The 57,671-nt window shown below is 56.2% G+C and carries 49 protein-coding genes (2 of these 49 cut by a window edge); 31 read left to right on the top strand and 18 right to left on the bottom strand.

Features of this window, described 5'->3' with window-relative positions; translation table 11 throughout:
* Positions 1-629: the 5' portion of a DUF3592 domain-containing protein gene (locus GRX76_RS04880; protein ID WP_160152282.1), read on the bottom strand. Its footprint begins 70 nt before the window's first position; only the first 629 of its 699 coding nucleotides appear in the window; its start codon is at positions 627-629; its stop codon lies beyond the left edge, outside the window.
* A 155-nt stretch (positions 630-784) separates the two neighbouring features.
* Positions 785-2,560: an ABC transporter transmembrane domain-containing protein gene (locus GRX76_RS04875; RefSeq protein ID WP_236250550.1), complete on the bottom strand. Its 1,776-nt coding sequence runs from the start codon at positions 2,558-2,560 to the stop codon at positions 785-787.
* On the opposite strand from GRX76_RS04875, the gene GRX76_RS19150 reads away from it, so the two are divergent.
* Both GRX76_RS19150 and GRX76_RS04870 read left to right on the top strand, forming a co-directional pair.
* Positions 2,559-2,948 carry a hypothetical protein gene (locus GRX76_RS19150; protein WP_201277015.1) on the top strand — a complete coding sequence of 130 codons (390 nt, stop codon included), beginning with the start codon at positions 2,559-2,561 and terminating at the stop codon, positions 2,946-2,948. The two genes, GRX76_RS04875 and GRX76_RS19150, sit on opposite strands and share 2 nt — an antisense overlap.
* A gap of 36 nt (positions 2,949-2,984) precedes the next feature.
* Complete coding sequence (locus GRX76_RS04870) at positions 2,985-3,590, top strand: lipopolysaccharide kinase InaA family protein (RefSeq protein ID WP_160152281.1); 606 nt, start codon at positions 2,985-2,987, stop codon at positions 3,588-3,590.
* 79 nt (positions 3,591-3,669) lie between these two features.
* Here the strand turns inward: GRX76_RS04870 and GRX76_RS04865 are convergent, their stop codons facing one another.
* Positions 3,670-4,881 carry a patatin-like phospholipase family protein gene (locus GRX76_RS04865; protein WP_160152280.1) on the bottom strand — a complete coding sequence of 404 codons (1,212 nt, stop codon included), beginning with the start codon at positions 4,879-4,881 and terminating at the stop codon, positions 3,670-3,672.
* Positions 4,882-4,952: 71 nt separating this feature from the next.
* Positions 4,953-5,369 carry a VOC family protein gene (locus GRX76_RS04860; protein WP_160152279.1) on the bottom strand — a complete coding sequence of 139 codons (417 nt, stop codon included), beginning with the start codon at positions 5,367-5,369 and terminating at the stop codon, positions 4,953-4,955.
* A gap of 211 nt (positions 5,370-5,580) precedes the next feature.
* On the opposite strand from GRX76_RS04860, the gene GRX76_RS04855 reads away from it, so the two are divergent.
* The 10 genes from GRX76_RS04855 (at position 5,581) to GRX76_RS04810 (ending at position 16,096) form a co-directional block, all read left to right on the top strand.
* Positions 5,581-6,669 carry an alpha/beta hydrolase gene (locus GRX76_RS04855; RefSeq protein ID WP_160152278.1) on the top strand — a complete coding sequence of 363 codons (1,089 nt, stop codon included), beginning with the start codon at positions 5,581-5,583 and terminating at the stop codon, positions 6,667-6,669.
* Positions 6,670-6,872: 203 nt separating this feature from the next.
* A complete protein-coding gene (locus tag GRX76_RS04850; protein WP_160152277.1) occupies positions 6,873-8,108 on the top strand; it encodes a DUF3667 domain-containing protein in 1,236 nt (411 codons plus the stop codon).
* Between the two features lie 204 nt (positions 8,109-8,312).
* Positions 8,313-9,920 carry an ABC-F family ATPase gene (locus tag GRX76_RS04845; protein ID WP_160152276.1) on the top strand — a complete coding sequence of 536 codons (1,608 nt, stop codon included), beginning with the start codon at positions 8,313-8,315 and terminating at the stop codon, positions 9,918-9,920.
* Between the two features lie 254 nt (positions 9,921-10,174).
* On the top strand, positions 10,175-10,384 hold the full coding sequence (locus tag GRX76_RS04840; protein ID WP_160152275.1) for a cold-shock protein: 210 nt from the start codon (positions 10,175-10,177) through the stop codon (positions 10,382-10,384).
* 200 nt (positions 10,385-10,584) lie between these two features.
* A complete protein-coding gene (locus tag GRX76_RS04835; RefSeq protein WP_160152274.1) occupies positions 10,585-11,382 on the top strand; it encodes an outer membrane protein OmpK in 798 nt (265 codons plus the stop codon).
* Between the two features lie 56 nt (positions 11,383-11,438).
* Positions 11,439-11,861 carry a DUF3574 domain-containing protein gene (locus GRX76_RS04830; RefSeq protein WP_160152273.1) on the top strand — a complete coding sequence of 141 codons (423 nt, stop codon included), beginning with the start codon at positions 11,439-11,441 and terminating at the stop codon, positions 11,859-11,861.
* Positions 11,862-12,185: 324 nt separating this feature from the next.
* Positions 12,186-13,493, top strand: a complete 1,308-nt coding sequence (locus GRX76_RS04825) for a hypothetical protein (RefSeq protein WP_160152272.1) — start codon at positions 12,186-12,188, stop codon at positions 13,491-13,493.
* Positions 13,494-13,506: 13 nt separating this feature from the next.
* A complete protein-coding gene (locus GRX76_RS04820; RefSeq protein ID WP_160152271.1) occupies positions 13,507-14,547 on the top strand; it encodes a hypothetical protein in 1,041 nt (346 codons plus the stop codon).
* Positions 14,548-14,625: 78 nt separating this feature from the next.
* Positions 14,626-14,967, top strand: a complete 342-nt coding sequence (locus tag GRX76_RS04815; RefSeq protein WP_160152270.1) for a hypothetical protein — start codon at positions 14,626-14,628, stop codon at positions 14,965-14,967.
* Positions 14,960-16,096 carry a hypothetical protein gene (locus GRX76_RS04810; protein WP_160152269.1) on the top strand — a complete coding sequence of 379 codons (1,137 nt, stop codon included), beginning with the start codon at positions 14,960-14,962 and terminating at the stop codon, positions 16,094-16,096. The genes GRX76_RS04815 and GRX76_RS04810 overlap by 8 nt, the downstream gene beginning before the upstream one ends.
* Before the next feature lie 20 nt (positions 16,097-16,116).
* On the opposite strand, the gene GRX76_RS04805 is transcribed toward GRX76_RS04810, so the two are convergent.
* Positions 16,117-17,052 carry a LysR family transcriptional regulator gene (locus GRX76_RS04805; protein WP_160152268.1) on the bottom strand — a complete coding sequence of 312 codons (936 nt, stop codon included), beginning with the start codon at positions 17,050-17,052 and terminating at the stop codon, positions 16,117-16,119.
* 210 nt (positions 17,053-17,262) lie between these two features.
* On the opposite strand from GRX76_RS04805, the gene GRX76_RS04800 reads away from it, so the two are divergent.
* From GRX76_RS04800 to GRX76_RS04780, 5 genes are all read left to right on the top strand, one after another.
* Positions 17,263-18,549, top strand: a complete 1,287-nt coding sequence (locus tag GRX76_RS04800) for an aspartate aminotransferase family protein (protein ID WP_236250632.1) — start codon at positions 17,263-17,265, stop codon at positions 18,547-18,549.
* Positions 18,550-18,597: 48 nt separating this feature from the next.
* Positions 18,598-20,091 carry a CoA-acylating methylmalonate-semialdehyde dehydrogenase gene (locus GRX76_RS04795; RefSeq protein WP_160152266.1) on the top strand — a complete coding sequence of 498 codons (1,494 nt, stop codon included), beginning with the start codon at positions 18,598-18,600 and terminating at the stop codon, positions 20,089-20,091.
* 375 nt (positions 20,092-20,466) lie between these two features.
* Positions 20,467-23,151 (top strand): aminopeptidase N, encoded by a 2,685-nt coding sequence (gene pepN, locus GRX76_RS04790; protein ID WP_160152265.1) that lies wholly within the window; start codon positions 20,467-20,469, stop codon positions 23,149-23,151.
* 179 nt (positions 23,152-23,330) lie between these two features.
* Entirely contained in the window at positions 23,331-26,021 is a 2,691-nt protein-coding gene (gene pepN, locus GRX76_RS04785) for an aminopeptidase N (RefSeq protein ID WP_160152264.1), read from the top strand.
* A gap of 452 nt (positions 26,022-26,473) precedes the next feature.
* Entirely contained in the window at positions 26,474-27,427 is a 954-nt protein-coding gene (locus GRX76_RS04780; protein WP_160152263.1) for a transglutaminase domain-containing protein, read from the top strand.
* Between the two features lie 37 nt (positions 27,428-27,464).
* On the opposite strand, the gene GRX76_RS04775 is transcribed toward GRX76_RS04780, so the two are convergent.
* Both GRX76_RS04775 and GRX76_RS19145 read right to left on the bottom strand, forming a co-directional pair.
* Positions 27,465-28,580, bottom strand: a complete 1,116-nt coding sequence (locus GRX76_RS04775; protein ID WP_160152262.1) for a hypothetical protein — start codon at positions 28,578-28,580, stop codon at positions 27,465-27,467.
* Positions 28,558-31,359, bottom strand: a complete 2,802-nt coding sequence (locus GRX76_RS19145) for a hypothetical protein (RefSeq protein WP_201276912.1) — start codon at positions 31,357-31,359, stop codon at positions 28,558-28,560. The genes GRX76_RS04775 and GRX76_RS19145 overlap by 23 nt, the downstream gene beginning before the upstream one ends.
* Positions 31,360-31,803: 444 nt before the next feature.
* On the opposite strand from GRX76_RS19145, the gene GRX76_RS04765 reads away from it, so the two are divergent.
* Positions 31,804-32,187, top strand: a complete 384-nt coding sequence (locus GRX76_RS04765) for a RidA family protein (RefSeq protein WP_160152261.1) — start codon at positions 31,804-31,806, stop codon at positions 32,185-32,187.
* A 133-nt stretch (positions 32,188-32,320) separates the two neighbouring features.
* Complete coding sequence (locus GRX76_RS04760; protein WP_160152260.1) at positions 32,321-33,151, top strand: RimK family alpha-L-glutamate ligase; 831 nt, start codon at positions 32,321-32,323, stop codon at positions 33,149-33,151.
* 113 nt (positions 33,152-33,264) lie between these two features.
* Here the strand turns inward: GRX76_RS04760 and GRX76_RS04755 are convergent, their stop codons facing one another.
* The 5 genes from GRX76_RS04755 to GRX76_RS04735 form a co-directional block, all read right to left on the bottom strand.
* Positions 33,265-34,011: a TerC family protein gene (locus GRX76_RS04755; protein WP_160152259.1), complete on the bottom strand. Its 747-nt coding sequence runs from the start codon at positions 34,009-34,011 to the stop codon at positions 33,265-33,267.
* An 81-nt stretch (positions 34,012-34,092) separates the two neighbouring features.
* Positions 34,093-34,482 carry an STAS/SEC14 domain-containing protein gene (locus GRX76_RS04750; RefSeq protein ID WP_160152258.1) on the bottom strand — a complete coding sequence of 130 codons (390 nt, stop codon included), beginning with the start codon at positions 34,480-34,482 and terminating at the stop codon, positions 34,093-34,095.
* Positions 34,483-34,569: 87 nt separating this feature from the next.
* On the bottom strand, positions 34,570-34,875 hold the full coding sequence (locus GRX76_RS04745) for a hypothetical protein (protein ID WP_160152257.1): 306 nt from the start codon (positions 34,873-34,875) through the stop codon (positions 34,570-34,572).
* 198 nt (positions 34,876-35,073) lie between these two features.
* Positions 35,074-36,594, bottom strand: coding sequence for an aldehyde dehydrogenase (locus GRX76_RS04740; RefSeq protein ID WP_160152256.1), 1,521 nt, complete (start codon positions 36,592-36,594; stop codon positions 35,074-35,076).
* A gap of 114 nt (positions 36,595-36,708) precedes the next feature.
* Positions 36,709-37,233, bottom strand: a complete 525-nt coding sequence (locus tag GRX76_RS04735) for an asparaginase (protein WP_160152255.1) — start codon at positions 37,231-37,233, stop codon at positions 36,709-36,711.
* Between the two features lie 239 nt (positions 37,234-37,472).
* Between GRX76_RS04735 and GRX76_RS04730 the strand changes: the two genes are divergently transcribed.
* From GRX76_RS04730 to GRX76_RS04720, 3 genes are all read left to right on the top strand, one after another.
* Entirely contained in the window at positions 37,473-38,093 is a 621-nt protein-coding gene (locus GRX76_RS04730) for a Crp/Fnr family transcriptional regulator (protein WP_160152254.1), read from the top strand.
* Between the two features lie 238 nt (positions 38,094-38,331).
* Entirely contained in the window at positions 38,332-38,772 is a 441-nt protein-coding gene (locus tag GRX76_RS04725) for a DMT family transporter (RefSeq protein ID WP_236250549.1), read from the top strand.
* 15 nt (positions 38,773-38,787) lie between these two features.
* Positions 38,788-39,594 (top strand): GNAT family N-acetyltransferase, encoded by an 807-nt coding sequence (locus GRX76_RS04720; RefSeq protein WP_160152253.1) that lies wholly within the window; start codon positions 38,788-38,790, stop codon positions 39,592-39,594.
* Between the two features lie 22 nt (positions 39,595-39,616).
* Here the strand turns inward: GRX76_RS04720 and GRX76_RS04715 are convergent, their stop codons facing one another.
* Together GRX76_RS04715 and GRX76_RS04710 are read right to left on the bottom strand one after the other, a co-directional pair.
* On the bottom strand, positions 39,617-40,279 hold the full coding sequence (locus GRX76_RS04715; RefSeq protein WP_160152252.1) for a fumarylacetoacetate hydrolase family protein: 663 nt from the start codon (positions 40,277-40,279) through the stop codon (positions 39,617-39,619).
* Positions 40,280-40,361: 82 nt separating this feature from the next.
* On the bottom strand, positions 40,362-41,177 hold the full coding sequence (locus GRX76_RS04710) for a hypothetical protein (RefSeq protein WP_160152251.1): 816 nt from the start codon (positions 41,175-41,177) through the stop codon (positions 40,362-40,364).
* A gap of 397 nt (positions 41,178-41,574) precedes the next feature.
* Between GRX76_RS04710 and serA the strand changes: the two genes are divergently transcribed.
* Positions 41,575-42,807 (top strand): phosphoglycerate dehydrogenase, encoded by a 1,233-nt coding sequence (gene serA / locus GRX76_RS04705; protein ID WP_160152250.1) that lies wholly within the window; start codon positions 41,575-41,577, stop codon positions 42,805-42,807.
* Positions 42,808-42,989: 182 nt separating this feature from the next.
* Positions 42,990-43,904: an EamA family transporter RarD gene (gene rarD, locus GRX76_RS04700; RefSeq protein ID WP_160152249.1), complete on the top strand. Its 915-nt coding sequence runs from the start codon at positions 42,990-42,992 to the stop codon at positions 43,902-43,904.
* A 38-nt stretch (positions 43,905-43,942) separates the two neighbouring features.
* On the opposite strand, the gene GRX76_RS04695 is transcribed toward rarD, so the two are convergent.
* The 3 genes from GRX76_RS04695 to GRX76_RS04685 all read right to left on the bottom strand — a co-directional run bounded on the left by GRX76_RS04695 (position 43,943) and on the right by GRX76_RS04685 (position 47,439).
* Positions 43,943-44,920 (bottom strand): alpha/beta hydrolase, encoded by a 978-nt coding sequence (locus GRX76_RS04695; RefSeq protein ID WP_160152248.1) that lies wholly within the window; start codon positions 44,918-44,920, stop codon positions 43,943-43,945.
* A gap of 78 nt (positions 44,921-44,998) precedes the next feature.
* Positions 44,999-46,063, bottom strand: a complete 1,065-nt coding sequence (gene fba, locus GRX76_RS04690) for a class II fructose-bisphosphate aldolase (RefSeq protein WP_160152247.1) — start codon at positions 46,061-46,063, stop codon at positions 44,999-45,001.
* A gap of 203 nt (positions 46,064-46,266) precedes the next feature.
* Positions 46,267-47,439 (bottom strand): phosphoglycerate kinase, encoded by a 1,173-nt coding sequence (locus GRX76_RS04685; RefSeq protein ID WP_160152246.1) that lies wholly within the window; start codon positions 47,437-47,439, stop codon positions 46,267-46,269.
* Positions 47,440-47,886: 447 nt separating this feature from the next.
* On the opposite strand from GRX76_RS04685, the gene GRX76_RS19460 reads away from it, so the two are divergent.
* Positions 47,887-48,051, top strand: a complete 165-nt coding sequence (locus tag GRX76_RS19460) for a CPXCG motif-containing cysteine-rich protein (RefSeq protein WP_370463946.1) — start codon at positions 47,887-47,889, stop codon at positions 48,049-48,051.
* A 133-nt stretch (positions 48,052-48,184) separates the two neighbouring features.
* On the opposite strand, the gene GRX76_RS04675 is transcribed toward GRX76_RS19460, so the two are convergent.
* On the bottom strand, positions 48,185-49,864 hold the full coding sequence (locus GRX76_RS04675; RefSeq protein ID WP_160152245.1) for an NAD(P)/FAD-dependent oxidoreductase: 1,680 nt from the start codon (positions 49,862-49,864) through the stop codon (positions 48,185-48,187).
* Positions 49,865-50,319: 455 nt separating this feature from the next.
* On the opposite strand from GRX76_RS04675, the gene GRX76_RS04670 reads away from it, so the two are divergent.
* The 6 genes from GRX76_RS04670 to cyoB all read left to right on the top strand — a co-directional run.
* Complete coding sequence (locus GRX76_RS04670; protein WP_160152244.1) at positions 50,320-53,139, top strand: pitrilysin family protein; 2,820 nt, start codon at positions 50,320-50,322, stop codon at positions 53,137-53,139.
* Positions 53,140-53,567: 428 nt separating this feature from the next.
* Positions 53,568-55,148, top strand: a complete 1,581-nt coding sequence (locus tag GRX76_RS04665) for a S8 family serine peptidase (RefSeq protein WP_160152243.1) — start codon at positions 53,568-53,570, stop codon at positions 55,146-55,148.
* A 259-nt stretch (positions 55,149-55,407) separates the two neighbouring features.
* Positions 55,408-55,806, top strand: a complete 399-nt coding sequence (locus GRX76_RS04660) for a globin (protein WP_160152242.1) — start codon at positions 55,408-55,410, stop codon at positions 55,804-55,806.
* A 216-nt stretch (positions 55,807-56,022) separates the two neighbouring features.
* Complete coding sequence (locus tag GRX76_RS04655) at positions 56,023-56,424, top strand: hypothetical protein (protein WP_160152241.1); 402 nt, start codon at positions 56,023-56,025, stop codon at positions 56,422-56,424.
* Positions 56,425-56,612: 188 nt separating this feature from the next.
* Positions 56,613-57,563: a ubiquinol oxidase subunit II gene (gene cyoA / locus GRX76_RS04650; protein ID WP_201276911.1), complete on the top strand. Its 951-nt coding sequence runs from the start codon at positions 56,613-56,615 to the stop codon at positions 57,561-57,563.
* Positions 57,564-57,565: 2 nt separating this feature from the next.
* Positions 57,566-57,671, top strand: partial view of a cytochrome o ubiquinol oxidase subunit I gene (gene cyoB / locus GRX76_RS04645; RefSeq protein WP_160152239.1) — the 5' end (the start) only. 1,961 nt of this gene lie beyond the right edge of the window; only the first 106 of its 2,067 coding nucleotides appear in the window; its start codon is at positions 57,566-57,568; its stop codon lies off the right edge, out of view.

Raw genomic sequence — 57,671 nt, 5'->3', positions numbered from 1 at the left:
ACGGTAATCTCTTCATCGGCAATGTGATCCGTGGGGTCAAACCAGATGTTCTCACTGCGGAATACATGTACTTCCGATTTCTCCGGGTTTTCCCACTGAACGTTAATCTGGTACGGGCTTCTGCCGTTTACCTTGAGGGAATGATTGAGATCAATGCTCTTCAACCTGGCCTTGACCGGGGTTCCGTTTTTCTTCAAAAACGCGATCTTCTTGTTTTTCAGGTTACCGAAAACAATGATGGAAAGGCCTACGATCAGGAATACCGAGCCCAACCCCGCCAAAATGGTTGCCCCGCCCCACAAGGAGAAGAAGCCGTTGATCTTGGCTCGCTGTGGAGCACTTTCTGGATACAGAACCTCAACAACTTCGCCCTCGTGATAGCTTGGGGGATTGCTGCTCGATGAAGATCTGAACTCGATCAACACACCGTTTTTGTCCATAAATTGCACCACGGGTGCATAGGTAACCGAGTCGCTGGAGCGGGAGGGCACCAGCGCTACCACGGTGCCATCGGCAGATGCCGCACTCTTCAGAAAATCCTGGGTGCTGGTAAAGAAGAAAAATGCCCCCGCGAGCATCGCAAGGCCGATTGCGGTGAACACAAACTTAATGATTGAAACTGCTTTCATTACTATCCCTATAGTGACTGATAGTGACTGAATCCTTCAAAGCGGCAATTGCTTCCCGCTTATCGTCGACGCCCCCGCAATGCATACGCAACCTATGTAATACCAGCAAGGGTGGCGCGCAGTTTAACAGAGACCACAGGCCCAATGTCAGGCGATTACTCGAGGACCGGTTTTTGGCCCTCGGAATCACGAAACTGTAATTCAGCCAGCCTCTTGTAAAGGGGAGAGGTCGTCACGAGCTCCGCATGCCTGCCCTGCGCCACCAGCTGCCCCTGATCCAATACCGCAATACTATCGGCGTGCAATATCGTCGCCAGCCGATGGGCAATGATGATGGTTGTGCGGTTTTGCATCAGCGCTTCCAGCGCCTGTTGCACGTGGTACTCGCTCTCGGCATCCAGTGCGCTGGTAGCTTCGTCCAATAGCAGAATTTTCGGGTCTTTGAGGATGGCGCGGGCAATGGCGATCCGCTGCTTCTGGCCACCAGACAGGCGGGTGCCCTGCTCCCCCAGATGGCTGTTGTAGCCATCCGGCAGCTGTTCAATAAATTCGTGGGCATGGGCGGCCTTGGCGGCCGCAATCACTTCCGCGTCGCTGGCATCGGGTTTGCCGTAACGGATGTTGTACCAGACATCATTGGTAAACAGCGCTGGTTGCTGCGGTACCACCGCGATCTGTTTGCGCAGGGTTGCGGTATCCATTTCGCGAATGTCGATACCACCTAGGGTGATGCGTCCGCGCAGTGGATCGTAGAAGCGCTGCAGCAATTCCAGCAGGGTGGATTTACCGGCACCGGAGGGGCCAACCAGTGCCAAGCTTTTGCCCGCCGCCACCATCAGGTTCAGTCCGCGAATCGCGAGCTGATCGGGGCGGGATGGGTAACTGAATGCAACCCCCTCAAAGGCGACCTGGGCACTGGCCATGGGACTCACTTCCTGGCTCTGCACATGTTCGCTGGCGGCGGGGATTTCCGCTTGAACATTCAGCAAATCCACCAATCGCTCGGTGGCGCCGGTCGCCCGCTGCAGTTCGCCGTAGACCTCCGAAATGGTCGCGACCGCAGAGCCCATCATGATGGCGTAAAACACAAAGGCGGCCAGGTCGCCGGCGGTCATGCGGCCGGCAATCATGTCATTCCCGCCTACCCACAGCAGGCCGCTGACGGCACCAAACATCAGCAGTATGACCACGGCGATTAACAGCGCGCGCTGGCGAATACGGCGCTTGGCAACACCAAAGGCGGTTTCAACCTCTTTGCCGAAGGCCTGCTTCTCGTAGCTTTCCCGGGTGTAGCTCTGAACGGTTTTGATGTGCTGAATAATCTCCCCGGCGTAGCTGCCCACATCGGCAATAGAGTCCTGGCTGGCCTTGGACAACTTCCGCACACGTCGCCCGTAGAGCACGATGGGCAGTAATACCAGGGGCACTCCCACAAGTACGATCAGGCTCAATTTAATGTTGGTGAAGAGCAACAGAATCAGTGCACCGACAAACATCAGGGCACTGCGCAAGGCCATGGAGAAGGAGGTACCGACAATATGTTGCAGCAGGGTGGTATCGGTGGTGAGGCGGGACATGATCTCGCCACTGCGGTTGGTTTCAAAATAGCTGGGGTGCAGGGTCACGATGTGGTTGAACACTGCCTTGCGCAGATCCGCCACTACCCGCTCACCAATCCAGGACACAAGGTAAAACCGCGTGTAAGTACCTATGGCCATCAGGAACGCCAGCCCGATGATCACCAACACCGCGTGGCTCAGCGCTTCACTGGAATTTGCCACAAAGCCCTTGTCGACCAGTAGCCGCACACCTTGGCCAATGGCCAGGGTGACTCCCGCAGTGAATACTAACGCCACGCCGGCGGCAAATAGCACTTTCTTGTAAGGGCGCATAAACCGCCAGAGCGCGGCCATCATTGCCGGAAACGTCATGCTTGATGCGCTTTGGGGAACTGTCGTAGTGGCTACTGGGGTATGGGGGGTATTGGACATATTGCTGTCTGTATTGATGGGCAACTGCTTGAATTCACTGCGAATAATGCACCAGCGCTTTCGCCATCGCATTCTCGAGTCCACCCATAATCGCACATTCGGTGGCGTATGCTGCCAACTTAAATTACACGCCGCCCGTCGCTCTTTCTCTCCGCTCTATCGTCGTTCCTGGTGCAACTACCGCTTTTTCCGCAATCCGGGAATTTCCAAATCTTCACACTTCAGCAATAATAATTTCACGATTCAATTTCCGGCCGCGCTGTTTGGTCATGGATGTCCTGCCTGGCAGGCGACCGATGGCGCCAATAACAACGGAACATATCGCTGATTTTTATCAGTGTTTGACTTGAAACAGGGACGTTTCATGGAAAATGCCATCAGATCCCGTGCGACGGGAAAAAAAGTGATCAATGGTGAGTATGAGACCAGAAAGGTGCTGCTGAAGGTTGGCACTGACTCGGTGACAAAATACTTCAAAGAACGCCGGGGCATGCAGCGGCGTTACCTGACGGAAAAGGCGGCACTGGCACGATTGAAGGGTATTGCCGGGGTCCCCGAACTGATCCGCAGTGCCGATGCTTCACACCTGCTGGAGATGTCGCGCCTGCCGGGCGCCTCGGCAACCGCACTGAACGAACGCAACCTTCAAGGCCTGGCAGCGATTGTCGAAAAAATGCTTTCCGCAGGAGTGGCGCGCCACTCATTGCCAATCCGGGATGTACTGGTCGACGCTGAGGGTAATGTGGGACTGGTGGACTTCGAGCGCGCCACTCTGCGCTCCCGGATCTGGCGCCCCGACTGGGCAATCGCCAAAGCGGTTACCCGCTATCACCTTTACCGCCTCATCTCCGAGCACCAGCCACAGTTGCTCAAGCCGGAACAGTGGCGCCTGGTCAATATTGGCCTGAAACTGCGGCGCGCGGTGAGCTTCTTCCATACCAGCACCCATTCCTTGCGCAAACCGGCTTGATGCCAACGAGCTCTTTCCCGGTTTGCGCGCCGGACAATGTCCTTGGCGTAACATCGGGTCAGCCGTCATCGCGCAACAGTTAATCCCGTGTGGGCAACTCCAGTCCGGGTGGCGATTTTTTCCAGGGGTTACCTTTTGCCGCCATGCGATAGCCCAGGTCGAACAGTTGTCGCATATAAACCGGGTCAAACTTTTCTTGGGGCTTTACGGAAAAATCTGAGGGGATATAGGCGAGATTAAAGTCGTTACCATCCCGTTCACACAGGGCGTAAATCTGGTAGAGATCACCGATACCCTGGGTGCGGATGAGGGAACCTATCGAGCGGGAGGCGATGGGTAATACATGGCTTTTTACCGCGCTGTAATCCGGGTTCAGCAGGGAATTGCGGATCACAAACACCTGCGGCTGCCCCTGTACGTCCAACCGGCTATTGATCTGCCGCCAATCCACCGCGGCCGGATACACAAATACTTGTGAACCACTGCCACCATCCACATGCATCTCTTCGTACATGCGGCCACCGGCACGGACCGGAATCATCACCGGCGGAAACACGCCGGGAATCGAGGCTGAGGCGAGCAGCACTTCCTGTATCAGTTGATGTTTATTTGCGGAGCTACTGTTTGCAATCGCTCCGATATTCCAGATAACGGAACGACCGGCATCGAGATCGAAAGTACCGATCAACAGGCGACGACCCGTGCGGTGTTCCCGCGCTATGGCATCAATCAGTTCCGCATCGACATTTTCGGCAATCAACGCTTTCAGGGGGGAGGTATCGAAGGCGGAGTTCCCTAACAGGGTGGTAATGATGTTGTGCTTTACAGCAATGTCCCGGGTACTGATGGCGGTATAGAGACGTTCCAGCTGGTGATCGTAAGCCGAACCAAGAAAGGCGAAGGGGGCCATAAGCGCGCCGGTACTGACGCCAGTTACCATGGTAAATTCCGGCCGCGTGCCGGCCGCCGACCAGCCGACGAGTAACCCGGCCCCAAAGGCGCCATTGGCGCCACCACCAGATATGGCGAGATAGTCGTGTGGTTTTCCGTAAATCGCCGGATATTCCTCGCGCAATTGCTCGGCGGTGTGGTTGGCGTACATTGACTTGGAAAACTTCGGCCATTCATCACCCCAGAAGCGGGCGTCCCTGACACCATCAACATGCGCGGCTCCAGATAACGCTGCGGGTACGGGATTGCGCTCCGCGAGGCTGACGCAGCCCGCCACCCCCATCAGCAGTATGCCAATAAGCGGCAGAAGTACCCTTCGATGGAACACAGAATGTCGCATAGCGGATTGCAGGGAGCGTCGTATGGCTTGTATACGCTGGCGCATTTTCGCGCCAGATTTGATGACGTGGTTTATCGAAACATCAGCTCAGGGTTCACCATTGATTTCATTTCCAGCACATTGCCATTGGGGTCCTGGATGAAAAAGGTCTCCTGCTCGTATTCGTCGCCCACAAAACGGCGGTAGGGCTTATCCAGATACTCGAGGCCGGCGGCTTCGATACGGGCCTTGAGCGCCTGGAACTCATCGTTGGGCAAATGTGCTCCGAAATGCGGTACTGCCACTGCCCCCATATCCACATCGTGGCGCACACTGGGCAACTGCTCTTTGCTCTGGTGCAGGGTGAGCTCATTGCCCCAGAAGTCGATGTCCACCCAGTGCCCGGCCTCGCTGTTGCCGGTTTTACAGCCCAGCACATCGCAATAGAATGTTTTCGCGACTTCCAGGTCCCCGGCGGGAATGGCGAGGTGCATGCAGTTGGATTTCATAACTCCTCCGGGGGCAGTGGGAATCCGGGTCGTGGCGAATGCGCCGAGCAGGCTGCTTTACAGTTTAGTAAACCGAGCTTGAGAGGGGGTGATCCGTGTCGGGCGCCTTGCTGCAAACGCGCCCGTGGCGGCCCGCTCATCCTTTCGGCCATTCCTCTTTTTCCGTCACAGCTGGTAGATTACCCAGTGCCATTACCCAAGGAATGAGACTATGAAAACAATAATGACTCTCCTCTCCCTGATGCTATCCCTGTTCTGCCTTCCGTCCCTTGCGGCAGAACCGCCAATCTACGGGCAGTCACGCACAATTTCTTCGCACATTCTGGGCGATGACAAGCAGCTGGATATTTATTTACCCGCGATCAGTGCCCTCCCGGATCAGAAGTTTCCCGTGCTCTATCTGTTACACAGCCAGTGGGACATGCTGCCGGCCATTGCCACACTGGACCTGATTGCAAACACAGTGCCGGACTTCATCGTGGTGGGTATTGAAAGCCAGGGGCAAGAACTGGATGTTAAGGCGGGTGACGCAGAATTTGCACAATTCCTGGAGAAAGAGCTGTTCCCGTTTATCGAGCGGGAGTATCCAGCAGCGAGCTACCGGATTCTTTCCGGCCACTCCCATGCCGGGAAATTTGTGATGCAGCAGTGGCTGTCGAATACCCTACCGGTCTCCCAGTATTTCGCCTTCAGCCCTTCCCTGGATGATGGCGATATTCTGCACAAAGTGGAGTCCTTCCCAAGGCAGGCTCTCACCAACCAGAAACCGCTGATACTGACCATGGCCAATGAGGGAGAGCATATGCACGCCCCCTATACCCGGATCAACGCCATTCTGAGTTCCACCAGCAAATTCCGCTACGCATCACACCATTTCCCAACAGAGACGCACCGCAGCACCAAGCATCCCTCCATGAAATTTGCCCTACAGGCAGCGTTCCCGGAGTGGGCGCCAACTGCGGAGGTGAAAATGTCTGGAGCCCCGGGTCTTAAGCGCCACTACGATGCCTTGTCAGCCCGTCACGGGCTAAAGGCAGTGCCATCGGTGGAAATGCTTCAGCAGATTACCGCCCGACACTCCGTCGGCAGTGACGAAGCGGAACGGGCAAAATTGCAGCCGTTATTCGACTATGCCATCCACGACCTGCATGTGCAGCCATCTCGCTTTGTGGAAATTGTGGATTACCTGACGGACAACGGTTACGCAGAGGCCAGTCAGCGCTACCTCGAAGCCCTGTGCGAGACAGATGCCATCCACCCCCGCTGTGGCACGGTAACCCTGGCCAGGAAAAAGTACTGACGCGGGAACCACTATTTTCCAGAAGCCAATAAGCGGAAGGGTGCAGGGGAATCCGTTAGCGGTACTCTCAGCAGAACTCTCAGCGGTACTCTTCGCCACCTGTTCCGCTTATTATCCCGGCGCCCAAACTGAAACACCCTGGAACCGTGCGCTGCGCCCCCGCCTGCGCCAGTGAAAATCGTGAACGGAAATCGTGTTAGACCATGAGTGATTTAAGCACCCCATCAGCGCCCGAAACGTCCACTGAAAATGCACGTCTCCAGAACAGCGAGGCGAGCAGTAGTGAAGTAAGTAGTTGCAGCCCTGCGCCAGAGATACCCGATGCACACGCGCATTGCGCGAACTGTACGGCGCCCCTGCTTGGCCCCCACTGTTACGCCTGCGGCCAGCCGTCCAAAGGGCTGGTGCGCGAACTACCGGAAATGCTTGGCGACTTTCTCAATTCCGTATTTGGCTTCGATTCCCGGATCACGCGGACTCTTGGGCCACTGCTGTACCATCCCGGCTTCCTTACCAATGAATACCTGGCTGGTCGCCGCGCACGCTATGTCAGTCCGGTGCGACTGTTTGTCTTCCTGTGCCTGACGGCCTTCTTCGCTGCCAACCTCAGCAGTGACTGGGGCAGTGCCTTTACGATCAATCAGTCCACGACCTCTCAGGCCATGGGTGATTTCGACCTGAAAAGTGTGGAGCACTCCATTTCAGCCGCCAGCAGTGTGGATGAAGTACTGCGGTTACGGGAACTGGCAATAGAGGAGATTGCCGAGGCGGCGCGGGAAAGTGGCGATTTGCCCGGTGTGTCCGGGCTGTTAAACGGCGTCGAGCAGATAATTCGCCATCACGCAGACCAGCGTATTGCACAACTGGATCCCGCGGCGGTTGAGCGTCTCGCCGAAAACCATCAACAAGAGGAAACCCCGTCACCGCAGATCGACGGCACCTCGTCGGCGATCGATGCCTGGTTTGTTCGCCAGAGCGCGCGGCTGACGATGAATATTTCCCGTATCGAGAAAGATCCGAACCTGCTTAAAGATGCGCTGTTCGGGTCCATTCCCTCGGCACTGTTTATCATGCTGCCCATCTTCGCGCTGTGCCTGAGCCTGCTGTACCTGTTCAAGCGCCGCCTTTATATGGAACACCTGATTGTCGCGCTCCACAGCCACGCCTTCCTGTCGCTGGCGCTATTGCTGGCAGTGTTACTGTTCGACCTGCGGGCCTGGCTCACCGAGCCGCACACCTTGCCACAGGCACTGTTCAACCTGGCGCTTGTCGCGCTGGCTCTGTGGGTGCCGGTCTACCTGCTACTGATGCAGAAATGGGTATACCGTCAGGGCTGGCCGATGACCCTGTTCAAGTATTCGTTGCTCAGCGTGGTCTACCTTCTCCTGCTCAGCATGGCGACCACGATTGCCGGGCTGACCAGTGTTGCCAATTTCTGAATGACACCCCGTTGTAGCTGACCTGGCTGCAACGGGATTGCTCAATTATCAAACAAGTTTCTCGACACCTCTTCATCGCCACCGTATAGTGCGCGGCCCGCCATAGCGCAGGGTTAATTAACCCTTCAGTCATGGCGACGCCGGCGACTCACGCACTTGCAGCCGCCAGCGACCATTCACTTGCAAGCTCCCGGGAATACACTCTTGATCACCACCGCGAACATCACCATGCAGTTCGGTGCCCAGCCGCTGTTTGAAAATATCTCCGCCAAGTTCGGCAACGGCAATCGCTATGGCCTGATCGGAGCCAATGGCTGCGGCAAGTCCACCTTTATGAAGATCCTGAGCGGTGCCCTGACGCCCACCGCTGGCAATGTATCCATCGCACCCGGATGCACTGTCGGCATCCTGAGCCAGGACCAGTTCGCGTTTGAGGAATACACCGTGGTGGACGCGGTGATCATGGGCGATACCCGCCTGTGGGAGATCAAGCAGGAACGCGACCGCATTTACTCGCTGCCGGAGATGAGCGAGGAAGACGGGATGCGCGTGGCGGACCTGGAAGTGCAGTTTGCAGAGCTGGACGGCTACAGTGCCGAAAGCCGTGCCGGTGAGATCCTGCTGGAAGCCGGCATCGAGGAATCCCTGCATTTCGGCCTGATGAAGCAGGTGGCCCCCGGCTGGAAGCTGCGGGTGCTGCTGGCGCAGGCGCTGTTCGCGGACCCGGACATCCTGCTGCTGGATGAGCCCACCAACAACCTGGATATCCACACCATCCACTGGCTGGCGGAAGTGCTGAACCAGCGCAAATCCACCATGATCATCATTTCCCACGACCGCCACTTCCTGAATCAGGTGTGCACCCACATGGCGGACATCGACTACGGCGAGCTGCGCATCTTCCCCGGCAACTATGAGGATTTTGTTGCGGCCTCCACCCTGATTCAGGAACAGCTTCACGCGGAGAACGCCAAAAAGAGTGCAGAACTGGAAGAGCTGCAGAGCTTTGTAAACCGCTTCTCTGCCAACGCGTCCAAGGCCAAGCAGGCCAGCTCGCGGGCGAAGAAGATGGAAAAGATCAAACTGGAGGAAGTAAAACCCTCCAGTCGGGTCAAGCCCTACATCACCTTCCAGCAGTGCAAGAAACTGCACCGCCAGGCCCTGACCCTGGAAGGCCTGGCCCATGGCTTTGAAGACCTGCCCCTGTTTAGCGGCGGCGAGATGATTCTGGAAGCTGGCGCGCGACTGGCGGTGATCGGTGAGAACGGTGTCGGCAAGACCACCTTCCTGCGCTGCTTGGTGGACCAACTTCAGGCCAACAGCGGTGTCATCAAGTGGTCCGAGAATGCCGCCATCGGCTACTGTCCCCAGGACAGCAGCGCGGACTTTGAAGGCGACCTCACCATCTTTGAGTGGATGACCCAGTGGCGCACGCCCAAACACGATGACCTGGCAGTGCGCGGCATGCTGGGGCGCCTGCTGTTTACCGCGGACGATGCCAACAAAAAGGCCGCGGTATGCTCCGGTGGTGAGAAGAACCGCCTACTGTTCGGCAAGCTGATGATGATGGATACCAACGTGTTGATCATGGACGAACCGACCAACCACCTGGATATGGAGTCCATCGAGGCCCTGAACAAGGCACTGGCCAGCTACGAGGGCACCCTGATCTTCGTCAGCCACGACCGTCAGTTTGTGTCTTCCCTCGCCACCCGGGTGCTGGAGATCAAAGACCGGCAGATGATCGACTTCCAGGGCACCTACGACGAGTACCTGACGGACAAGGCCAGGGCCGCCGCCCAAGCGGCCTGAGCGCAACCGGCAGTGACCCTCCCGTCACATTGCGTCGAATAAGCTGAACGATTAGTAGACAACCAGCCGCCGCCCATATAGAGTGTGCGGCAGCTGGAAAGAAAGCCATATAGCACCACCTATAGTACGACCTAGAATTTCACTGTCTTTACGTAACACCCTCGTCCTGCAGTTTCTACGGTTTCGCTTACATTTCTAAGCAACACCCGCCTCATTAAGAGGCATAAATCTGTTTAAATTTCAGGATGTTAGTTATGTCTGATACCGTTAAAGGAACCGTTAAGTGGTTCGACGAAGCAAAAGGTTTTGGTTTCATTGAGCAGCAGTCCGGCCCGGACGTTTTCGCTCACTTCAGCGCCATCTCCAGCACCGGCTTCCGTACCCTGACTGAAGGCCAGGCCGTTGAGTTCACCGTGACTCAAGGTAAAAAAGGCCCTCAGGCTGAAAACATCGTAGTGGTTTAATTACCTCTCCAGATGTAAGAAAACGGGCCCTTCGGGGCCCGTTTTTGTTTGTGCGATATATGCACCAATCTGATATACACCCGCCTGGAAAACTCCCCTCGAATCCTGTACATTTCGCGATCATTTTTTAACCGATCAGCAATTCTCCAGCCTGATCGCGTCGCGGGACGGACTCCGCCAGCTGCATTTAGAGGTAACCGATGAAGCTGACCAAGTCCCTCCCCCTGCTGGCCAGTGGCCTGCTCTCTGCCCCGCTCTCCCTGTGTGCCAATGCCGAAACCCTGTGGAGCGACAACAGCCTGACCGCCCTGCACGGCAAGGATTACAAGGTTAACTACAGCCTCAGCAGCGACGACAGCACCCGCAATGTGCTGACGTTTGAGCACGTCAGCGGCCACAGCTGGGGCGACTTTTTTATGTTTGCCGACTACCTCTCTTCCGAAGACGGCTCCAAGGAGCTCTACACCGAGCTGTCACCACGCCTGAGCCTGGGCAAGCTGGGTAGTCGCGAGCTGGGGTTTGGCCTGATAAAGGACATACTGCTGGCCGGACAGCTGGAGCTCGGCAACATGGATGACCCCAACGGCCTCACCGCTACCGGCCCGCACTTCACCAACAAACTGGCCGGGGTGGGGTTTGACTTGGCCGCGCCGGGATTCAGTTATCTGCAGGCCAATGTCTATCACCGCAACAACGAAGCCAGGGCTGACAATGAGCAGCTGACCCTGGCCTGGGGCCTGCCGTTCACCCTCGGTAGCGAAGCGTTTCTGTATGACGGTTTCCTCGACTGGGCCAGTGCGTCGAGAGATGTGCATGCGAGTATGAACTTCACCTCACAGCTGAAATGGGATATCGGTGCCCGTGTGGGCAAACCGAAGAAACTCTACGCAGGACTGGAGTACGTGCACTGGAACGACAAGTTTGGCATCAAAGATGGCAGCTTCGGGGTCGATTCCAACGAGCGCAATATCAACCTGCTGCTGAAATATCATTTCTAACCGGAACTACCCCTATACTCCCCGCAATAGACTGAATAAGCCGCGGGGAGTACCACTTGCTACAACTGCGTCATCTAAGCCTCGTTGTAAGCCTCCTTGCCGGGCTCTTGCTTACCGCCTGCGCTAGCCCCTCGCCTCTGGTTTGCCAACCCGGAGAGACACTGCAAACCCAGGATCTCCTGTACTTCGGGACCCACAAAGACGATGGCTTTGTCACTCAAGAGCAGTGGTCGTCTTTTCTCAAAACCACCATCACTCCGCGTTTTTCCGAAGGGTTGACCGTCATTACTGCAGCCGGCCAATGGCAGGACAGCGACGGCAATATCGTGCACGAACCCAGCCACATTCTGTCGCTGGTATATCCGCAAAATCCCCAGAAAGAAGCGGACATCACAGAAATCATCTCGCACTACAAACAGCGTTTTAACCAGAAAACCGTACTACGTGTGAGAAACTTCGCCTGTGTTTCTTTTCGGTAGCAAACCTGTCGGAAAATAACACTGCTCGTTATGGTGGAATTAGAAATTTATTAATTCGTGCCAGAGTCGAATTTATCACTAAATAATTGACATCGTTATACTGCCAAAATAACGATTATTTGTGACCCGCACGTTCGTACCACAAAACTTCATTTCTCCCTTATTTGCAAGAGTATTCCATTTCCGATCCTCGAATATCCCCATCTATGAAAGGAATCACTCAATATACATCCCCGTAAATCTTCGGTAGAGTTTGCGCTTTAAAGGTGCACATACCTTATCAGCTCACATTTCAATTGATGGATATTTGAAAGGGATATTTCAATGAGCCAGGCTCCTGCCAGTTTTTCCGCTGTCACCCCGTACCGCCCCAGTGATGCAGGTCGCTCACTAATGGTGAATGACAAGCATCGACAAATACTAGATGGTCTACGCGAAATTTCACAAGAATCAAGTAGTCGCGGCTATCATGCAAAAGCGGTTACTAGCGCTGTCGATGGCCTTCGCGGATGCGCTTTTCCGGTTAATTCCTATCTAAAAGATGGAAACCCAAATCGTCGCTGCATCGTCTACCCTGACTTTGAAATTGAGTTTGAAGTAGGAAGTTATTACGGCGGGCCTCAAACTGACGTAAGCATTGTCGATATTCGAATTTTTCGTAGCGAAACTAAAACCAATACACGAGCAGCCCTCTGGAATGTCACTCACACTGAAAACGAATCTGGCTCTGAATGGAAACGCAGTCGTGACCCAGAATCGCAGTTAAAGCCCACACCAAAGTGCTCAGGGACAGAAAATGATTCTATAAAAATTGGAATCAATGGATTCTGCAAAGATATTGACCATGCCATATCTATGCTTCCATCTCATATTACCCGAGGCAACGAAACATCATTAGGAAAACTGAAGTCTAGTGGGTACCAACTCTTCTACATTCCACAAAGCAACTCTTACTTCAGAGCCGGGTGGAGTTTCGTGCGGGACCTTGGCCGTACAAGTCCGTCAGATTTTAAGTCCTCCCAAATTTTGGCAAGCCATATGCGAGAAGCACATGAAAATGGGCTATTTATCGAATGGACCAGCCACCGGGGCGGCTCAAAGCCCTTGACTCAAGCCATGAAGCTACTGGCAAAACAAGGCGTAAATGTAGCCGGAAAGCAGAAGGTTTTCCTAAGTGATCACACTTCGAGCCATTTCGAAGCTGATCGAGCTCGCAGAGCTATAGGAATGAATACAACTGACAGTAAATGGCACAACTCCACAAAAGGTATCGCACAACTCGTTGGCGGACAAATATTTGGCGGAGCTAGCCTAGCATGCTCAATAAATGAGTTAATAAATCATACCAAGCGTGAAGAACTAGGTGGAAAAATAGCTGTTATAGGTTCAACTGCCATCGGAGGGGGGATTGCTATAAACTCTACCTACGAAAAAATTGGGAAACTCATTGCAGAGCATGGAGTAAGCCCAGCACTCGCATTGAGCGTGCTTTCAGTTATCGGAAAGACAGCTATTGTCGGCGTAGCCGCTGCAAGCATCCCGAGTCTCAACGAAAACTATCATAACGGGCCGCAGGACCCGATAAAAAACCTGGGAAACAAAATAGGTAAAAAACTTATCCCGCAAGGTTAACCAGGAAAAAAACATGATTTTCGGCACCCAAAAAAACCCCAAAGGCCCCAGCCTCGGAAAATCTAGAACCATAAATAAAAATATATCTGGCCATTCTTTAAAATTTTCTGCGCCTCCCAGTAAAGACCCATTTTCAAACATCGAGAGCTGGGAAGATGAACCGGACAACATTGACTTGTTAGATAAAAACTCTTACAAGCCAACAGAAATTTCTGACAGTGATGTCAACAAACATCTACTGTGGTCGAGAATATATTCCAACATATGGGAATTTCGAGGATTACCCATAATCGATGGTTACTGCGGAAGCTTAACAATGCTCATCAACCTCCATGAAGTTGATGACTTACCTGTTAACGAAAGCCTGCTAAAAGATGAAATTTTAACTAAAGAAGCCATCCGAATCTTACAAATATCCAATGCTAGAGACTTCAACACTGGAATTTCATACGATCCTTTCGACCTGACAGAGCACCAATGGCCCAGCCACATCGGACCGCTTAACTTACAGTGGGTTACGTTAAACAACAACGAATGGCTTTATTTTGAAAACCAGCCACTAGTAGAAAATAAAAACCAATATTTGTGGCATATAGCCATCGACGAAAAGCATTATTTGCGCTGTATATTTTCAATAAAACGTTCTGCCATGAACGCCGGAAATCCATTCCGGATAGAGAATCACGTATCAAAAGATAACTTCTTAGATTTCATGTATAAAATCATGGAAACAATGGAAGTTAATTTATCTGCCGAAAGCGCATCTAGAAAACCCACTGCCCAATCCCATCAAGCAGGCAACAAAAGACCCCATTACAAATTAACACCAGATCAAATTGAAGAAGCCAAACATGTAATGTACATGTGGAGCGCAAAAGGTTTTACAGAAAATGGAAAAGACGAAAACTCTGATCATCGAGCATCACCAGAGGACGTTTCCGCATTTATCGAAAATTACTTGCAACCCCGCCTCCTTCCTGGCGGCCACCCACCGAGCAACTCTTTGAATCTCGACTACAACGAATGTAAACCAAAAACCTCAACCACGGCCTAAGTGAAGTAGATATCCGATATGTTCCCGAGCCAGTGGCACCGACTTCGACTAAAGTACCGCGAAGACACTGTACACTTTATGGCCGGAAGCGGAAATCTTCGCTCACAGTTACACGCTGCCTTTATCCGGCTTGCCGCCCTCGGCGGCAATGTTCAGGCAAAGTTGATGGTGCATCACCACCGACACGGCTGGTTGCAGGTTTGTGATACCGAACAGCGCTATCCCATTATCCAGAATCCTCTGAAACTCGATTACCGACGGCTTTGGTTATCCGTGATCTATACGTTATCCGAGGCCGACAGCTGGCCCTCCGACGAAGAAAAAGCACGGAAAAAACTGGAACGCCAGTCACGACGCCGCGCAGAAGAAGCTAAAGCTAGACGCGAAAGGTTTCGTATCGTAGAAAATAAAAATGATTGAATTGATTAAATTTTTAACAGATGCCTTCAAAGAAATACTATTTTCAGAATTAAACCTTTCAATTGTATTATGCATTACCTTTCTTGAAGGTCTAAGTCATTGGATAAAGCTAGTTCGGACTGATGAAAATCAAAAGCTGCCTTTAGCGCTTGAAATTCCATACTTTGCCGGCCTAACTTACTTTATATCTTCACAACAGCTTCAAGTTTTTATTGCAGCCATAATATTCATAAGATTCGGGAAATTCGCTATAGCTCCGATAATGGATTTATTCTGGAATTATTATCACTACGGAAATTCGCTCAAGAGCTTTTCTTTGAGCAAAGACAATCCGCTAGGCCCCTCACAAAGATTGAAAATCAAACAGTCCGTATCCAAAAAATACTTCTCTTTACGCTTTACACTTCCCAAACGAAATACTAAGCCAAGGCGAGAAAACGAATGGTACTGGTCCGGGCACAAAGAAGAAATCTACATCAGTAAAGCTCTTCAAGAAACAATCAGCGTCCGAACCATTCGGAAATACAACTGGGACTCGCAAATATCACGAGGTTATTTTAACGAAGAGTCTCAACAAAATTATTGCCCAACTCTGATAATTAGCGAAATAGATTTCTACAACAAAGGCGCTTTGCGCTCGAAAGACGATATCAATCGAATAGTATCCGAACTAGTTATAAACGAGTTCCCTCCCGATCGGGTCTCGAATGGAGAGCTTTCACTCTCACTAATCGATAGTTCAATCGATATAGGCATAAGTAAGGAGAATAACTTCTCTCATATTCATCTGGCAATCCAATCATGGGCAACAGTGAGTTATTTGAGAGTTATCACCATACCGATGAAAAATAGAAAATACATCGTATTTTCAATGTTCAACTACCTTACTGACGGGGACTATATTTTTCGCTGCCTTATGAAAAAACTAGAAATTTTCCCTTCCCCACCAAAAGCCAACTTCGATCTAACCGCGTACAAGCCTAATATGGCTGAACTAAATGCCTTAACAAGAAAAATAGCAACGATACATTCGGAGCGATTCGATAGGTGCCAACATCTGAAAAGTTTACGTGATATGAATTTTTTCCGACCGGCCAGGAAATCCCGAAAAACAGAATGTGCACTTTAATTTTTCGCATCCGAACCAAACTATTTTCTTTCATCCGAATGCGTAAACATTAGACACTCCCATAATGTTTTCACAATCCGCGACGGCTTCGGCGATAGCCGCTGGATCGCGACAAAATCACACTCGTACTGGTAGCGCTGTGGGTGTATCGCGCGGATTTCACCCTTCTTTAAAAACGTTTCCGCGTAATGGTCTGGCAGATAGCCGATATAGCGGCCGGACTGCAGGCAGTGAACGATGGCCTCCTGGTCATTGACGGTGATGTCCCGCTCCAGCCCCAGGCGGTTGCCCACTTCCATATTCGGGGAATGGTAGCCGAGGCCGGCGTATTTACAGTCGCGGATGGCATCGTCGTCGATAGAGATGTCTGCCGTACCAAATAGCGGGTGGCGGTATCCGCAGTAGAGGTACATCTGCTCGTAGAAGAGGTGCTGGTACTCGAGGCTGGGCGAGGTTCGGTGGGCGGGAATGACCCCGAGCTGGAAACGCCCCTCCATCACACCGCGCTCTATCTCATTGATCGGCTCGATATGAATGTCCAGGCTCACCTCCGGCGCCAGGTCGTCAAAGCGGCGCAGGGCCTCGCCGATATGCGCCGCGGGGTTGGTCACCATCTTGTCGAACAGGGCAATGGCGATGTGACCGGTCATGCGCTTGTGCACATCGGCCACTTCACCGCGAAAGGTGTCCAGGGAGGCCAGTAGGCGCAGGGTCGCCTGATAGATCTGGCGTCCTTCTCGGGTCAGGGCAAAGCCTCCGCGACCACGCTGACAGAGGGTTACCCCCAGGCGCACCTCCAGATCCTTGATATGCCGGCTGATGGTGGAGCGCCCCACGTTCAGCTCCAGTTCGGCCGCGGAGAAGCCGCCGGCCTCTGCTACCGCGCGAAAGACCCGCAGCAGACGCAGGTCGATATCACTCAGCTGCCCCAGCAGCGCCGCTTCTTTACGTGCCATTTCTAAGCGCCATCTCCCCAAGCCGCCCCAGACCCACACAATGTTTCACATATATGAAACTAAAGATCGATAAATTGCAATTTATGAAACTTAAAAGCTCACCTACATTTACCGCAACCTTTGCTGCAACTACGCAGTCAATCCAATCGGAGAATAAGAGTGAGCGATAAGTTTGCCGGGCTGAGCCAGTCTCAACTGGATGCCCACTGGATGGCCTACACGGGCAACCGCCAGTTCAAAAAGGATCCTCGGATCATCACTGGCGCCGAGGGCTGCTACTACACCAGCGCCGACGGCCGCCGTATCTTTGACGGCCTCTCTGGCCTGTGGACCTGCGGTGCGGGCCATAACCGGGTTGAAATCGCCGATGCAGTAAGTGAGCAGTTACGTACCCTGGACTACGCACCCGCTTTCCAGTTTGGACATCCCAAGGCGTTCCAGCTGGCAGAGCGTATCACCCAGTTTATGCCCGAAGGACTGAACCGGGTCTTCTTTACCGGTTCCGGTTCCGAATCCGCTGAAACCTCCCTGAAGATTGCCCGCGCCTACTGGCGCAAAAAGGGCATGCCCAGCAAGACCAAGCTGATTGGCCGCGCAAAGGGTTACCACGGGGTGAACTTTGGCGGTATCAGCGTCGGTGGTATCGGCGCCAACCGGGCGCTCTACGGCACCGCGGTAGACGCGGACCACCTGCCGCACACGGTGCTGCCCCAGAACAAATTCTGCAAAGGCATGCCGGAAGAAGGCGCGCACCTGGCCGATGAGCTGCTGGAGATGATCGCCCTGCACGATGCCTCCAACATCGCTGCCGTAATCGTCGAGCCCATGGCGGGCTCCGCCGGGGTATTGCCGCCGCCCAAAGGCTACCTGCAGCGTCTCAGAGCGATCTGCGACCAGCACAATATCCTGCTGATCTTCGACGAGGTGATTACCGCGTTCGGCCGCATGGGTGCCGCCACCGGTGCCGAGGCCTTCGGGGTAACCCCGGATATCCTGAATACCGCCAAGCAGCTGACCAACGGCGCGGTACCAATGGGCGCCGTTATCGCCAAGCAGGAGATCTACGATACCTTTATGGATCAGGGCGGCCCTGAGTATTTGCTGGAACTGCCGCACGGCTACACCTATTCCGCGCACCCGGTTTCCTGTGCTGCCGCACTGGCATCCCTGGACATTCTCGAGAACGAGAACCTGTTCGCCCGCGCGGCAGAGCTGGCGGTGATACTCGAAGAGCGCGTGCACCAATTGAAGGGCACACCGCTGGTCACCGACATCCGCAACTGCGGCGTCGCCGCCGGCCTCACCATTGAGGCGGCACCCGGCGAGCCACTGCTGCGCCCTTACCATATCGCGATGAAGATGTGGGAGAAGGGTTTCTACGTGCGCTACGGTGGCGACACTATCCAGCTCGGCCTGCCATTTGTGGCGCAGCCCGAAGAAGTGGATACGCTGGTCAGCGCGCTGGGCGACAGCATCAACGAAGTCGCAAGCGCTTAAAAAATTCAGAGCTAATAGAACTACATTGAATTAAAGAGAGGAAACAACATGAGCATTGTTGGCCATTTTATTAACGGCGAAGTTGTCGAGAGCGCCGAACGCTCTCAGGACGTATTCAACCCGGCCACCGGCGAAGCGGCGAAGCAAGTTGCCATTGCCGCAAAAGAAACCGTGGAAGAAGCCATTGCCGCCGCAGACGAAGCCTACAAGAGCTGGCGCAACACCCAGCCGGCGAAACGCGCCCGCATCATGTTCAAGTTCAAGCACCTGCTGGAAGAAAACGCGGATAAAATCTGTGAATTGATCGGCCAGGAGCACGGCAAAATTTCTCACGACGCCATGGGCGAACTGACCCGCGGTATCGAGAATGTGGAATTCGCCTGCGGTGCGCCGCAGATGCTGAAGGGCGAGCACAGCCGCAACGTCGGCCCGGATATCGATTCCTGGAATGAAATGCAGCCGCTGGGCGTGGTAGCCGGTATTACTCCGTTCAACTTCCCTGCTATGGTACCCCTGTGGATGTTCCCGCTAGCCATCGTGTGCGGCAACACTTTCGTACTGAAGCCCTCCGAGCGCGACCCGTCCTGCTCCCTGTTCCTGGCGCAACTGCTAAAAGAAGCAGGCCTGCCCGATGGCGTCTTCAATGTGGTGAACGGCGATAAGGTCGCGGTGGACACCCTGCTGACCGATCCGCGCGTTCAGGCTGTAAGCTTCGTGGGCTCTACTCCAATCGCCGAATATGTTTACGCCACCGCGAGCGCCAACGGCAAACGCTGCCAGGCCCTCGGCGGTGCCAAGAACCATGCCATCATCATGCCGGATGCGGATCTCGACAACGCCGTCGCGGCACTGACCGGCGCGGCCTTCGGCTCCTCCGGTGAACGCTGCATGGCACTGTCCGTTGCGGTTTGTGTGGGCAATGAAGCGGCGGATGCGTTTATAGACAAAATGGCCAGTGCCATGCAGGGCCTGAAAGTGGGCGCTTACACTGACAGCAGCAACGACTTCGGCCCGGTAATTACCGAAGCGCACATGAACAAGGTGAACGGCTATATCGCCAGTGCCGCGGACCAGGGCGCGACCATTGTCGTGGACGGCCGCAACCCGAAAGTCGCCGGCTACGAAAACGGCTTCTTTGTGGGTGGCACCCTGATCGATAACGTCAAACCCGGCATGACCTGTTACGAAGAGGAAATCTTCGGCCCGGTACTGCTGGTGGTACGCGCGGAATCCATGGAGCAGGCGATGCAGATGATCAATGATCACGAGTACGGCAACGGTACCTGCATCTTTACCCGCGATGGCGAAGCAGCGCGCTACTTCAGCGACAACATCCTGGTAGGCATGGTCGGTATCAACGTACCCCTGCCGGTACCGGTGGCCTACCACAGCTTCGGTGGCTGGAAGCGCTCCCTGTTCGGCGACCTCGGTGCCTACGGCCCGGACGGTGTGCGCTTCTACACCAAGCGCAAAACCATCACCCAGCGCTGGCCATCCAGCGGTGTACGTGAAGGTGCCCAGTTCTCCTTCCCGAGTAACTGATGCCACCACTGAATCGGTGTTGATCCCAGCCTGATTCAGAACAGCGCTTACCCGAAATATTTTTTCGGGTAAGCGCGTTGCCATTTCCCCCTTCATCTGCGCACCAACACGGGCGCCGCGCTGCACCATCTGAATGCAGCATAAAAATCCGAAATTTCTGGACTTGACAGTTTAAAACTTCAGCAAAACTCACTTGCCAGCAGCTTCCACTATCCCGCGACGAACCGCTCCCTCAGCGAGACAAGCCGGCCCGCCCAGTCCTCGGTGACGTGATATAAGAATCAACTTTCCGCGCCATGCGCTGAAATCCCGATTCTAAAAACTCGAATTTCAAAGACACCAATTCCAAGTACAAGAAAGTACCAAGGGGTCCCCATGAACAAGACCGGAAAATTCGCCCTGGGCGTGCTGTGTAGCAGCATTCTCGCCGCCTGCAGCCTGGAGCCTAACCAGCTGCAATCCACCACTACCGCACACGCCCTGGCCAAGCCGGCCGTTGCCCGCAGCGATGCGCCCGGGCTGTCCGAGCAGTATGCCAAGCTGCGCAAGCAACAGATTGCCCAGGTGGATTACAAGCTGTCCGTCACCATCGACAAAGCCGGTGATGCGTTTTCCGGTCGTGTGGTTGCCGACACCCAGTTCCGCCGCAATCTGCTGCAGCCGCTGACCATCGACTTCGCCGGCGGTGAAGTGGAAGGCGTTCAGGTCGACGGCAAAACCGTACCTTTTGCCTACAACGGCCAGTTCATTACCATCGAGCCTGCGCACCTGAAAGGACGCAAGCACGCAATTGCCGTGGACTACAAACACGCCTACTCCACCAACGGTTCCGGCCTGCACCGCTTTGTTGATCCGGTGGACAATGAGGTGTACATGTACACCGACTTCGAGCCCTACGATGCCAATCGCCTGTTCCCGCACTTCGACCAGCCCAACCTGAAGGCGCACTACACGCTCGACGTAACCGCACCGAAGGACTGGAGCGTGATCTCCTCTGTGCGCGAGAGCAAGATCGAAGAAGCCGGTGAGGTAAATCACTGGGTATTCCCGCAGTCCAAGAAGTTCTCTTCCTACATTTTCTCCCTGCACGCCGGTCCCTTTACCGTGTGGGAAGACGATGCCGACGGTATCCCGCTGCGCCTGTTCGCGCGTACAACCCTCGCGGAATACGTGAAGCCAAACGACTGGTTCACCTTTACCAAGCAGTCTTTCGAATTCTTCCAGAAGTACTTTGAAGTGGATTACCCCTTCGTGAAGTACGACCAGGTCATCGTGCCCGACTTCAACGCCGGCGCCATGGAAAACGTGGCCGCAGTAACCTTCAACGAAGGCTACGTTTCCCGCGGTGAAAAAACCCAGGCCCAGCGTATGCGCCTGGCCAATGTGATCGCCCACGAAATGGCGCACATGTGGTTCGGCGACCTGGTCACCATGAACTGGTGGGACGACCTGTGGCTGAACGAGAGCTTCGCCACCTATATGGCCAACCTGTCCCTGGCGGAGAACAGCGAATTCGACAACGCCTGGGAAAACTTCTACCAGGGCACCAAGCAGTGGGCCTACGGCTCTGATCAGCTGCCGACCACCCATGCGATTCAGCTGCCGGTGAAAAACACCGACGAGGCCTTCGCCAACTTTGACGGCATCACCTACGGCAAGGGTGGCTCCATCCTCAAGCAGCTGCCTTACTACCTGGGCAAGGAAGAGTTCCGCAAGGGGGTTTCCAACTACCTGAAGGACCTCTCCTACAAAAACTCCACCCTGGATGACTTTATGGGTCACCTGGGTAAAGCCGCCGGCAAAGACCTGGATGCATGGCAGCAGCAGTGGCTGTACCAGGCCGGCCTCAACACCATTGAAGCCAACTTCCAGTGCGAAGGTGGCAAGATTGCCAGCCTGACCATCAGCCAGTCTGCGCCAGAGGACTACCCGACCCTGCGCGAGCAACGCACCCAGGTCGGCCTGTACAACATGGACGGCGGCAAGATGGTTCTGAGCAAGGCCATCCCGGTAATCTATAAAGGTGCGTCCACCGAAGTCACCGCCGCCAAAGGCGAAGCCTGCCCGCAGATCGTTTACCCGAACGAAGGCGACTGGGCATTTGCCAAGGTGAATCTGGACAAGGTGTCTGTGGATAACATGTCCAAGCACATCAATGACATCGAGAGCCCGTTCACCCGTCTGATGATGTGGCAAAGCCTGTTCGATTCCGTGACCGATGCCAAACTGCCGCTGGATCAGTACGTGAGCTTCGCGGTCAGCAATGCCGGTAGCGAAGAAAACATTAACGTGATCCGCCTGGTTTCCAGCCACCTGGGAGCCTCCTACGGTTACCTGAATCAGGTTGCCATGGACGATGCCAAGCGCACCCAACTGCAACTGGCGATCGAAACCTTCGCCTGGAAGCAATTGCAAAACGCGCCGGCGGGCAGCGATGCACAGAAAACCTGGTTCGGTACCTTTACCGGCGTAGCCCACACTGACAAGGCGCTGGGCAATGCCCAGAACATGCTGCGCGGTGAGCTGAGTATTGAAGGCCTGACTCTGGATCCGGATATGCGCTGGAGCCTGATCGCGCTGTTGAACCAGCACCTCTACGGTGACTACGCCCAGGCGATCAAGTCTGAACTGGAAAAAGACAGCTCCGACCGCTCCCAGTTGAACGCCATCGCCGCGGAAGCCATCCGCCCTCAGCAGGAAGCCAAAGCCCTGTGGCTCGGCAACCTGCTGGACAACCGCGAAGGGTTCAAGCTGGCCCAGCTGAAGTACGCCGCAAGCGCGCTCTTCCCCACCGAACAGCAGGGTCTCTACGAGGCGAATGTTGAGCGGATTGTCGCGGCACTGGACGAGGTTAACTCCAGCGACGCTTCGGAATTTGTCGGCACCTATACCCGCCTGTTCCCGCTGAACTGCAGCGAAAAAGGTGTGCAGCAGATGAGCGAGCTTCTCAATAGCGGAAAGCAACTCAACCCGCTGTTGGAGAAAGCGCTGAAAAATCGTCGTTATAGAAACCAGCAGTGTCTGGACATGGCAGCAGCCATTAACAACAAGGCCGGTTAATCCGGTTCTCGCCGGACAGCCCGGCACAGGAAAGGCCCTTCGGGGCCTTTTTTGTTTTACCTGTTTTTGCCTATCAAAAGGCTTATAAACGGCTACCTGCTCCCCGACTACCTCTGTTACAGGCTAAACTGCAGCGCAAAGTCTAAGTAAAAAGCGCCGCGCTCATTCTGGAGAACTTCATGCCCAGCCGACTCACCTCCCTTTTACCCCCCTCTCTTCCCAAACTTGCCAGCTGCCTGCTCGCCGGCGCCATTGCCGCCGTGAGCCACATCTCTGCTGCCAGTGCAGAGACATCCATCGCGGTTGATCGCGAAAACCGCCCGGCACTGACGGCGGAATACGCCGCACTGCGTCGCGCGCAGATTGCCGATGTGGATTATCAGGTCGAAGTGACTCTGGGTAATCAATCTGAGACTTTTTCCGGTCGGGTAACCGCCGATACCACCCTGGCACGGGATCTGAAACAACCGCTGACCATCGACTTTGCCGGTGGCACGGTGAAGCAGGTCACCCTCGACGGCAAAGCGGTAGACTTCGATTACAACGGTAACTTTATCGCGCTGGCGCCATCGATGCTGACCAAGGGCAAGCACAGCATCGCTATCGAATACGAGCACCCATATTCCAGTGATGGCTCGGGCCTGCACCATTTCAAGGACCCGGAAGACGGTAGCGTTTACCTCTACACCCATTTCGAGCCGTACAAGGCCAACCGCTTTTTCCCCCACTTTGACCAGCCGAACCTGAAGGCACGCTATACCGTCACCGTCACTGCACCGGAAAGCTGGCAGGTGGTCACCGCAACCCGCGAGGAAAAAGTGGACGCACTGGAGAACGGCCTTAAGCGCTGGCACTTCCCCCAGTCAAAGAAATTCTCCACCTATATTTTTCCACTGCACGCGGGCCCGTTTACCGTGTGGGAAAGCGATGCCGCGGGTATTCCCCTGCGCCTGTTCGCACGCAAGAGCATGGCGGAATACGTGAAGCCGGATGACTGGTTCAAATTTACCGGTGAATCCTTCGCGTTTTACCAGAAGTATTTCGATATCCCCTACCCCTTCGAAAAATACGACCAGCTGATCGTTCCCGACTTCACCATCGGCGCCATGGAAAACGTGGCCGCGGTTACTTTTAATGAAGGCTATGTTTCCCGCGGGGATAAAACCCAGGCCCAGCGCCAGCGACTCGCCAACGTCATCGCCCACGAAATGGCTCATATGTGGTTCGGTGACCTGGTGACGATGGACTGGTGGAACGGCCTCTGGCTGAAAGAAAGTTTTGCCACCTATATGGCGAGCCTCGCCCTGTCCGAGAACAGCGAATTTGAAGACGTCTGGCAAAACTTCTACCTGGGCAGTAAACAGTGGGCCTATGGCGCGGACCAGTTGCCAACCACACACCCCATCGAAGTGAAGGTACCCAATACCGACGAGGCCTTCTCAAATTTTGACGGCATCACCTACGGCAAGGGCGGCTCAGTATTGAATCAGCTGCCCTATTACCTGGGTAAAGAGGCTTTCCGTCAGGGGGTAAGCAACTACCTGAAAGAGCACGCCTATGGCAATGCCGAGCTGAAAGACTTTATGGGCGCGCTGGGTACCGCCGCCAACAAGGACCTCACCGGCTGGACCCAGAACTGGCTGTACAAAGCGGGCCTGAACACCATCGCCGTGCGCTACCAGTGCGACAAAGACCGCATCAGCTCCCTGACCATTGAGCAGACAGCTCCGGAGCAGTACCCCACGCTGCGCTCACAGAAAGTGCAGCTGGGTATTTACCGCATGCAAGATGGCAAAATGACCCGTGCCGCCAAGGTGCCAGCTATCTATAACGGTGTAACCACTAAAGTGAAAGACGCCGTGGGCATGCCCTGCCCGCAGATTCTGATTCCGAACGATGAAGACTGGGCGTATGTAAAAACCCGTCTCGACGGCAGCACCGTGGCGGCGGTCAATCAGCATATCAATGATATAGAGAGCCCCTTTACCCGCCTGATGCTGTGGCAGAGCCTCTACGACTCGGTGACCGATGCACAGTTGCCATTGACCGACTGGATCGAATTCGCACTGAAAAACGCCGGCCATGAAACGGACATCAATGTGATTCGGCTGATCAGCAACCACCTGCAGAGTGCACACAATTATCTCTACCGGCTGGACCTGCCGAATGCCCAGCGCAAGCAGAAGCTGCAGGCCATCAGCGATTTCGCCTGGCAACAGCTGAATGCAGCACCGGCGGGCAGTGATACCCAGAAGACCTGGTTCTACGCTTTTGCCGACCTCGCTCAGGGTGAAACGGCACTAGATAGCGCCGCACAACTGCTGGATGAAAAGCTTGAAATCGAGGGCCTGGAAATTGGCAAAGACCGCAGCTGGCCACTGATCGCCCTGCTCAACCGCAACCTTTACGGGGACTATGAAAAGCGCGTTGTCGACCAGCTGAAAAAGGACAGCAGTGATCGCGCCAACAACGCAGCCATTGCCGCTCGCGCCGGCCGTCCAACCGAGGCCGCCAAGAAAGAATGGCTGGACAATATTCTGAACAAGCGGGATGACTACAAGCTGAGCCAGATCAAGGCGGCCGCCGGCAACCTGTTCCCGGCGGAGCAGCTGCCACTTTACCGCCAGCTCAGCGCACAATTGTTCGCCGCCGCCCCTACTGTCAGCGCCACCGGCGATACGCTCTACAACAAGGCCTATGCCCTGTTGTTTCCCATCGCCTGTAGCAAAGCTGAAATTGACGCTTACCAGCAAGTACTGGCCAAGAACCCGGACCTGATACCCGCCCTTGGCCGGGTACTGAAGGATCGACAACAGCAGAGCGTCTGGTGTCAGGATATGAACGTCCGACAAAAGTCAGTTAATAACTGACGTTTCGCCAAGAAAGCAGAAACTTCGTTTAGAGAAAATAACCCGGTGAAGTAACTGCCCCGAGAATACTCAGGGCAGTTACTTCACGCCGACGGCGACCCAGGGACCGAATCAGGTGCTGAGATGTTGATGAGGCCGCACCGTGATTGCTGCTGGCGTTTGAATTAAGCGATTGACAAGCAATGACCGGCACGGAAATCACCTTCCCGTGCTTCTTTATAAAATATAAATTCGTGTCAGAGCAAATTTGGCATAAAAAATTCCCAACCAATCCTACCACCCAAAAATCTTCATACCATCAACGCATCCACTGCGCCCGCCTTGGCAGAAATAATCGCCAAAATTGCATTTCGTCGGACTTATTGCGCAGCTTATCGAGATATTGCATCTGAATTGCACGCCTCACCCATCCTATAGCCACATACAAGGACATGGCTGGCAGGAGCATAACGGTGGCGATATTGATGCGGGAAAAGATCTCAACGGGAAGTGTAAAAATAGTCGGCGCCTTCTTCATTGCAGCAATGCAATGGGGATGCGCCAGTACCGAGGGTCTGGGCGACTCAGATAATTTAGCGGCGCAACCAGCTTTCGATCAGTTCCTCGTGGCGGAAAATAGTCCAGGGGGAATCGATGCAATCCAGCTCCCGATGGAGGCAGCCGGTGCCAAAGGCGATCAGCTGCTATGGGTCAGTCCGGCCATGCGAGAATTTGTCGCAGGTATCTCGCCAAACTCTTCCCCCAACGCGCGATTTAGAGCGATCTTGCGCACGCTGAAGCGGGAAAACTTCTACATGGAACATGATCTCTCCCATACCACTTCCGCGGCCGAAGTCTTCCAATCGCGTCGGGGAAACTGCATCTCCTTTTCTGCGATGATTGTTGCGCTGGCGAGAGAAGTCGGGGTTGAGGCGCACTTCAATTTTGTTGAAGCACCGGCAGCACGGCGGGTGACCGACAGTCGGGGAAATCCACTGGTCCAGAATATTTTGCATATAAATGCCGAGGTATCTTTCGATTGGACAACCCGCATTATCGAGTCAAACTTTGAACCCAAGGGTCCCTACAAACATATTCCGATTACCGACAATCAGGTTGTGCTGTTTTACCTGAACAACCTCGCCATCGAAGCGGCACATGAGAATAATCTCGACCAGGCATTTGCCCACATCGACGAAGCAATGGCATTGAACGTAAACTCCTCTCTACTGTGGACAACCAGGGGATATCTACAGCGCAGAGCAGGACAGCTAACCCTTGCCGAACTCAGTTATAGCCGCGCCATCGAGCTCGATAAAAATAACGTATCGGCGTGGCATAACCGTCGCCTGGTTTACGAGCAAATTAATCGGCGCGCCTTGTCTCGAACGGAAGATGCACTGAAAGATGAAAAACAGGGCTCCTGAACCTGCTTATGGCTCCGGACGTTAAGCTGGCAGTAGCTTACCAGTGTGCCGCTACTGCCATGGCGATCGTCAGACTGTGTGCCTTTTCCAGATTGATATCGTCAAATCCAAGCTGCAGCTTCCAGATGTTTTGCTCATCACTCAACGCCAGCAGCCACTGTTTATCACTACCTTCGTAGCCCAGATAGGGATTCCCGGGGAGATTATCCCAGCGCATGCCCGGTCGGTACTTCACATCATCGGCAAAATACTCCAGGTCCAGAGACCACTGGAAATTCTGTTGCCGCTGGGTGTAGCGTCCAAGGGCATAGATGGGCATGGTCATGTCGTGGTCTTGCAGTTCCCGCCAGCCGGAAAAAACCGGGGCCAGCTGCACTTCGTCTTCAACGTCTCGATTGGCGGTATCAAACTTTCCGTGGGTATAGGGAGCCTGCTTCCAGCGAATCCGGTTGTAGGCATCCTGTACCTGTAGTGAGATCACACGATTGTTATCCCGGTAACCCGCGGTGATATCCACGGCGATTCCTTCGCCCTCCGGCATTTCAAATTCATGCTTGAGCAGCAGGTCATCGGTGTAGCGATAATCGAGGTTGGCATTGCCACTGAAAAGCTGCTCGCCCGCGGTCAACAGGCCGTCAATAGTGCCATCCTGAAATTCTCGCGCTTTCAGCAAGCTGATGTCCGCCTGCAGGAAGAGCCCGGAGTAAAAATACCAGCGGCGTTTGAGTTTGATGCCATCGGCTTCCAGCTGCAGCGCATTGAGGTAAACCGGTACCGCACCCTCGCCGGGGGGTAAGCCCTGTTCATCCCGGTAGTAAAGATCCGCGGTCGCGCGGTTGTACTGCAGTTGGTAATCGTATCGCACGGTGTAGGAGACACCCCAATCTCCCAACCAGGCTCCGGTATCCAGGCGATTTCGGGTCCAGGTGTTTTCACCATTACCCGGTGCGTTTTTCCACTTGCCGGTAAATTCCTTGATGGGCAGCGCTTCACTGACGGTGCGGCTGTAAAAATCCAGTGTGACTTCGGGGACTGGTACTGCGGCTGACTGTGAAGACAGATTCATCAACCCCAGGAACAGAAAAGGCCGCCAGGGGCGACCTTTTCCGTTTTCGTAAGTGTCACACTGCTCAGAGCAGGGTTTCGATTGCATTGTCGATCCAGGTGATCAGGTAAATATTATTCTCTTCGCTCAAGGTACCGTAAACGGTGCCGTCTTTGCTGATGGTACCGGCAACGGTGTCGTCTTCAAACAGTTCCAGCGTGAATTCCGTACCACTACCGTCACTCAGCACCATAGTGTTGGTTTCTTCGCCGACATAGTCGATGGCGATCCGCAACAGATCACTGCCCCAGGTAAGCGTCAGGGAAGCATCCCCCAGCTCAAAACCGGTGCGTTTGAGGATCAGCTCCACATCCATGTCGGGTAAATCGGCCGAGAGTTTACCATTGGCGTTGATGCGGAAGGTTGCTTTCACATAGCGACCGTCTTCATTGACGTCGAGATCGGACTCCGTCAGGCTGGCCACCACTTCACCGCTGACCTCATCGAAGATGGAGTCTGTGATGTAGTCCGGCCACCAGTCGCCCGGGCCTACGCCATAAACACCTTCACCCGCCAAGTGAACTTCCAGGCCATCCAACAGCTCGGTGTGATCATTGGTAAAGGCAACCCGGATATCCTGAGCGATATTGGTGAACTCCGGGGTTACGCCATGGAAACACTTGCCGAGCTCATCCTCCCACCAGCCATTGATTTCACCGGATTCACACGCCTCTTGGGTGACATTCATTACTTCCTGGTTGAGCCCCCAGAACCAGTACTGGTCAAGCTGCGGGCAAGCTGAATTGCCAACTTGTTCCACACATTCAACGCCAATGTAGTGGTCGTAATTTAGTTCGTCCGCAGATGGAGCGTAGGAGTAGCGAACCACCGCGTAGTTGCTGTCATCACCATGGGTGATAGTGAGCGTATTGTCGGTTGGTTCGTAGACATAGCTGGTCAGATCTTCGCGCTCTGTGCCCTCGGCCAAGTACCAATAGTCGGCAACGTTGTCGACGGTCAGGATTACTGACGCTTCCAGCGAGGTTTCCGCAACCTTGTCGGTGAAGGCGCCGCGCAATGCCAGCTTTTCAGGCAACAGCGAAAGAGTTTGATTATCGGGACTGTTTTCTTCCAGCGCGCTGGATTTACGCAGGGCGAACTCGACGGTGCCGCTGAAGCCGTGTGCCGCGTTTTCCAAGCTGCCGTCAACAACCACACTGATGCTGTCGATCTTCGGCTCACTTTCACTTCCTTCACCAAACTGCTCGCCGAGTGTCAGGTTCACTTTGGAAGCATCGGACAGGGCAAACTTGGCATCACCCAATTCCGCACTACCTTCGATGGCCAGGCTGTTCTCGCCCGCAGTCAACGCCAGACTTCCGGGTTCTCCAGAGAGCTCCGGAATGCTAATGGTCAGGTTAACTGCGACCTGATCATCGGTGGTGGATGCACTGCCGTCGAGATCGTAGACACCGTTAGTCAGCGTCCACTGAACGCCGGATTTGGTAATAGTGCCCGCAGGGAAGTGCGCAACCGCATCCTCGCGGTCGGCATAATCGGTATCCCCCAGATACTTGTCCCACAAGTAGCCCGCTGCTTCTGGCAGGGTCGCTGCCGGAGATTCCAGCGTTGGCTCAACACCGAACTCCACCGCCGAAATCTGGTTGACGAAAACATCACTGACCTCACTGAACGCGGTCATTACGCTCTGCATGTCTTCGTTCAGCAGGTTTTCTGCCGATTGTAGTTTGGCAACGATATTGTCCGGGTTATAGGTATCCGCTTCGCCATCCAGCTCCGCGTCGATCGCTTCAATGGCCTCAATCGATACTTTGCGCGCGGTCGCTACCAGAGCTTTCGCGGCGTCCAGGTTACTGGCCAGCTCCGCGTCCACTTCAACCGCCGGGTTACAGGTGTCGCGACCATCACAGTTTTCCGCAATCGCTGCACCGGCATCGACTTCCGCGGCGGCTGCCGCGTCCTCAACACCACCCAGCGCTTCGTTGCCCGCGCTGGTTGCTGCGGCCACACCTTCAATAGCTGCGCTCACTGCATTCAGCGCTGCGGCATCGACGGTATTGGATTCAAATCCCGCGCTCAGGCTGTCGATCTGCGCACTTACGTCACCGCCCTCGGCCGAGGCTTCTACCGCGGCGTTAACCAGGGCAAAGCGCAGCGCCTGCTCGTCGGCCTCGGTTGCGCTGGTCAAATCGACCGGCACTATGGTGATCGGGTCGGCATCGAGTCCCAGGGAATCCTTGACAAAGGTGTTGGCCGCGCTGATGGAAGCCGGGGTCAGTACTGTACCGGCCTTTTCTGCCACCAGGGTGGTCAGGGCGGTGATACTGGCGCTGATTTCGGTTGCGGTTTCGTCCACCACCGTAACTGCGCTCAATTCGTAATCCAGTGCATATTTTTCACCGAACTCGATAACGCCGTCTTCGTCGCTATCCTGGTCGCCTTCCCCGGCGGCACGACACTCGGCCACATCACAGGTCACCATGGCGCCGCCATCCTGTGGCTGCTTCAGAACCAGTTTGATCGGGCCGCTAAAGCTCGCATCGTTCAACTCGATGACGTAGCTGCCGTCCGCTCCGGTGATCGCGGAACCCAGCAGGACCTCTGCTGCGCTATAAGCTTCAACGGTTGCACCGGCAATGATGCCCTTGGCCGCGGTACCGCCAACACTGATTGGGCTGCCATTACCACCGCTGCTGGAACTGCTACTGCTGCCACCACTACTGGAGCTACTGGAGCTACTGCTGCCGCCACCACTGGAGCTACTGGAGCTGGAGCTGGAACCTCCACCTCCGTTACCTGAGCCGCTGCCACCACCACAGGCCGTGAGCGCGGTGACCGCAAGGGCCAGTGCAAGCTTTCTGTACATTCCGATTTCCCCCGTTCCTTCGATAAGAACTTGATTTCAGTATTCAACACGCCCGGGCCCATACCCCCGGCGAATAAGTCCCTGAGAGGGCGCCAGCCGCTGCAACACAATTGGCAAAAACTCTGTGACGCACCTCTCAGGATTAGGCACTGAAAATGATGACGGGGCTAACCCAGCGCCACAATGGCCCTTTTTGGTTATTTTTCCGGGCCGGAACGGACAAAAAACAATCACTCTTTGCCTTTATCGGCACACTGCCGAAATTTTGACCCGCAGTAGCTTGCGCATGAATATCCGTAACCTTTTCTTCAGGCCGCCAGCGTCGTTTCGGCAATCGGCTTCCACTACCTCCCGCTAGGGGATTTCTCCGGCCTGTGGCATGATCCCGCGCCCTGAATTCTCAAACGGCGCCAGTAAGGGCCAGTTCTATCAAGGAGGACATCGATGAGTAGAAAACTGATTTCCAGCGGATCCGAGTTCGAAAGCAAAATTGGCTATTCCCGCGCGGTCGTGGACGGCGATTATGTATTTGTTTCCGGCACTACCGGATTCAACTACGCCACCAACAGCATCAGTGATGATGTGGCCGAGCAGACGGACCAGTGCTTTGCGAATATTGAGAGCGCGCTGAAAGAGGCCGGCTCGGCGATCGCCGAAATTGTGCGGGTAACCTACATACTGCCGAACCGGGATGACTTCCAACCCTGCTGGCCGGTACTGCAAAAATGGCTGGGTGAGGTGCGCCCGGCGGCCACGGTATTCGAGGCCCGCCTGCTGGACGACGCGATGAAAATCGAGATCCAGGTCACCGCGCGCCTGAGCCGCTGATCCGGGGCTCCAGGGACGCAGAAAGCCAGACCGTTCAGACGGACGAGCGCCCCGAAACTGGCGTGAAATTGCTTGACGCCGGAGCTCCAACCCCGGTAAAAACGCGCACCTCAACTTATGCGTGTTTTTACCGGTGGCATGGGTCTCTTTTGACGTTTTCAGAACCCTCGGTTTCGCAGATACCCTGCAACTGAAACCCGAAGCAGTCTTCAAATACAAAGCGCAAATTGCCGAAGCGGAATGGGTGCTATTCCCGGAATACTGGCAATTGAACGCCCTCACCTGCGGCCTCAAGGCCCGTGTCTTTCCCAGCGAGTCCAGTTATCGGCTGGGGCACAACAAGATCGAAATGACCCGCGCGTTTGAACTTGTTGCGCCGGGTAATACCCCATCCACCCGGATAGTCGCCAACACCCCGGAAAATGCCCAACACCTGTGGGAAACCATGGACCACCCGTTTGTGGCCAAGTTACCCAAGGCCGCCCGCGGCTGTGGTGTCTGGCTAATCGAAGGGCGGGAAGACTGGCATGCCTACCTGGAAAAAACCGATGTGCTCTATGTACAGGAATGGCTGCCCATCGACCGCGATATCCGAATCGTGATCGTCGGCGACCAGGTAGTGACCGCCTACTGGCGACTGCAGGCCGCCCAGGGGTTTTACAACAATGTTTCCAAGGGCGGCTTTGTGGATCGCAGCCCGGTACCTCAGGCGGCGATTGACTTGGCGCTGCACCTGGCGCGCACCCTGGAGATCAATCACGCCGGCTGGGACATTGCCATGGTGGGTGGACATCCCTACGTAATCGAATTCAACCGCCTGTTTGGCAACCAGGGAATCGAGGGCGGCGATGCCCGGCTGCGCGAAACGATCCTCCAATATCTGCATCAGAGCTCGGTGCCCACGGGCCCCAATTATCCGACCCGCCCGGCGACGCCCCGCCGCCGCTTGAAGCGCGTGGCCTAACCTCGCTGCCGGATAATTCTTCCGGGCACAAAAAAGGGGCGAATGATTCGCCCCTTTTGATTGTTTATCCGCAATTACCCGTAATTATCCAATAGCGCATCGGCGACCGTCGATCACTCCTCCCGTAGCGGTTTGTGCAGCCGGACGGCCGTGCTCTGTTTTTTGCGCAGGCGGATATTGAGCATTTCCACCGCCACCGAGAACGCCATGGCGAAATAGATATAGCCTTTGGGCACGTGCACATCAAAGCCCTCGATAATGAGGGTCACCCCCACCAGAATCAGGAAAGACAGTGCCAGCATTTTGATGGTGGGATGGCGATCGACGAAGTCGCCAATGGGCTTGGCGGCAACCAGCATTACCGCAACCGCAAGAACAATGGCGATGGCCATGATGGAAATATGATCCACCAGCCCCACCGCGGTGATCACCGAGTCCAGGGAGAAGACGATATCCAGCACCGCGATCTGCACCAGAACCATGCCGTATGTGGCGGTGGCCGCGCTGCTGTGTTCGCCCTCGGCACCTTCCAGGCTGTTGTGAATTTCATGGGTTGCCTTGGCCAACAGGAACAGGCCACCACCAATCAGAATGACATCGCGCCCGGAAATTTCTTCCCCGAACAGAGTGAACCAGGGCTCGGTCAATCCCATGATCCAGGCAATGGAAAATAGCAGTCCCAGGCGCGTGATCATGGCCAGGGCCAGGCCAATAAAGCGCGCGGACTCACGCTGCTTTTCCGGCAGGCGACCGACAAGGATGGAGATAAAGATGATGTTGTCGATGCCGAGGACGATTTCCAGGGCGGCTAGGGTGGCCAGCGCAATCCAGGCCTCGGGACTCGCGATCCATTCGAACATGCACAAATTCCTGTGACGTTATTGTAAAAACAAGTGCGGCGCTGACAGGCAGCGCCGGAACTCGAAAATTCACAGGGGAGTTTATGCGGTTTCCTGCAACCAGGCCAAGGCCGGTGCTTTATCTTCAAAGAAGCGGGCTTCGCCGCCGATAAACCAGGTACCGATTTTGGCGGCAACCTCTTGCCAGGATTTATTGCCGACCATGGCAATCTTGTTAAACTGGCGCCCGTGTTTTACCCCCAGCTTGAGGTCATCCCAAGCTGCGCGAATCTCCCACCCCTGAAGTTCGCGCATGTCCATCATCACATCGATTTTCGGGTGTTCCATCCCGGCGATGGCGGACTCCAGCATGGGCACCAGGGTTTCGTAATCCTGATGCTCCAGCTTACCCCGGGCATGCAGGGCAAGCAGCACCCGCTCGCTGCCGGTGCGCTCGATACTGACAGAAAAGCCGTGATGAAATTCACCCATCAGGTTAGCTCCTCAGGCCGTCGGGCCCCGGTTCAGAATTCTCCTGACTTACAGGTATAGGGTGGCCAGCCGCCAGCAGCCAACCAGTCAGTGAGAGAGAATGTCAACAATCTCATGGGTGGCGTGAACCAGGCGCACCAGCTCTCCTTCGATACGCACGGTCACCAGACCATGGCGATCGACCGGTTGTACGATCACCGCATGGCGATAGATGGCATCTTCCAGAACGTAGCCACGCTGCAGTTTCTTTTTCCAGCCCGGAGGCAGCTCGCCACCGCGCTCGACCTTTTTCTGCAGGCCCGGAGGCAGGTCGCCGGACTTGTCCTTGGCCATGGCTACACCGGCACTGCCGGCCAGGGCAACGGCCAGTACTGAGCAAATCAAATAACGCATCGTGAAAATCCCCTTTGTGGTTGAGCTAGGCTCTCGATGCCCGCACTTTAGCAACGCCAAGCTGACGCTTCCCTGAATGACGTCACACCCTGTTCACGCCCCGCCCCCAGGAACAGCTAGCCGGCCCCTTTACCGAAACCCATAAAAAAGGGCCGCAACAGCGGCCCAAAGGAGTCAAATTCAGATCTTGGATGGGGATCAGCTGATATCGATCCAGGTGGATTTCAGCTCGCAGTACTTGTCCAGTGCGTGCAGGGACTTGTCGCGGCCGTTGCCGGACTGCTTGAAGCCGCCAAACGGTACCGTGATATCGCCACCAAAGTAGTTGTTGACCCATACCGACCCGGCGCGGATGTCCCGTGCCATACGGTGGGCTCGGCCGATGTCTTTGGTCCAGACACCGGAGGCGAGGCCGTAGATGGAGTCATTGGCAATCTGCAGCGCTTCCTCTTCGGTTTCGAATTCGATCACCGACAGCACCGGGCCGAAGATTTCTTCGCGGGCAATTTTCATATCGCCGTTTACGCCCTTGAAGATGGTGGGCTCGTAATAGTGACCGCCTTCAACCGCCGCCACCGGCTTGCCGCCGCACACCAGCTGTGCGCCCTGCTCCAGGCCCTTGGCCACGTAAAATTCGACCGTATCGAACTGGCTCTGGTCGATCAGTGCACCCATCACCGTGTTGGGGTCCTGCGGGTGTCCGGGCTTGAAGCGCTCGGAGGCCTTCTTCACCTTTTCGATAAAGGTATCGGCGATGCCCTTTTCCACCAGCAGGCGAGTACCCGCGGTGCAGGTCTCACCCTGGTTGTAGAACACCGCCAGGGCCGCCGCTTCCGCCGCCTTGTCCAGGTCCGCATCGGCAAACACAATGTTCGGACTCTTGCCACCCAACTCGAGGAAGGTGCGCTTGAGGTTGGACTGGCCCGAGTATTCGGTGAGGGTTTTACCCACCTCGGTAGAACCGGTAAAGGTCAGGCCGTCGATATCCATGTGCAGACCCAGAGCCTTGCCCAGGCTGCTGCCCGGTCCCGGCAGTACGTTCAGCACGCCGTCCGGCAGTCCGGCCTCTTTTGCCAGGCCCGCCAGCTTAATGGCGGTCAGCGGCGTGTTGGAGGCCGGTTTCAAAATCACGCTGTTACCGGTGGCGAGCGCCGGGCCCAGTTTCCATGCGGTGGTAGACAGCGGAAAGTTCCAGGGCACGATCGCGGCCACCACACCCAGGGGCATGCGGGTAATCAGGCCAATCTCAGTCGGACCGGTGGGGGCGATCTCGTCGTAGATCTTGTCGATCGCTTCCGCGTTCCAGCGGATGGTGGTCACCGCGCTGGGCACATCCACATTCATGGTGTCACTGATGGGCTTGCCGGCGTCGAGACTTTCCAGCAGGGCAATTTCATCGCGGTTTTCTTCGATCAGCTCGGCAAAGCGCACCAGGATCTTCTTGCGATCCATGGGTGGCATATGGGACCAGACACCGGATTCGAACGTATCCCGGGCCACCTTGACCGCACGCTCGGCATCTTCCGGGCCGCAGCTGGCGACCTGCACCAGCTCGCGGCCATCCGCCGGGCTGGTATTGGCGCGGGTGCTGCCGGAAAGCGCATCCACATACTCGCCGTTGATAAAGGCACGCCCCTCGATGGTGAGGGCATCGGCCATGGCCAGCCACTCTTCGAGGGTTTGCGGGGTCGGCTTCTTGCTTGACCGGTTCTCTGTCATGACGCACCTCAATAGTTCGCTACAAGTTTGATAGCAATGGGTTAAAACTGAAGGATTGTTCAGTTTATACCTAAAATGTGATCACAAATCAAAGGGCGAGTATAAACCGCAAACCTAGAAGGCTTCAAAGGTGCCGGTTTCCAGGTTCTTGCGCGCACCGGGAATACTGAATACCCGGTTGTGGAAAGCAATGTAGAAACCGGGCTGCATCAGGCGGGCAGTTAACAGGGCTTCGGTGACATTCTGACGGGCGTCGGAATCGATGAAGCCCATGGGTTTCATGGCCCCGGTGAACACCACCGGCACTTTGGGTGTTCCCATCTGCTTGTAGCAGTAGTCGGCGGTGACGGACATGGTGTCGGTACCGTGGAGAATGACGATTGGGTCGCCGTGCTCCGAGGTGCTGGCGATGGCATTGCAGATCTGCATGCGATCGTTGTCATCCATCTCCAGCGAGTCCTTGTTGAGCACGCTCTCCAGCTCGAGATGGGTATAGGGCAGGCGCAGACTGGCAATCAGACCGTCGCGGATGATAGAGGCGCGATTTTTGAGGGTGCCCTCGGATTCGCAATAGCTCTTTTCGATGGTGCCACCAGTGGTCAGGATGCGGATGGTGGTCTTCTGGTTGATATCTGTCATCGTTTTTCCCGCTGAATGAGTACAGTTTCGCGCATCTTAGAGGGGGATTTGGAATGGGACAATCTTAGTTTCCATTGGCGGTCGCGCCATCTCCCAATCTCACCGGGAAATTCCGCTGGGGACACAGGGAGCAGCATTTTATAATCGGCGCCCCACCAAATGGCCCGAAACCCAAAGCCTAAAACCTATAGCCTAAAACCTGTAGCCCAAAACCTATAACCCAAAACCTGAGGAATACCATGCCGGCGTTTCTGTCCCCGGAAGAGGCGGCGTTTATCGCCCTGCGCAATACGCTGCACAGCTACTATCCGCTGAGCGATGCGACCTGGGCAGCCTATCGGGCGCTGTGTAACTGGCGCGAAATCCGCAAAGGCGCAGAGCTCTACTCCGCAGGCGACATCCCCCGCTCCTTTGCCTATGTGCACCGGGGACTCTTTCGAGTCTATGTGCTGGACGACAAGGGTGCCGAGTACAACAAGAACTTTTTCCCCGAGGGGCGCTTCCCCGGTTCCATGACAGCCCTGCTGAAACAGCAACCATCGCTCTACACCATCGACGCGCTGGAAGATTCCGCCATTATCGAAATTGACCACGCCGGCTACCGCCGTTTATTAAACGAGCGGGAAGACCTCAAGCTCTATCACATCCACTACCTGGAGCGGCACTGGCTAATGGACAAGGAACCCCGCGAAGTCGCCCTGGTACAGGATGAGGCCAGTGTTCGCTACCAGCGCTTCCTGCAGGATTTTCCCAGCCTGGCCCAGCGCCTGCCGCAATATCACATTGCCTCCCACCTGGGGGTCACCCCGACCCAGTTGAGCCGGATCCGCAAAAACCTGCTGACTGATCAACCTATGTAAATGCCTCTCCGCCTCAGGCTCCCTAGACTGCACCGCGTTCAGGGGAGTTGTGCGCTCCCGTTACTCAAGTGACCAATCCCGGAGAGAGCGATGCAAGCGTTGACCGCGTTGCCAGATTTACCCACGTCCCCCATTTCGACCGCGCTGCCCGTGTTATCCGCTCTGCAATGGCGCTACGCCGTGCGGCGGTTTAGCGTTGAGCGCCTGCCGACAAACGATTTCGCGCGGGTTATTTAGCGTGTACGCCCTGGCAACCCTGGCCTTGATGGCCGGCGCGGCAATCGCCGTTCAGGCCAGTATCAACGCACAGCTCGGGGTAATGTTGCGCAGCTCACTGCTGGGTACCGCCATCGCGTTTGCCGTCAGCTGCCTGGTATCGGTAGTGGCGATCGCGGTGTCGGTGCGGCACTACCCGAGCCTGGCCACCATTCAGAGCGTGCCCTGGTACCTGTGGTTTGGCGGCCTGCTCAGTGCCTTCGGCGTCGGCCTTTTCTATTTTCTGATTCCGCGTATGGGCGTTGGCAGCATGATGTCATTTGCCCTCACCGGGCAGATTCTGGTCGCGGTAATCTCCAGCCACTTTGGCTGGTTCGACCTGCCCACCAAACCGATTTCCGCCCTTCGCGGAATGGGGGTCATGGCGCTGATGTCGGGCATCGTTTTGATTAATTGGGAATGAATAACGGAAGTAATCATGGAGAAGGTTAAGGTAACGGGCAGCAGCGACAGAAACCCTGCCACACCCTCGCTGCGAGAGAATCAGTTGGACCAGGCCAACATCGAAAACCTGACCACTTTGTGGCGCGTTATGGGAGCGCAGCGCGTTTACGGAGAGCCGTCAGAGCAATTCTACGCCTGCAACCGCTGGCCCAACCGGCACTGGTTTGCAGCGGGTTCAGTGCCGCTGGCAGAGACTCTGGCACATATCCTCAACAGCCTGCCGCCGTCGGCGACAGTGCCGGTATGGGGTGACGCTGCTGGACTAAGTGGGGCGCTGAGTGAGGTGCAGAATGAGGCGCTGCACAATGCCGGTTTCAAAATTGGCAGTGAACAGCGGGCCATGCATATGGAACTGGCACAGTGGCAACCAGCCCTCACCAACAGCGCCCTGAATTTAACTCAGGTGCGGTCGGCGGCAGAACTGGAACACTGGGTACGGATATGCAGCGATGCCTTTGGCTACGAGATTGATACCGGGGTGATGGCCAATGCGGCGGCCAACCCAGAGACCGGCTTGTGGCTGGCAGAGCAGGAAGGTGTTGCCGTAGCCACCGCCCTGCTGTTCCGCACCGGCGACGTCATCGGCATCCACCAAGTAGCTGTGCCAGACGCCTATCGCGGCCGCGGTATTGCCCGCGCGCTGATGCAGCAGCTGTTAAACCACTGCCAGCAAACCGGTGCCCGCTACGCCACCTTGCAGGCATCGACCATGGGCGAGGGGTTGTACCGGCAACTCGGATTCAAGCCCCGGTTTTTGATTACCAACTACCGGCGGAACTAGAAATTCACGCCTGGGCTGCGGATTAAGCCACCGAGGTTTCCACCCGCAGCCAGTCCTCCTCCAGCCCCATGGCAACGCGGTCACCGACCTGTAATTCGCCGACACCAGCGGGGGTGCCGGTCAGCACCACATCACCCGGCAGCAGGGTAAAGTAACTGCTGATATAGGCCACCAGATCCAGTATTGGCGTCAGCATATGATTGGATTTGCCCCGCTGGCGCACCTGGTCGTTCAGCCACAGGGTGTAGGTCAGGTTATCCCAGTCCGGTAGCCAGTCGAGTTTCACGAAAGGCGATAAGGGGCAGGCGCCATCAAACCCCTTGGCCTTCTCCCAGGGGTGCCCCTGCGATTTCAGCTCAGATTGAAGGTCCCGCAGCGTCAGATCCAGCGCCAGCCCCAACCCGGCAATCGCCGGCGGCACGTCAACCGCGTTTACCTCAGTCAGGCGCTCGCCGATCAGCAGTGCCAGCTCGCCCTCAAAATGGCAGCTGCCGCGCCCCCGGGGCAAGTGGATTGGCCCAGCCATCGACACCGCCGCGGACGCCGGCTTGATGAACAACAGCGGCTCCTCGGGAACCGGGTTATCGAGCTCCGCCGCATGGGCAGCGTAGTTCCTGCCCACGCACACGATTTTGCCCAGTGGCAGATCCACCGGGGACTTGCAGGTAAATTGATGCTGGTACATAACCAAACCTACAGATGACTATGGTGATCCAGGCGCTGGACCTGTTCTGTATAAATCAGATCCAAGCGCTGAGTTACACGCATCACATGGACGATATCTTGCTGCAGATTTTAGGGCCTGCGCGATCGCTGTTCATCCGCTTTATTTGCTCCATCTCGTCGACGCTGAAAAGTTCGGCAACAATCGCCTCGGCCAGTTGGCACTCGTGGGTAATCAGATGGACAGCAAGTAACTCGGCATGATAGTGGCGCTGCTTGCCGCGGGTGCCCGTCAGTCTTTTTTGCAACGAGTGCGCGCCCGAGTGAAGCCCTGAAATCATCCCGCCGATCACCGGTAAAACCGCCGTCGCTTTGCGTGCGCGCTTGGTTTTCTTTTTCCGAATAATCTCCGGCAAAACCAGAGTGCCGATCAAACCATGCATTTCTCGATTGCATGGCCCATCGGAAAATGGTCCACAGGATTCACAGCTATAGGATGTCCAGTTCGCTAAAATCGCCTCCAAGCCTTTAATGTGATGATGAGTCTTGTAGGCGGAGTATCCCGACACGCCGGAATTCATCACCGCCATACCGCCGGCAGCCGCAAGCAAGCCCACACCGGTGCTGGATACGGCCCCAACCCCCACGCCAACAGCCGATTTGATCGCCATACCGGACAAGCCGACGTTGCCGGTTGCCGTCTGGGCTATCGAGACCCCCTTCTGGGCCGCCATTGCCGACTTCTTGGCGATGGACTTCAAGCCGCTGTCGCGATCAATCTTACCGCCCTGGCCGTGCAGGCTGGTGACCGAATTCCATACGAGTAGCCCGGAGCGATCCAAATGTTCGCGATCAAACTGCTCGGCGCGCTTGGAAAGCTGGTTGATACCACGGGACAGGGAATCGAGAACGTCTGACATAAATACATTCCATGTAAAAATTATTGTTTATCCCTCGGTAGATACCGCTATTCCCGGCGGACACTGGAACTTCGCAGCCGCGACCGATCCCGAACAAGGTTTTAACTTGCAGTAGATGACTCACGGGCCGGAAGCCATTCATGGTACCGCAAGGCACCTAGCCCCCAAGTTATATTCGCGCCATTCCTTCCACCCCCACCCATGTAGTACATCCATCTCAACTAACACATAACCAAATTAGATACCTAGGATAGATATTGCGTATAAAGCTTTATATAGGGCTTGTGTTATGATGCCGCCCTCGCCGGGCCCCCGGCGGTCTTCAGCTGACTAACCGTACTATTTAGTTAAATCTGCCGCGATGATTTCGTCATCGCGCACGGCCAAGAGATCCGATATGGCTTCACAAACTTCTCTTCAGAAAGACAAAATCCGAATCCTGCTGCTGGAGGGCGTCCACCAGTCCGCCGTGGATTTGCTGACTTCCCGCGGCTACACCAACGTGGAATACATCAAGACCGCGCTGCCAGAAGACCAACTGATTGAGAAGATTGCCGACGCCCACTTTATCGGGATCCGCTCCCGTACCCAACTGACGCGCAAGGTGCTCGAGAATGCACCCAAGCTGATCGCAGCGGGCTGCTTCTGTATCGGCACCAACCAGGTGGACCTGGAAGCCGCTACCGAGCTGGGTATTGCTGTATTCAACGCGCCCTACTCCAACACCCGTAGCGTAGCCGAGCTGGTGATCGCTGAGGCGATTATGCTGCTGCGCGGCATTCCGGAGAAGAATATGGTCTGCCACCGCGGTGGCTGGCAGAAGTCTGCGGTGGGTTCCTACGAGGCCCGCGGCAAGACCCTGGGTATCGTTGGCTATGGCGCCATCGGCTCCCAGACCTCGGTGCTTGCCGAAGCCATCGGTATGCGCGTGATTTTCTTTGATGTGGTCACCAAACTGCCCCTGGGCAACGCCTCCCAGGTCAACAGCCTGGACGAGCTGCTGGCACAGTCTGATGTGGTCTCCCTGCACGTGCCGGAGCTGCCGTCTACTAAGTGGATGATCGGCGCCGAGCAGATCGCCAAAATGAAGAAGGGCGCCATCCTGCTGAATGCTTCCCGCGGTACCGTGGTGGAAATCGAACCGCTGGCGGAAGCGCTGAAGAGCGGCCATCTGGCAGCCACTGCCATCGACGTTTTCCCGGTGGAACCCCGCGGCAACGACGACGAGTTCCTCTCCCCGCTGCGCGGCCTCGACAATGCCCTGCTGACGCCGCACATCGGCGGCTCCACAGTGGAGGCCCAGGAAAATATCGGTGTCGAAGTGTCTGACAAGCTGGCGCTTTACTCCGACAATGGCACCACCACCAGCTCGGTGAACTTCCCGGAAGTTGCCCTGCCGGGCCACGTGGGCACCCACCGTCTGCTGCACATCCACAAGAATGTGCCTGGCGTGCTCGGTGCCATCAACCAGGTGTTCTCCGAAAACGGCATCAACATCTCCGCCCAGTTCCTGCAGACCAATGAGACTGTGGGTTACGTGGTAATTGATGTGGACGCGGAGTACTCCGATCTGGCACTGGAAAAACTGAAGAATATCCCCGGCACCCTGCGCTGCCGCGTGCTCTTCTGATACAGCGGGTCTGAAACGGCGGCCTTCCGCAGCGCTGCCAGACCGCCCGATCATCTGATAGACTCTCGCAAACCCGGACGGCAACCCGCCGCCCGGGTTTCTTCTTTTCTTACTTCCCGAATTAACGGCTCGACTTCACTGCCCAGCGATTTTTGCTGCGCGCCGGGCCAAGGCGACTCCAAGTGCAAAACCAGAATTCCGACTCCGCTGCCGCTGGACTGCTGGCGGGCATTGGCGCTTTCCTGATCTGGGGATTCGCGCCACTGTACTTCAATCTGCTTGACGGTATTTCCGCTCCGGAAATTCTCAGCCACCGCAGTGTCTGGTCGTTTATCCTGGCGCTGATCCTGCTGGCCGCCATCGGCAAATTGCCGGATCTGCGCGCGACACTGGGCTCGCGCAAAAAAATGCTGACCCTGCTGCTGTCGACGATCCTGATCGGCAGCAACTGGCTGGTGTTTATCTGGGCCATCACCAACCAGCATCTGCTGGATGCCAGCCTTGGTTACTACATCAATCCGCTGATCAGTGTGCTGCTCGGGGTTGCGGTGCTGGGCGAACGACTTCGGCCGTTGCAGTGGCTGGCGGTGGCTCTGGCCGCGGTGGGCATTGCCTATGAACTGTGGCAGTTCGGGCGACTGCCACTGATTGCGCTGTTCCTGGCTTTCACCTTTGGCTTTTACGGGCTGGTACGCAAACGGGCACCGGTGGACAGCCTTACCGGCCTCGCCGTGGAAACCATGTACATGCTGCCGGTTGCCCTGGGCTTTCTGTTCTGGACCTCAAGCCCCACCAGCAATCTGCTCAATAACAGCTGGGAACTGAATGGCCTGCTGCTTCTGGCCGGCCCCATCACCCTGACACCGCTGCTGCTGTTCAATATCGCTGCGCGCCGACTCAATCTCTCGACCATCGGATTCCTGCAGTACCTGGGCCCGACCCTGATGTTCCTGCTGGCAACCCTGCACTATCACGAGCCTTTCGATAGCGGCAAACTGGTCACTTTTGCGTTCGTGTGGATGGCCCTGGCCTTTTATTCTGTCGACGCACTGCAACAGCGGCGCAAACGCCGCGCGCTGAGAAATGCCGCGCACTGAGAAATAAGGAGATTTGAGGGTGGGGAAGCAGGCGCGGATTACTGGGCCAGCCAGTCGTCCAGCGCCTTGAGTATCTGCTGCCGGTAGGGCTGGGTTTCGTTGATCATCTGGTGGCGAGCACCGCGCACAATCACCCGCTTGCTGTTGGGAAAGCGGTCGCGAATGACGCGCATGTTGTAGCGCCAGTCCACGGTGCCGTCGTCGGTGCCCTGAATCACCAGGATCGACTTGGGGTTGCGGGCGGTTTTCGGAAACACCTTCAACCAGTCGACCATAGCGCCCAACCAACGAATCGACATCACCGGCGACTGCAAAGGGTCACGGTGGGCCTGGCGGCGGGAAAACTCGGCGTCGTGGGTATTGATATTGAAGCCGCGGCTGGGGTGCGGCATCAGGTAACGACCCAGATAGAACATCCACTTGCGCAGATGCCAGCGTGCCGGCCGCACCAGCGGCGCCAGTAACATGATTTTGTCGAACGGTTGCCACAGGCTGAATTGCAGGTAGCTGAGCAGTGTCGCACCGCCGGTGCTCTGCCCCATGCCGTGCCAGGGTTCCGGCATTTTTCCTTTCGCTTTGCGCAACAGCGCTTCCAGTACTTCCCGGTATTGCAGAAATGTATCGATGGCCACCGGCTCACCGCTGGAGAGCCCGTGCCCGGGAAAGTCCACGGCCACCACGTTGAAGCCGCGCTCGAGACCGAAGCGGATGGCAGCACCGTATATACCGGTGTGGTCAAAATAGCCGTGGCAGATGAACAGGGTTCCCCTGGGGTTTTCCACCAGCCAGTACTGGGCCACCAGCTCAAACCCGGTGGATTTGAAGGTGCCGATGCCGGTAGCAGAAGCTTCGGGAAAGTTCAGGCGATAGAAATTGCGGTAAGAAATAACCGATTCGGGGAGGGGCTGGTCACAGGCGAAATCCAGTGCCGGTAGCTGACTCCGCAGGGCGGAGTAATCCGGGCGGCGAATCACCGGGCTGGGGTCAACAGCGTTAAATTCTTGCAGCAAGTCCATGACTCAATAGTACTGCATTTTTAAACGAAAAAGAGCGAACCGAAGTTCGCCCTTTTCACACCGGATAAGCCACAAAGATCAATTGATCTTGGGGACCAGCTCGCCTTTCTCGTAGCGCATGAACATGGTCTCAAGGCTCACGGGCTTGATCTTGCTGGCGTTGCCGGCGGTGTTGAAGGCCTCGTAGCGGGCCACGCAGATGTCCTTCATGGCCTTGGTGGTAGCCGCAAGGAATTTGCGCGGGTCGAACTCGGACGGGTTCTGGGCCAGGAAGCGGCGCACGGCACCGGTGCTCGCCAGGCGCAGGTCGGTGTCGATATTGACCTTGCGCACACCGTACTTGATGCCTTCGCAGATCTGCTCCACCGGCACGCCGTAGGTTTCCGGGATCTCACCGCCGAATTCGTTGATCACCTTCAGCCACTCCTGCGGCACCGAGGAAGAACCGTGCATCACCAGATGGGTGTCCGGGATGCGCGCATGGATTTCCTTGATGCGGTCGATGGCCAGAATGTCACCCGTGGGCGGACGGGTAAATTTGTAGGCGCCGTGGCTGGTGCCGCAGGCAATCGCCAGGGCGTCCACCTGGGTTTTCTTGACGAAGTCCGCGGCTTCTTCCGGGTCGGTCAGCAGCTGGTCGTGGGACAGTTTGCCCTCGGCACCAACGCCGTCTTCTTCGCCGGCCATGCCGGTTTCCAGGGAACCCAGACAACCCAGTTCACCTTCTACGGAAACACCACAGGCGTGGGCCATGGCCACCGCGCGCTGGGTCACGTCAACGTTGTACTCGTAAGACGCCGGGGTCTTGCCGTCGTCCATCAGGGAGCCGTCCATCATTACCGAGCTGAAGCCCAGCTGGATGGAGCGCTGGCACACCGCGGGGCTGGTGCCGTGGTCCTGGTGCATGACCACCGGGATGTGCGGGAACTCTTCCACTGCGGCCAGAATCAGGTGGCGCAGGAAGGGGGCACCGGCGTATTTGCGGGCACCGGCAGAGGCCTGCACGATTACCGGAGAGTCGGTTTCATCGGCCGCCTCCATGATCGCGCGCATCTGCTCCAGGTTGTTGACGTTGAACGCTGGAATGCCGTAGCCGAACTCGGCAGCGTGGTCCAACATTTGGCGCAAGCTGATTAAAGCCATGAAAAAACCCTTTCTCGTCGAAATTTAGCTGGATAAATCGTTACTGCTGGTGTGCGATTCCTGACGAATTGCCGGTCGCATCTCTTTTTAGGTATTGGGTACTTCTACATCGAAAAAACATCGAAAACAGGTCGCTGACGAAGCAGGCTCGCTCTGGAGCCCGCTCCGCTACTGGTGTCTGTACTGCTAACCTGTACTGCTAATCAGTCGTTGGCGCGGCTTTCCAGCATGGCCACTGCCGGCAGTACTTTGCCTTCCACATACTCGAGGAATGCACCACCCCCAGTAGAAATATAGGAAACCTGCTCGGCAATGCCGTACTTATCCACAGCCGCCAGGGTGTCACCGCCGCCGGCAATGGAGAAGGCGTCGCTGTCGGCAATGGCCTTGGACAGACGCTCGGTACCGCCGCCAAACTGATCAAACTCGAACACGCCCACGGGGCCATTCCAGATGATGGTCTTGGCACTTTTGAGAATATCGGCCAGCGCCGCGGAGGAGTCCGGGCCGATATCGAAAATCATGTCGTCTTCGGTTACCGCATCTGCGGACTTGGTCTCGGCCGCGGCAGATTCACTGAACTCCTTGCCGGTCACCACATCGGTAGGTACCGGGATGTCGCATTTCTGCATCAGGCCCTTGGCGGTGTCGATCAGGTCGTGTTCACACAGGGACTTGCCTACCGGCTTGCCGCTGGCTGCGAGGAAGGTATTCGCGATACCGCCGCCGACAATCAGCTGGTCCACTTTGTCAGACAGGCTCTCCAGCACGGTCAGCTTGGTGGAGACCTTGGAGCCACCGACGATGGCCACCATCGGGCGCGCCGGGTTGGCCAGGGCTTTTTCCAGTGCATCCAGCTCCGTCGCCAGCAGCGGGCCAGCACAGGCGATAGGCGCAAATTTGGCCACACCGTGGGTGGAGGCCTGGGCGCGGTGGGCGGTACCGAAGGCATCCATCACGAACACATCGCACAGGGCCGCGTACTGCTTGGCCAGGGCTTCATCGTCTTTCTTCTCGCCCTTGTTGAAGCGCACGTTTTCCAGCAGGACTACATCGCCATTTTCCAGAGAAGCAAGTTCCGCGCCGCCCTGCCAGTCTTTCACTACCGGCACGTCTTTGCCCAGCAGCTTGCCCAGGTGCGCCGCGACCGGCGCCAGGGAGAATTCTTCTTCGTACTCGCCCTCAGTGGGACGGCCCAGGTGAGACATCAGCAGGACTTTGGCCCCGGCATCGACAGCGGCCTGGATGGTCGGCAGTGCCGCGCGAATACGCGCATCGGAAGTGACCGCTCCGTCTTTTACCGGAACGTTCAGGTCTTCGCGGATCAGGACGCGCTTGCCCGCCAGATCCTGGTCCTTCATCAATTTAACCGCCATAGCCAATCCTCTGTTGCTGGTTACTGAATACTCACTTACCCGGAAAAATGTGGGTACTACTCCGGAAGCGGGCGCGGATTATAAGCTGTTGCGATTCCCCCTGCCCACAATGCAGAGGGAGATGGTTGCGGCGCGGTCACCCGGAGAGCGCATTCGCGGAGCAGGAACCCGGGTACCAGAAATCGGTGCTGCGGCGCGGAGTATATCAATCCGTTTTGTAAATGAATTACCGCACACTATCGATATCATGGTGATAGCGCTGTCATTTTTACAAGAACGCAAAAAAATGCCTACCAGCGCCCCGCCGCGGAGAAATTCGCCTCCCCGGACAGACATACACCGCCGAGATCCCGCGCGCCTGAGCCGGCCCCCGGGTATGCGACTAGTATTCAAAAAGAAACAGGAGCAAGCGATGCAACCAGCCCGGGTAGAAGAGTTCAGCGCCCAGTGTCCCTACTGTGGCGAATCCATCCTGATGTTGATCGACACATCGGGGGCAGCCGCCATTACATCGAAGACTGCACCGTGTGCTGCCGGCCAATCCAGGTGCTGGTAAGTGTGGATATGGAGGGGGACTGGCAGGTGCAGCTGAAACACGAAAACGACGTCTAGCCACTGGTCACGTTTAAACTGTCCCCGCTAAAACAGGGTCCCTAACAGGGGCAACAACAGAACAACAAGAACAACAAAAAGGGCCGCGGGTTTTCACCCGCGGCCCTTTTTGCATCCTGTGAGATGGAAAGCGTTATGCGGTCTGGTGAATCTCGCGCGCCGCACGCTCGGCACTGGTCACGGCACCGTCAATGTAACCGAAGGTTTCCAGCTCGGTGTGCTCGCCGCAGAAGTGGATATTGCCTTCCTGCAACGGATGCGCGCCCCACCAGGAGGTGTAGCTACCGAAGGTCGGGGTCGAGTAGGAGCCTTTGGACCAGGGGTTCGCAGACCACTTGGACTGCATCGCGGTACCGGTGTAGGCGGCGCCGGTGCCCGGGAAGAAGTTGTCGACGATGTTCAGGAAGTGATTCACATCGGCATTTTTGGGTGCCGCAAACGGTGTGTTGCCACCGAGGTTCGCACCGTAGTTACCGCCAAAGAAATTCACCAGAATACCGTCCTGTGAGCCGGTGATAGAGGTGGAGTCCCAGGTATCAAACAACTCGGGGCGGCCCACATAGCTCACACCATTGGTAGTGAACTGCTGGCCGTTGATGTACTGCGACTGTGCCCAGGGGCGGCTGCTGGCATGAATGGCCATTTTACCGTTGGTACCAAATGCCATCTGTTCGATGGCCATGCGTTTTTCCGGGCGGAAGCTGTCGTACAGCGCCGGCTCGATATCCACATCCCGCAGCAGGGAAAATGGCAGGGCCAGTACCAGCTTGTCGCAGTTGTGTACGTAACCGTCTTCAAAAGTCAGGGTGTAAGGACCATTGATGCTGCCGTTGATCGCCACCAGCTTGCGACCGGTCTCGATGGTGCCTTCCGGCAGCTGCTCGACCATCTTGCTCCAGATCTGGTCGTTACCACCGGCAATACGGAAACGCTCGTCGGTACCCGCCAGCGGCAGTGCGCTGTTGATCGGGTTCCAGGCCAGCAGGTAGATCAGGTTCAGGGCCGTCTGGTCTTCCGGCTGCAGGCCGTACTCTGCAACCAGGTCCGCCTGGAATACCTGCCCCATATTGGAGCTGGCACCGATGCCGACCTGATCCATCCAGCTGTTGGAGTCGATGTAATCGAGCGCCTTGTGGGTGTCATTGTGCCAGTCGTAGGTCGGCAGCCAGGGGGCGTCCTGCTGGACTTTTTTGAAGATTTTGTAGACGTCGCGCCACTCTTCGTTGAGCTGGTGCTCGGTGTAGTGCTGGCCGTTCACGTAATAGAGTTCACTGCCGCCCGGCACCGCGTTACCGTTGACGTCTTCCACATCCAGGCCCAGCTCGTTCGCCAGGTTACGCACGGCATTGTGCTCGGTAGAAATCAGCTCGCCACCGCGCTCGACGGGACGGCCAAAAATAGTGCGGTTGGTATTCACCCGGCCACCCAGACGGGTATTACCTTCAAATACAGTGCTGGCAATGCCGTACTGCTGCAGGCGATGGGCGCAGCGAATACCCGCCACACCACCACCGATGATGGCTACACGACCGGGCTTGCCGTCGCCATTGCCACCGCCAGGTGCCGCCATCACCGGTTTGGATACCGTACCGGCAGCCGCACCAACACCCACCGCAGCAGCGCCCATACCCAGCTGCTTCAGGAAGCGACGACGCTCTTCAGTAGAAGCCGCCTTGCCACCCAGACGCGCACCTTCGGTCACGATATCGAGACTTTCATCGGCAGAAATTCCGGTTTTATCGGAAAGTGCCTGGGCGACGCGCATACGGCGCAACAACCCCGCGATGGGGGAGAGGGACTTGCGGCTTCTCATGATTTTTTTCCTGTGAGTGGTCAAAACTGGGATGTACGTCCCAGTAGTTATTTTTTGCGCCATTCTACAGGGCACACAGAAAAATGGAATGTTTGTTCGGTTTTGACTAAAAATGCGGAACTAAGTACTTACAAACATGATAAACCCTTGTTTTAAGGTCACTTTTTCGTCAAAAAACCGTTTCAACCACCTCGAAACAGGCTTTTTAATAACCACAAAAAAACAGGAATTTTTTTCTGAAAGCAGGAATACCTCACTCTCGGTCCCCGTAAACGCCGCCTCATCTCACCCCGTTACGCTGCCAGCCCCATTGCAGTCACAGCCGGTGACCGCTATAAAAAACGCTTCGGCCTCACGCCGAGCGGCATTGCCGGGAGATCCCCGGCCGCGCCGGCTCCGAACGCACACCGGAATACACCCGAACATAAGAGCCAACAATAAAAAGGAACCCTGTTATGGCTAACAGACTCTGGCTGCCAGCGACCCTGGCCCTCGCAATCTCCGCCTGCGGCGACCCCACGGCGGGCAGCAACAGCACCAGCAGTAAGGCTCCAGCTCCGGCGGAAGCCATCAACACCGCCACCGCAGCAGCACCGCAGGCCCTCAGCATCGACTACGAAAAATTCACCCTGCCCAACGGCCTGCGGGTGATCGTGCACGAGGACCGCAAGGCGCCGATCGTGTCCGTGGGGGTCTGGTATCACGTTGGCTCCAAGGATGAAAAACCTGGGCGTACCGGTTTCGCTCACCTGTTTGAGCACCTGATGTTCAACGGTTCGGAAAACTACGACGACGAATACTTCAAGCCCTTCGAGCAGGCCGGTGCCACCGGCATGAACGGCACTACCTGGCTCGACCGCACCAACTATTTTGAAACCGTACCCAGCAACGCACTGGATATGGCCCTGTGGATGGAGTCAGACCGCATGGGCCACCTGCTCGGCGTCATTACCCAGGAGAAACTGGACGAGCAGCGCGGCGTAGTGCAGAACGAGAAGCGCCAGGGCCAAAACCAGCCCTACGGTAAAGTGTGGGAAAAACTGCAGGCGTCCATCTTCCCCGCTGGTCACCCCTATTCCTGGACCACCATCGGCTCCATGGAAGACCTGAACGCGGCCAGCGTTGACGATGTACACGAGTGGTTCAAAACCTATTACGGCGCGGCCAACACCGTGCTGGTACTGGCCGGCGATATCGACCTGGAAACTGCCAAAGCCAAGGCCGAAAAATACTTCGGTGATATTCCCGCGGGCCCGCCGCTGGCGAAGAAAGATTCCTGGATCGCCAAGCGCGACCAGTCCAGCCGCGAAACCATGTACGACCGCGTTGCCCAGTCTCGCCTGTACAAGGTATTCAATACTCCCAACCTCGGTCACGCCGATGAAGAAGCCATCAGCGTTGCGGCCTCGGTACTGGGTGATGGCAAGAACTCCCGCCTGTACCAGCGCCTGGTGTATGAAGACCAGATTGCCACCAGTGTGAATGTGGCGCTGTACGAATTCGAACTGGCCTCCATGTTCCAGATCATTGCCGATGCCAAGCCCGGCGTTGACCTGGCAAAGGTGGAAGCGGCGATTGATGAAGAGCTGCAGAAATTCCTCGAGCAGGGTCCCACCGACGCCGAGCTGGCGCGGGTCAACATGAGTGAGTACTCCTCCTATGCCCGCGACCTGGAACAGGTGGGCGGCTGGAGCGGCAAGGGCGTAATCCTGGCCCGCGGTGAACTCTACTTCAACGACCCCAACGCCTACCTTGAAAGCCTCGGAGAAAAGCAACAACTGACCTCGGCCCAGGTGAAAGCCGCGGCCAATAACTGGCTCGCCAGCGGTGATCACAACCTGGAAGTACACCCCTTCCCGGAATACAAAACCGCAGAGGCCGGTGCCGACCGCAGCAAGCTGCCGGAACTCGGCGACTTCCCCTCGGTACCCTTCCCGGAAATCCAGACTGCGGAAATGGCCAACGGCCTGAAGATCGTGCTGGCAGAGCGCCACTCGGTGCCCGTGGTAAACATGGAGCTCAAGTTTGATGCCGGCTACGCTGCCGACCAGGGTGCAAAACTGGGTACGTCCAGCTACACCATGTCGATGATGAAGGAAGGCACCAGCCACCTGAGCGCGCTGGAAATCAGTGCCAAAGAAGAGATGCTCGGCGCCCGCATTGGCACCGATGCTGACCTGGATTCCTCCAGCGTCACGCTGAATGCACTCACCAGCAACCTGGACGAATCTCTCGGCCTGTTTGCAGATGTACTGCTGAACCCGGCGTTTGCGGATGAAGAAATCGAGCGCAAGCGCAGCCGCTGGATTGCCGGTATCCAACAGGAAAAAACCAAACCGGTACAGATGGCCCTGCGCAACCTGCCGCCGCTGCTGTACGGTGACGACCACGCCTACAGCATTCCATTTACCGGCAGCGGCACCGAAGAGTCCATCGCCTCACTCACCCGCAACGACCTGGTGAACTATCACCAGAGCTGGCTGCGCCCGGACAACGCCACCCTGATTGTGGCCGGTGACATCACCATGCCGCAGTTGCAGGAAAAACTGCAGCAGCACTTCGCCGACTGGACGGCACCGCAAGGTGCAAAACCAGTGAAAAACCTGGCCAAGGTGGCACTGCCGGAGAAATCCAGCGTCTACCTGATCGACAAGCCGGGATCCGAGCAGTCCATCATCATCGGCGGCCTGCTGGCACCCTCGGAGAAAATTGCCGAGCGTGAAACCCTGCACATGATGAACGACATTCTCGGTGGCACTTTTACCGCGCGTATCAATATGAACCTGCGGGAAGACAAGCACTGGGCTTACGGTGCCTACTCCTTCCTGACCGGCGCCAAAGGCCAGCAACCGCTGCTGGTGTACGCACCGGTACAGACCGACAAAACCAGTGAATCCCTGGCGGAACTACAAAAGGAACTGCGGGCTTACATTGGCGGCAACCCGGCCAAAGCGGACGAGCTGCAGAAACTGAAAGACAAGCGCATCAACGAATTGCCCGGTCGTTTTGAGACCATCAATTCCGTTGCCGGTGCCCTGTCTTCACTGGTCACCTACGAGCGTCCGCTGGACTATATGGACGGCTACGCGGCGCAGGTACGCGGTATCGACCTGAAGCGGGTACACGAGCTGGCGAAGCAGACCATCAAGCCGGATCAGTTTGTGTGGGTGATTGTGGGCGATAAGGAAAAAATCGCCGACAAGGTAGCAGCGCTGGAAATCGGCACCATCGCCGAGCTGGATGCTGACGGCAAGCCTGTCGCTGGCGACAGCTGAGCAAGTAGCCGCAATCTTTGCAGCTATAAACTGTAACTACAATATGTAATTACAAAAAAAGGGCCGCGGTTTATACCGCGGCCCTTTTTTTGCTGTGTACCCTGTAGCGTTTGATACGCAGAAATTTGCCACTGAACGCGTAATTTCGCGCCAAACCAGCAAGAGGAACGATGGTACCAATTAGTGTATTCCTCCTTTTAACCATAACGAGCAACCACCTCATAACCTCCAGCAGATTGCCGCGTTTTTCATCCTGAAAAACGGAATTTGCTTACTTATCCACACTTGCCTCATTCCACAATTGGAACGCCAGTAAAAGCTGCTAGATTTTCATTACCGGCTGTACGTCTGTACCGGTTCAGGCACTGCTGCAGCCAGCAAAACCTTTAACAATAAGAAGTAGCAGCCCATATTGGAGCTTCATAACAATGAGAAAAACCCTTTCATCCCTAACATTCGGCGCGCTGGCCCTTGCTGTCGCCGTCCAGGCCAGCGCCGCGGATGAGCGCTACATCGTCAAATTCAAAGAGGGTAAAGGCCCGGCCGTAAAAGCGATGATGGAAAAGAACGGCGGGCGCTCGGCACTGGCCCTGGAAAAACACAACGCCATGGCCGCCAACCTCCCGCAAAAAGCCCTCACCGCAATGCGCAATAACCCCAATGTGGAATACGTGGAAGAGGATGTGAAGCGCTACCCGATGGCGGAAACCACGCCCTTCGGCATTCCGATGGTACAGGCCAACCTGCTCAGCGATGCCATGGCCGGCAACCAGACCGTATGTATCATCGACTCCGGCTACGACCTCAATCACGAGGACTTGGCAGGGAATAACGTGAATGGCAGTAACGATTCGGGCACTGGCTTCTGGTACACCGATGAGAACAGCCACGGCACCCATGTTGCCGGCACCATCGCCGCCATCGGCGGGAACGGTACCGGCGTCGTCGGGGTAAACCCGAACAGCAACCTCAATCTCTACATCGTCAAGGTCTTTGGCGCCGACGGCTGGGCCTACTCATCATCTCTGGTCGCGGCAGCACAGGATTGTGCCGACAATGGTGCCAGCGTCATCAATATGAGCCTTGGCGGCACCATGAAATCCCGCGCTGAAGATCGGGCCTTTGCTGATCTGTACAACAACCAGAACATTCTCTCCATTGCCGCGGCCGGTAACGACGGCAACACCCGTCACTCCTATCCGGCATCCTACGATTCCGTGGTCTCAGTTGCGGCCGTCGACAGCAATAAGATGGTCGCCGACTTCTCCCAGCAGACCGATCAGGTAGAGCTCTCCGGGCCCGGCGTGGACGTCCTGTCTTCCGTACCCGTGGGCATGGGTCTTTCCACCACATTCTCTGTGGCTGGCAATGCGATAGAAGCTTCCGGTATGGAAGGCAGCCCTCAGGGCAGCGCCAGTGGTGCCTTGATGGATTGCGGCCTGGGTGAAGCAGCCTGTGCCGATGCCAGCGGCAAGGTGTGCCTGATTTCCCGCGGCAATATCAGCTTCGCGGAAAAGGTCCAGGCCTGTGAAGCCGGCGGTGGTGTCGCCGCGGTGGTCTACAACAATGAGCCCGGCATGCTGTTTGGCACCCTCGGTGAAACCGCAACCGGTATTCCGTCTGCGGGGATTTCCGATACCGACGGCGCTACCTTGCTCGGCCAGATTGGCAGCAGCGCCAGCCTTGCCATCCAAGCCAGCGACTATGCGTATTTCAATGGCACCTCGATGGCCACCCCCCATGTAGCCGGTGTTGCCGCGCTGGTATGGAGCCACTTCCCCAGCTGCAGCGCCAGCGAAATCCGCTCCGCGCTGACCAGCACGGCGGAAGATCTGGGTACCGCAGGACGGGATAACGCCTACGGTTTCGGTCTGGTGAAGGCCAAGGATGCGGTGGATTATCTCACCGCCAACGGCTGTGGTGGCGGCTCAGGTAGCAGTAGCTCCGGCGGCAGCAGCGGTGGCGGCAGCGGCGGCGGCAAGCCCTGCAAGGGCAAAAACTGTAATTAATCGGCAATAGCCAAACCAGAAGGGGCCGATATCGGCCCCTTTTCTTTTGCCCTTTTTCTTTTACCCCTGTAGAACGCCTCCTGCAGAGAAAAAATATCGCTCGATAAAATTGATCCAGATCAATTTGAGCGCCCGTCTTGATCCAGATCAAATTTCACTACAACCCCTCCCTCTAGAATCCTCGCCTCAACAAGCGACGCGCATTAACACGGTGTACCGCCAACCGTATTCAATAGATTAGAAAACAGGGAGTTCCGGTATGGGGAATGCCGATAGTGATGTGGTGTTTCAGAGTTATGGACGCTGCTGTAACAACGAACATTTCTTTATCGATTTTTACGACCAGTTTATGGGCAGCTCAACCGAGATTCGCGACCTGTTCGTGGACACGGACATGGCCGCCCAGCGCCACCTCCTGCGCAACGGCATCATGCAGCTGGTATTGCACGCCCGCGGTATGGCGGATACCAAGCTGCGCGCACTGGGTTGCAGCCACTCCCGCAGCGGCTACAACATCCGCCCGGAGTGGTATGGCCTGTGGCTGGACGCCCTGCTGGCCACCCTGAGAAAATACGATCCGGACTTTAGCGAAGAAACCGCGCTGGCGTGGCGCCGCGCCATAGAACCGGGTATCGAACTGATCCGCCGCGCCTATTGAGCATTCCAATGCGCAGTCCGGCTTATTGACCATTCGGTATACCGTTTCTCTTTGTGCCCCCGGACATTGTTTGGTAGGCTTCGCCGCGCAGCCGTAGCCAGCCTTTGACTCCCGTGACCAAGAGAGCCAACAGGAGACTACGAGAGCTGCCCGCAGACCCAAGCGCCCCTCTCGGGGGTGCCGATTTACCGCAAGCGTTACCCGCTGGATGAGTTTTTGAAAGCGATCAGACACTATACCAATGCCCCCGGAATACTTCCGGCAAACCTGGACCCTCGGGTCAGGGCGGTATTTGTATTCTGGCTCCTGGGCAGCGCCTTCTTCGGTTTTTCCAGCCTGCTGCTGCAATTCGGTTTTCCGCCGACACCCTCCGAGCTTCTGCCAATTCTCGAAAGCGGCATTACCTCCGAAACCATTATCGCGCTCGCCAGTGCGGCGCTGCTGATTACCAGTATTTTCATTTTCCGGCACTTCTGGCTGCAGCTGTTGCTCAGTTTTTTCAGAAGTCTGCGCACCGTTTTCAAACGTTTTCTTCGCGCACTACAACCGCCGACTCCGGCACTGTGCTCTGCACACCGCTCCGCCCACACCTCCCGAGCTCCCCCTTTCCGCGCGTAACGCATATGGTCTTTACAGGTTCGGCCTGTTCAGTCCATTCGCGCTGATATTTTTCTTCGAAAAATAAACCTGTGACCTGATTGTTTCTGGCATCGGGACGGGGGACCTGTTCGTTCGCAATCTGTCAGCGCCTCTCTGACTACCCCAGGTAGTTGTTGTCAATCTCCATGCCGAGAGGAATGCTCCTCGTGTTAACTCGTAGCCTCAGAAACGCTGCGCTGTCTGCTGCCGTGCTTGCACTGGCGGGATGCGACGGCGGCGTGCTCGACCCCAAGGGACAAGTGGGTGTCGACGAAAAAAATCTGATCATCATCTCCACCCTGCTGATGTTGCTGGTGGTGATTCCGGTGATCGTCATGACCCTGTACTTCGCGTGGAAATACCGCGAGGGGCGGGAACATGAAATCTACGCGCCCAAGTGGGCCCACTCCGCCAAGATCGAAGCCACCGTATGGCTGGTGCCGGTGGTGATCGTGCTCATCCTCGGCGTCATCACCTGGCGCTCTACCCACAGTCTCGATCCCTACAAACCGCTGGACCACGAGCGCGAACCGCTCACCGTGGAAGTGGTGTCACTGAACTGGAAATGGCTGTTCATCTACCCGGAGCAGGGTATTGCTACGGTGAATGAGCTGGTGATCCCCACCGACAGACCGGTGAATTTCAAAATCACCTCCGAGTCGACCATGAACTCCTTCTTCATCCCACAGCTGGGCAGCCAGATTTATTCGATGGCGGGTATGGAGACCAAGCTGCACCTGATCGCCAATGAGCCGGGTACCTTCGAGGGCTTCTCGGCCAACTACAGCGGTGAAGGCTTCTCCGGTATGCACTTCGAAACCAGGGCGGTGGATGAAGCGGCATTCGAGCGCTGGGCAAGCGACATGCAACGCGGTCATGGAACGTTGGACAACTCGCGTTACGCACAGTTGGCCGAGCCCAGTGAAAACCACCCGGTGGAATACTTCAGCGCGGTCAGCGACGGGCTCTTCCACCAGATCATGTTCAAGTACATGCAGCACTACAACACCTGGAACAAGGCGCCGGCCCATCACCACGGGGAGCACGACACCGCTTCCATGCCAGGCATGCACAACGGCCCACATAACGGCTCACACAACAGCAAGGCGGAGGAATAAAAATGAATCTGCTCGGTAAATTATCCTGGGAAGCGATTCCCTATCACGAGCCCATCATCATGGGCACCCTCGCGGTGGTCGGCATTGCCGGCGTTCTCATCGCGCTCG

This window comes from Microbulbifer sp. ALW1, from assembly GCF_009903625.1.
In the GTDB taxonomy this organism is placed as follows: Bacteria; Pseudomonadota; Gammaproteobacteria; order Pseudomonadales; family Cellvibrionaceae; genus Microbulbifer.
Note: the sequence above shows the minus strand (reverse complement) of the source record. Positions and strands in the feature narration are given on the sequence as shown.

What these genes read in the sequence shown, in the direction of transcription:
- GRX76_RS19150 (WP_201277015.1), top strand. Translation starts at nt 2,559, where the DNA reads ATGCTTGATGCGCTTTGGGGAACTGTCGTAGTGGCTACTGGGGTATGG.
- GRX76_RS04875 (WP_236250550.1), bottom strand. Translation starts at nt 2,560, where the DNA reads ATGACGTTTCCGGCAATGATGGCCGCGCTCTGGCGGTTTATGCGCCCT.
- GRX76_RS04870 (WP_160152281.1), top strand. Translation starts at nt 2,985, where the DNA reads ATGGAAAATGCCATCAGATCCCGTGCGACGGGAAAAAAAGTGATCAAT.
- GRX76_RS04865 (WP_160152280.1), bottom strand. Translation starts at nt 4,881, where the DNA reads ATGCGACATTCTGTGTTCCATCGAAGGGTACTTCTGCCGCTTATTGGC.
- GRX76_RS04860 (WP_160152279.1), bottom strand. Translation starts at nt 5,369, where the DNA reads ATGAAATCCAACTGCATGCACCTCGCCATTCCCGCCGGGGACCTGGAA.
- GRX76_RS04855 (WP_160152278.1), top strand. Translation starts at nt 5,581, where the DNA reads ATGAAAACAATAATGACTCTCCTCTCCCTGATGCTATCCCTGTTCTGC.
- GRX76_RS04850 (WP_160152277.1), top strand. Translation starts at nt 6,873, where the DNA reads ATGAGTGATTTAAGCACCCCATCAGCGCCCGAAACGTCCACTGAAAAT.
- GRX76_RS04840 (WP_160152275.1), top strand. Translation starts at nt 10,175, where the DNA reads ATGTCTGATACCGTTAAAGGAACCGTTAAGTGGTTCGACGAAGCAAAA.
- GRX76_RS04835 (WP_160152274.1), top strand. Translation starts at nt 10,585, where the DNA reads ATGAAGCTGACCAAGTCCCTCCCCCTGCTGGCCAGTGGCCTGCTCTCT.
- GRX76_RS04825 (WP_160152272.1), top strand. Translation starts at nt 12,186, where the DNA reads ATGAGCCAGGCTCCTGCCAGTTTTTCCGCTGTCACCCCGTACCGCCCC.
- GRX76_RS04820 (WP_160152271.1), top strand. Translation starts at nt 13,507, where the DNA reads ATGATTTTCGGCACCCAAAAAAACCCCAAAGGCCCCAGCCTCGGAAAA.
- GRX76_RS04815 (WP_160152270.1), top strand. Translation starts at nt 14,626, where the DNA reads ATGGCCGGAAGCGGAAATCTTCGCTCACAGTTACACGCTGCCTTTATC.
- GRX76_RS04810 (WP_160152269.1), top strand. Translation starts at nt 14,960, where the DNA reads ATGATTGAATTGATTAAATTTTTAACAGATGCCTTCAAAGAAATACTA.
- GRX76_RS04805 (WP_160152268.1), bottom strand. Translation starts at nt 17,052, where the DNA reads ATGGCACGTAAAGAAGCGGCGCTGCTGGGGCAGCTGAGTGATATCGAC.
- GRX76_RS04800 (WP_236250632.1), top strand. Translation starts at nt 17,263, where the DNA reads ATGGCCTACACGGGCAACCGCCAGTTCAAAAAGGATCCTCGGATCATC.
- GRX76_RS04795 (WP_160152266.1), top strand. Translation starts at nt 18,598, where the DNA reads ATGAGCATTGTTGGCCATTTTATTAACGGCGAAGTTGTCGAGAGCGCC.
- pepN (WP_160152265.1), top strand. Translation starts at nt 20,467, where the DNA reads ATGAACAAGACCGGAAAATTCGCCCTGGGCGTGCTGTGTAGCAGCATT.
- pepN (WP_160152264.1), top strand. Translation starts at nt 23,331, where the DNA reads ATGCCCAGCCGACTCACCTCCCTTTTACCCCCCTCTCTTCCCAAACTT.
- GRX76_RS04775 (WP_160152262.1), bottom strand. Translation starts at nt 28,580, where the DNA reads ATGCAATCGAAACCCTGCTCTGAGCAGTGTGACACTTACGAAAACGGA.
- GRX76_RS19145 (WP_201276912.1), bottom strand. Translation starts at nt 31,359, where the DNA reads ATGTACAGAAAGCTTGCACTGGCCCTTGCGGTCACCGCGCTCACGGCC.
- GRX76_RS04765 (WP_160152261.1), top strand. Translation starts at nt 31,804, where the DNA reads ATGAGTAGAAAACTGATTTCCAGCGGATCCGAGTTCGAAAGCAAAATT.
- GRX76_RS04755 (WP_160152259.1), bottom strand. Translation starts at nt 34,011, where the DNA reads ATGTTCGAATGGATCGCGAGTCCCGAGGCCTGGATTGCGCTGGCCACC.
- GRX76_RS04750 (WP_160152258.1), bottom strand. Translation starts at nt 34,482, where the DNA reads ATGGGTGAATTTCATCACGGCTTTTCTGTCAGTATCGAGCGCACCGGC.
- GRX76_RS04745 (WP_160152257.1), bottom strand. Translation starts at nt 34,875, where the DNA reads ATGCGTTATTTGATTTGCTCAGTACTGGCCGTTGCCCTGGCCGGCAGT.
- GRX76_RS04740 (WP_160152256.1), bottom strand. Translation starts at nt 36,594, where the DNA reads ATGACAGAGAACCGGTCAAGCAAGAAGCCGACCCCGCAAACCCTCGAA.
- GRX76_RS04735 (WP_160152255.1), bottom strand. Translation starts at nt 37,233, where the DNA reads ATGACAGATATCAACCAGAAGACCACCATCCGCATCCTGACCACTGGT.
- GRX76_RS04730 (WP_160152254.1), top strand. Translation starts at nt 37,473, where the DNA reads ATGCCGGCGTTTCTGTCCCCGGAAGAGGCGGCGTTTATCGCCCTGCGC.
- GRX76_RS04720 (WP_160152253.1), top strand. Translation starts at nt 38,788, where the DNA reads ATGGAGAAGGTTAAGGTAACGGGCAGCAGCGACAGAAACCCTGCCACA.
- GRX76_RS04715 (WP_160152252.1), bottom strand. Translation starts at nt 40,279, where the DNA reads ATGTACCAGCATCAATTTACCTGCAAGTCCCCGGTGGATCTGCCACTG.
- GRX76_RS04710 (WP_160152251.1), bottom strand. Translation starts at nt 41,177, where the DNA reads ATGTCAGACGTTCTCGATTCCCTGTCCCGTGGTATCAACCAGCTTTCC.
- serA (WP_160152250.1), top strand. Translation starts at nt 41,575, where the DNA reads ATGGCTTCACAAACTTCTCTTCAGAAAGACAAAATCCGAATCCTGCTG.
- GRX76_RS04695 (WP_160152248.1), bottom strand. Translation starts at nt 44,920, where the DNA reads ATGGACTTGCTGCAAGAATTTAACGCTGTTGACCCCAGCCCGGTGATT.
- fba (WP_160152247.1), bottom strand. Translation starts at nt 46,063, where the DNA reads ATGGCTTTAATCAGCTTGCGCCAAATGTTGGACCACGCTGCCGAGTTC.
- GRX76_RS04685 (WP_160152246.1), bottom strand. Translation starts at nt 47,439, where the DNA reads ATGGCGGTTAAATTGATGAAGGACCAGGATCTGGCGGGCAAGCGCGTC.
- GRX76_RS04675 (WP_160152245.1), bottom strand. Translation starts at nt 49,864, where the DNA reads ATGAGAAGCCGCAAGTCCCTCTCCCCCATCGCGGGGTTGTTGCGCCGT.
- GRX76_RS04670 (WP_160152244.1), top strand. Translation starts at nt 50,320, where the DNA reads ATGGCTAACAGACTCTGGCTGCCAGCGACCCTGGCCCTCGCAATCTCC.
- GRX76_RS04665 (WP_160152243.1), top strand. Translation starts at nt 53,568, where the DNA reads ATGAGAAAAACCCTTTCATCCCTAACATTCGGCGCGCTGGCCCTTGCT.
- GRX76_RS04660 (WP_160152242.1), top strand. Translation starts at nt 55,408, where the DNA reads ATGGGGAATGCCGATAGTGATGTGGTGTTTCAGAGTTATGGACGCTGC.